Genomic DNA, 50,687 nt, shown 5'->3' with positions numbered 1-50,687 from the left:
GGTTCCGGTCCGTCGGGCCCGCAGCGGACCATCCGCTCGATGCGGCAGATCCGGAACAGGCGGTCGCCCACACGCGCTTCATCGGCACGGCCGGCGGCCTTGAACTCCTCGGCCGCCCTGGCATAGGCGGCCTTCTTGGCCTCGCTGAACTGGTAAAGCAGGGGCCAGCTTCGCCACCTCGTTCCCCCTACGTGGGCCCTCGTCGATCGCCGCCGCAGAGATGGCCCGCAACCTGCTCACCCGCAGCGAGGGCACGATCGGCGAGCTGGCCCACCTGCTCACCGACGCCGCGGTCGCCGCAATCGAATCCGGCGAGGAGGCCATCAACCAGCGCACTCTGCGGCTCTCGCGCTACGCCGGGCCGACCGAACGGCGTCGCCTGTTCGAGCGTGAGCTGACATGAGTCCGGTGCAGCGCTGGCCGCTGCACCCACAGCCCGGCCCTCTGGAGTCGCTGTCATCGTGGCTGAACAGGCTCGCCGATCTGTACGAGATACCGGTGAAAGAGCTGCTCACCCGCAACCTCGGCTTGGTCGACCTGGCCGTGCCAGCCGACCTGGACTACGACCCGCCGATGACGATGCTGCACGCCGCCGGCACCGCCCTGCGCATGGTCGCCGATGGGACCATCATCGCTTTCGGCCGCCTCGCCTCCACGATGGGGCCAGAGCACCGGCACATCTACGACCGCGACCGGCCCGCACCGCACCGCGGTTCCTGGCAGGAGGTCATGGCCGAGATAGAGGCGGCCCTCACCCTGGCGCGCACGGACCGAGACTCCGCCCGGCTGCTCTTGATCCTGCTCACCCTCGGCTGCCGCACCCTCGACTGGTTCGAAGAAGAGCGCGCCTTCTTGTTCGGCGTCGGCGTCCCCGCCGAGTTCCTGCCCAGCGCCCACGATCTCGGTCGTACCGACCTTGCCTGATGCCCCTTCCACATCCTTGGCGGTGGCATCGCTGCCAGGCGCTGGACGAGGGTGACCTGCTCTTATTGGTGTGACGGCCTGCTCGATGCCCTGAACCACTTCTCCGCCGAGCACGGCATCCCTGCTCTGGTCGACACCGGCTATGCGAGCGCGCGACCCGGTCCGCGTACCGCGCAGGTAGGCCAGGGGTGGCCAACTCGCCGACGAACCTGTGCCCAGGTCAGGGTGCCAGCGCGAGCTGGTCTGGACGCATGCTCACCTTTTCGTCACGCTGCTCATCATGGCGTCCATCCGACGTCACAGTGAGAGGTGCAACCGCAACCCAAGGAGTAACGTCCCTCCTCGGCATCCGACAGGGGGACCGTGTCCGAGAAGTTGATCCGCGTTGGCGGCCATGACGTCCCGCTCACCACTGCCGAAGCATGGGTGAGCAGTTACTTTGACGCCGAGGCCAACCAGACCGCGAAGAAGCCGTACGCATACCCGTTCTACGACTGCATGGACACCGGAACGGGGCCGAACGAACTCAGCGACGGCGACCTGCTCGCACCCGTCCTGTTGAACGCGGCCCCGACGATCCGGGGCTTTCGGACATTGAAAGGCATGCGGCCGACGTTGGAAGCAGGACTCGCCGCGATCCCGCTCGACCTGACACTCGAAGCGGCAGTCGCCGACGGCTCCCATTCCGCACTCCTCGCGGGTCTTGCCACCGTTCTTGATGTGCCCGACCCTGACAAGGAGTGGACGGATGTCAAGGGCACCATCCTCATGAAGACATTGCACCGGAAGCGGCCGCTGTTCGTGCCGCTCTATGACACGAAGGTGTTCGCGTGCTACGTCGGCCCAGTTAAGGCCGGCTTCCCGATACCCGAGGTCAGCAAGCGCTCCTGGGCCCGCTTCTTCGAGCAACTGGCCGAGAGCATGGTGCGCGACCTCACTACGCAGCGCGAACTATGGGGCGTCCTTGCTCGGTCGGCACCGGACGATGTTGTCCCGCTGCGATTGCTGGATGTTGTGGCATGGAACGCTGGGAAGCAGCTCGGGTAGTACCGATCTTACCAATGGGTCGCCTGGCCCCGAGAGTGAACACCTCGCGGAAGGGGAGGTCGTGAACTCGGCATGATCATCTCGCCCGGTGGCGCGTCGAGCGTCACGCTGTGTTCCACATCCTTGGAAGTGGAACGGGACATCACACGCTCCGTCAGAAGGACCACTGCGCGTCCGTGAGCTCATGTCGCCGCACCATAGGGCGTGCCTGACCAGCTCAAGCACTGATCCACCCACCCGGTAAGAGCCGCCAGAAACGCCTAGTTCCCTTCGCGTAGGGTGGCGTAAGCCGCCGCCACCGACGCGCAGTTGACCCGCGGGTTCCCGGCGGGCACCGACTGCTCCAGATGCTGCAGGACGCTGAACTCGTCCTCGTCGTTGACGCCGTTCTTCTGCAGGTCTTCCAGCGTTGCGTTGACGACGGCTGTCAGGTGCGGGCGGTTCTCGGTGCAGCGGGGTGCCAATGCGTCGAGAACCTGTTGGTACTCGCTGGCGGGCCGACCGGTCCCATCGAGGTCGGCCAGCTTCTGCGCCGGCCCAGGCGTCGACGCATGCGTGGCCAGGGCCCGCTTCGTCTTCGCTGCCGGACTACTGTGGCTCGCTGCAGGCGTCGCGGCTGCTGCCGAGGTGTCGTGTGTGGCGGCGTCGTTGACTTCGGAGACCATGCCCGCGATGAACGGCGGAGCTGCGATCAGCACCCCGACACCGATAGCGATCTTCTTTCTCCTGCTCAGCGGCTTCTTCGGCGCCGGAACGGGCTGCTGACTCACGATCCCCCCTGTACAGGCCGGGCGCCCCTCATCGGGGGCGCGGCATCGGGACCGTACACCTCACATGCACCAGTCCATCACCCAACCCCCTCAATCTACCGGTAGGAGGGGACGGGTATGTCCGAGGTCGGCGACCTGTACGTCGTCCTCCGCACGGTCACCGAACCGTTCAAGCGCGGCATGAAGGAGGCCAGTTACGGCTCGATCTTCTGCCACTGCGCGTCCGTGAGCTCACGTCGCCGCACCATAAGGAGTGCCTGCCCAGCTCAAGCACTGATCCACCCACCCCGGCAAGAGCCGTCAGAAACGCCCTGGTCAGTCCGCCATCAGACCCCCTCTCTCCCTGCCTCCGTCCACAGGGTGTGGAAGACTCGCGCAGCGGCAGGGCTGGTTCCCAACCCCCGTGGGAACCAGCCCGGTTCGCTATGCCCGGTCGGCTATCCGTTGCCCTCCGGCGTCGCCAGACGGTAGGTGCGCGGCCGGTCGTCCAACTGCTCGGCGATGCCCTGCCGGGCGAGGGTGACCAGCGCGTTGGCGATGGCCCCCGACGACTTCTCGATCACGCGGCTGATGCGCGTGGCCGTGAACGCCTCGCCGGGGTACGCCTGGAGATGGGCGATGACCATCTGCCGCAGCGCTCCGGGCGCGAGCATGGCCATGGTGTCCAGCTCCCCATGGAACTGGACGCCATCTGGCCCTCGCTCTCGCTCGCAGTATGACCGGATGAACCTCATCCACCCAGGTAGGCCACGTGTGTGTACTCGTGGCCTGACCTGGGTGGATGAGGTTCTCGGCAAGGACAGTCCGGGAATTTTCCCCGCGGCCTACCAGTTCGGAGAGACCAAGCGCTTCTTCTGGGCAGCTGGATACCCGGTGGGCGAGCTTCTGGTAGGCCTCCTGGACGATCGTCGAGGCCGGCGTGCTGATGAAGGACGATGACGAGCGGCAGTACAAGTGGGACCGGAGGGAGTCCGGCATTGCCAGGTCCCGGCCGCACGGCTCATGCCTGCGGTGCGCTTCCCTGCCTGGTAGAGCCTGACCAACTGATTCGGTCGGCAAGCAGTGCCGGACGAGCCGGGACTTGTCTCGGGCCTGCAGGCGTGCGTGTTGGTGTTCGGCCCGGTATGTTGGCTTGCCCGCGTAGGCGAAGTCGCCCCGGCCTTTGGTCATGTGAGGCCGCATCAAGGCGCAGGCGGAAGAGGGCTTCCGTTGCCCGACGACCTCGGACTCATCCCGGGATCAGGACGCTGGTGATCTGGTTGGGCAGGAAGTCGAGTCGTCCGGTGTGCGCGCCGGTGGTGCGGTCGGCGCGGAACTGGCTCGGCGTACAGCCGACCATGTTCTTGAAGGTCCGGTCGAAGTGCGGTTGGTCGTGGTAGCCGGCCTGGGCCGCGGCCAGCGCCCAGGGCAGCCCGGTCTCCCGGTGCCGCAGGGCCTCCTGGAGTCGCAGTACCTGGGTGAGTGCCTTCGGGGTGGGGCCGATCTGCTGGCGGAACCTGCGTTCGAGCTGGCGGCGGCTCCAGCCGGTACCGGCTGCCAGGGCGTCCACCCGGATGCGTCCGCCGGTGCGGTGGACCTCGTCCCAGGCCCAGGCCACCTCCGGTGCGCAGCGTGGACCTTTCTGGAGCCGGTGCGTCAGTACGCGGTCGAGTAAGGCGAATCGCGACTCCCAGTCGGGGCGGTCGGCCAGTTGCTCGGTGAGCTGCCGGAGTTTACGTCCGACGAGGTCTTCCGGATCCACGTCGAGCTCCGCCCACTCGGTCATGGGGACGGCGAAGACGCGGTATGCCGCGAGCGGCGTCAGCATGACCGTCACGCCGTGCAGGAGCCCGCAGTGCTCACCGACGACCGCAGTAGTGCGTACCCCGCTGGCAAGGGAGGCCACCGACGCGGCGCGCGTCGGTCTCAGCGCGTCGACGATCCGCAGAGAGGCACCGAACCCCAGCATGATCTTCACGACGCCGTCCGGCACCATGAGCCGGCGTCGCTGACTGCGGGGACCGAACCGGAAGCCGCGGTAACCGAGCACCTGCCCGCGAAGGGCGGGGGCGGCGGGACGGCAGGCCAGCTCGGGTCCGAGGTGCTCGTGGCGGGAGACCTCCGAGTGGCTCATGATTCCTCCATGTTTGAGTGATGCGCACATGTCAACCATTGGGGAACATTACGCCGACATTTGCGGGGCGTTGGCGGAACCCAGAGGTCCGCAACAGGGGAGGGTGGGCGGCGCTGGAAGTGCTCGTGCCGTGTCGCATTCGTGCAATACGCGCATGGTGCGGACCCGCAAGTCTTCTCGCAGGCCCGGCCACGAGGCGCCGGGACGGCAGAGGGGAATCACGCATGGCCATCAAGCGACTTGCTGCCTTGATGACAGCGATCGGGGCGCTCTCCGTGGGCGGATGGGCGGCCGCCGGGCCGGCTGCCGCGGGCGACTACTACCACTGTCCGGCGGGGTACTTCTGCACCTACGCGGGCAACGACGGCCAGGGCTACCCGAACATGGAGCTGAAGGACACCAACCCCAACTGGAACGCCTTCGGTGGCGTCGGCAAGGACGGCTCCGCGCTGAACTGGGGCAAATCGGGCCTGGGCGTCACCGTGTACGACAAGTGGGGGAACTACGACTACTGCGTGCCGTGGCATCTGGCGGTGGCGAACGCCGGGCATGTCGGTGGCTCGAACTTCTGGAACAACAACTGCTGACGGCGTCGGCAGGTTGACCTGATTCGCGGCGGTGGGCCCGGGAGAGCATCGCCCGGGCCACCGTCGGGTTCGCGGAGGGGAGAGCATGCAGATGTCACTGACGATGCGCCCGTTCTTGCTGGCCGGCCTGGCGCTGACGGTGGGTGCGGTTACGGCGGGTTGCGCGGCGGAGGCGAGCGGCACGCCCCGCGCTGTCGCGACGTCGGCGCCAGAGGCTTCACCGGCAATCAAGGGCGCGCTCCCGCAGCGCGACGTGGACACCATCAACCTGGCCGACCAACTGCTGCTGCGGTCCTGCCTGAAGCGGCAGTACTTCAAGTACACCCTGTTCGGAACCGGCGGGACACGGCCCCCGCACATGGCAGAAGCCCCCTACAACCAGAGTGTGGACCAGGCCAGAGTCCACGGTTTCGGCGGGACCGCCTCGGCCGCAACGCTCAACGGGGCCGAACCGCCGGACGCCAACACGCGCTACGTCGCCTCGCTGTCCACGGAGCAGCAGGCCCGCTACGAGACAGCCGTGGTCGGCAACGCCAAGGACCGGATCGATCAGCGCCTGTCCAACGGATCGGTGTGGAGCATTCCGCGCCAAGGCTGCCAGGCGGACGCGTACGAACAGATCTACGGGACGCTGCCGGCCTACCTGCAGTACGTCACGTTCTCGAACGAGGTCCTGCAGTCGGCCTCGGAGGAGGCAGGCACCGATCCTCGCTACAAGGCCGCCCAGCGTGCCTGGGTCTCCTGTGTTCACACCAAGGGTTACAACGCGCAGGCGCCCACCGAGCTGATGAGACAGGCCCTGGTCCCGTACACAAAGCTGGGGGAGGACAAGGCGACTACCAGGCAACGCGAGATCGCCATGGCAGTGGCCGCCGCCGAATGCAACAGCTCGACCGGTCTCGTGGCGATTCACGACCGGGCCAAGCAGGAGAACATCGACCGGCTGGTCCGGCTCAACACGGCCGGGTACGCGGCGTTCCGGCGCACGGGGGCGGCCGCGCTCGCCCGAGCCGAGACGATCGTCGCCCGTGACGAGCTCGCTGCAGGTCCCGGTTCCGGGACGGGCGAACCCAGCGCGCGTCCAGGCCGGTGACCTACATTCTCGGCATCCGGACGCCGCTGAGTACGACCTCGATACCCGCGTCCGCGAGGACAGAGTCGAACGCGGCGGTAAATGTCGAGTCCCGGTCACGGATCGGCCTCGCCGGAGGCGATGATCTGGTCCGCGAGGACGCGCTTGGCGCCGAGCAGGCGGGCGACCTTGTCCTCGACGGTGCCCTGCGTGGTGAGCCGGTGGACCTGGACGGGGCGGTCCTGGCCGATGCGGTAGGCGCGGTCGGTGGCCTGGTCCTCGACGGCGGGGTTCCACCACCGGTCGTAGTGGATCACGTGGGTGGCGCGGGTGAGGTTGAGGCCGGTGCCGGCGGTGCCGACCTGGCCCGTGGCCGCCTGGTCTCCAAACACGACGCGCTTGTGGAGGCACTGACCGGCTAGTTCGACGATCACCACGCGTACCTGTGCCGGCTACTGCTGGACACCATCGACCGGATCACCGTCCAGGCGGATGAATTGTGGCAGCGGATCACCGCCCAACTCGCCGGGATCTGCCTTCTGGAGGCCGACGAGGACACACCACCACCAGCGCCTGGTCAACCCAGCCCTCAAGACCCAAGTCCTCGTCCGCCAGCTCCAGGCCCTCGGTCACCAGGTCACCCTCGCCCCCATAGAAACTGCGCTCTGAGCACCACAACCGTCCCAAGCCCCTCCGTCGGCTGACGCTGCCGCTTGCCCACCTGAACTGGGATTTTCCGTTTCAGAGGGGCCCGGCCAAGGGGAACCGGCCCTGCGCGGCGCGATCCGCTGCTCCTGCGCATCTGAGCGGAACTGCGGCCGGTCCACGTCGGCCTGTCCCCGGCGCAGGGGCGGCCCGTCGGCCGGCTAGCCCACAGTCCACCGGATCATCCAGGCTTCGTTCTGGATGGAGATGACCCCCTCACACTCGGAGACGAAAGCGTCGATGAAGTCCTCGGAGCGGTCGGCAGCCATGGTCCATCGCTCCAGCAGACGCTCCAACTCCTCGGCGGTGCGCGTGAACTCGAGCTGCTGGTACGCGTACCGCTGAGCGACCGCGTGCGCAGTCACGGCGATCGAGACCGAGGCCACGACGGCCACCCACGCCGCCAGCACCTCCACCGCAAAGGCGCCGGAAGCAGCAGCCAGCACGCCGCTGAGGCAGCCCAGCGCCAGTTCGGTAAGTGGCGCACCAGCTGGCGGAGTGGTTCAGGGAACGCTTCCGGGTTCGACGACCCACTGGGAGGGATGGCCGGTGAGGTCGCCGATCATGTCGAAGTCGCCGTGGTAGTGCAGGACGGTGACTCTGTGGCGTTCGGCGCAGGCGGCGATGACGAGGTCGGGGATGGACAGGGCCCGGTGGAAGCCGCGGTCCAGCGCGGCGCGGTGGAGTTCCTTGGCGCGGTCCCAGACCTCGTCGGGGCAGGGGAGGTAGTCGAAGCCGGAGAGCATCTCCTGGAGTTCGTCGGCCTCCTTGCGGTCGCGGGCGCTGTGCAGAAGCTCCATTTCGATGACGGCGGTGACCGCTAGGAGCCCGCGCTGGTCGAGCTCGTCCAGGACGAGAGCGACAGCGGGGCTGCTCCAGCGGGCGAAGGCGGACTTGTCGAGGAGGAAGCGTGTGGCGGTCATACGGTGTCGGCGGCGGACGAGCTGTCGGAGGTGTGGTTCTTGGGGCCGCTGCCCTCGATGATCTCCGAGAAGTCGAACCGTCCGGCCTTGATGGCATTGATGCCCCGGCGGCGCCGGCCGCGCTTGGCGACATCGAGGAGGGCCTCACGGATGGTAGCGGCCTTGGTGGTGGTGCCCAGCAGGTCACGCACTTCTTCGAGGACCGCGTCGTCGATCTCGACCAGGGTCTTGGACATGTCGGGCCTTCCTTCGGGTGATGGACGGAAAGCCAGGTATATCGTTTCGGTCGCGAAAATTATATACCCAGTTCGGGGTGGTGATGGCGTCGAAGTGGCGCTCCCTGCCGTTTCCGGTGGCTGGATCCGCACTGATTCTGTGGAGTTTCCGCGTTTTGGCCGCGTATGGTACCCCTCGGCCTCCGGCCCCGCGGCGGGTTCCCCGGGCCGCGGGTCCGGTCGGTACGGTCGCGTGGTGATGTGTGATGACGAAGCTATGTCGCTGGCCGTCGGCTCCCTTGTCGCCTGGGGTGCGGAGCGGGGTGAGGCTCTCGACCCGGTGGCCGCGGATGCGGTGGTGCATCTGCTGGCGTTGAGTGGGGCCAAGGTGCGTGACGGGCTGCCCGAGGCGACACCCGATCTGGTGCGGGTGGTGCTCCTGGAGGCGTTGCCGCAGTTTCTGCCCGTCTCGGCCTGTGCGGAAGGGGCTGCGCTGGAGGTGCTGCGGGTGCTCGCGGACCGGACCCGTGTGGACGGGCGGCTCAATGCCAAGAGGCATACGCGGCTGCGGGAAGCGGTCGATGCCTGTGCCGGGGAGCACCAGCGGCTGATGACCGACCCGCGTGAGCTGACCTCGGCGCGGTTCTGGGACGGCCTGTTGCGTGCCCGTGGCGTCGACGTACGGAATGCGGACGCGGTGGAGGCGGGGCTCGAGGAGCTGTCGCGGCTCCCGTACGCGGAGCGCGCCGCGCTGCTCTGTCTGCCGGAAGCCGCCGGGAGCGGGACTCCGTTCGCTCAGACGTGGGCACTCGGCCCCTACCGGCGGGGTCTTGCCGTGCAGCGGCAGACGATGGCCGCCGCACTCCTCGGGCAGCAGCTCACGCTGGCCTTGATGCGGTCCGACGAGGCGCCGTGGATCCTCGGACTGCTCGGTGAGGCACGGGTGGAGCGGCTGATGGAGGCGGAAGGGCCGGACACATGGCTGAGAGCGAGTACCGATGCCGGTCTGGAGGCGGCGCGTCGGTGGGCGGCCGTGGACGCCGTGGCTGGCTCGGCGCAGCGTGTGCCCTTGCCCGTCCCCGGACCGCGCCTCCTGGATGCGGCGCTGGTGACGGCCGTAGGGGATATCGCGGACTGGTACGCCGAGCGCTACGGGGACGAACTCTTCGCCGTGCCACACCCGTTGCCAAAGGACCGGGCCCGGTGTGTGGCCCTGCTGCGTGACAGCGGACTGCTCGCGCCCGCCGCGCGGCTCGCCGAGGCCCCGCCTCAGGACGCCGACGCCGATGCCGAGGAGGTCCGTTTCGCGCTGCTGACCGACTTCCTGGACCGGGATGCGCAAGGGGCGCTCTGTGCAGGACCGTCCCTGGAGGTGTGGCGGCAGGGCGACGAGGCAGAGCTCGTGGCGCTGGCGGTGCGCGCTCTGGTCGTGCTCTGCGAACGGATCGGTACGGATGCCGAGTTGGGCGTGGAGTACGAGGGCGAGGTCCTGGGCGACGTGGTCGGGCTCTGCGCCGCGGGAGGGCAGGTCCGATCGGTGGCCCGGGACGCGGCCGTGGCGGCCGACTGGGTGGTGTCACCGACGGCGGAGATCGACGCGCCGGTCGAGGTGGTGGGCGAGGAGGCGGTCCCGTACGAGCTGCCGCCGGTCCCCGAGCTCGAACGGCTGCTGCGAATCGGGGAGTTGGACGAGCGGGACGTCGCGGATCTGGAACCGTCCGCGCGGCTCCTCGTCGGCCGGCTCGATCTCCTTGCCGAGGCCGGGGTGGTGTGGAGGCGCGGTGATGCGTACGGGCTGACCCCGATGGCCGCGGCGCTGGTGCGCGAGGCGCTGATGCTCGCCCACGGCGGTGGCTGGCCGACGCGTGACGGGGAGCGGGCGCCGGTGGCGGCGGCGGAGCGCTTCCCCACCATGGAGGCGGTGCTCGCGCTCGACGCCGACCGGCTCGTCGCCGGCGCACAGAACTGGGAGGAGCACGCGGCCCACCGGGTGCTGCACCAGTGGCTCGCGGCCGGCAACGGGATGCGCTGGCCCGAACTCCTCGCGGCCCTAGCCACCCCCGTACAGGGCAGGAGCCGGGGCGACCGCCGCAGGCTGGTCGCGCGCATGCTGCCCGACGCTCCGGCCGAACAGCTCATCGAGTACACCGGAGATCCGCTGCTCGGTGCCTGGGCCGCGCAAGTACTACGGGCGGCGGGCCAGGACGTCGCGGAGGAGTCCGTACCGCTCTCGTCCCGCCTGCTGTGGTGGCTGGAACGCCTTCAGGATTACGCGGCCCCGGCCTGGCGCGAGACCATCTCCGCCAGCGGGGACGACACCGGGATTCCTGAAGTCACCGCCTTCTACGAGGAGTTCGACCGGTGCGCCGAAGCGTGGCCGGACGGAGGGGCGGAGTTCCTCGCGGAGCTCGCCCGGGCAGAGCCCTTCTCCGCAGAGCACATCCTGGAGCTGTTGGAGGGCCACCCGGACGGCGAGGCGGCCCGGCAGGCGGAGCAGGCACGCGCGGCATGCGAGAAAGCACACCATGAGCGGACACGTGAGCTGCAGTCAGCCCCCGGGCGCGGCCGAGGCGGCAAGAGCGCGAAGAAGCGGGGGAAGCGTCACTGATTCCGGCCTGAGGGCGAAGATGGTGGGCCGACCGGCAGCGCGTGTGTGCGGCGGCCGACCGTGCAGGGCCTCGGCAGCACCGCCCAGGGCCTCGACCAGGGATGCGTCGGGAGTGATGGTCGCCCACTTGCTGGCCATACATCGACCATGGCGCGATACGGCATGGGTGTGGAGGGCTCGGCTGGGACGGAGCCGGCAGTCACGGCCCGTGGGTGGGGTGCGCCGCTCACGGCGGCTGGATCCCGGCTGGATCCGCCCCGGCTCTCCGGCGTTTGCGAAGGTCAAAAATCTGGGCCCGATGTTCCGCTTCAACGTGTGAATTGTTCGAACGAGGACCCCTCTGGCTTGTGTTTGCACAGGTCGGAGGGGTTTTTGGTGTTCGGAAGTGGTGGAATTCTGCTGGAATGTGCGACGGGACTTTCGGGTGCTTGCCGTGGCTGATGCGTGAGTGTTTGCGCAGGTAGGGCTGCTAGCGGTGGTAGTTGAAGCTGGGCGACTTATTTCCGGTGCTGGATCGGTGCTGGATGAGCTGACGGTGTGTCAGGGGATTTGGGTGGGGAAGTGCCGTCGGCTTGTTGTCTCCGCGAACGCGACCATCTGCCCGGCCGGCTGGGCAGACATCACTGCCGCAGTGGACCACTGTCGGGCGCATCGCGGGGTCAATTGAGGTTCGTCTCTGAGTGTGAGTTGCGTGGTGGGGTCTCCGGGTGGATAGGGCAGATGCCTGCACAGGCGGGCCGGGCGATTGAGGGCAAAGTCGCCCAACGGGGGGAAGTCCACTGGTGCCTTCTGGGCCTGGGCCTACTGATGCCTCCCCGCCGCAAGGCCAGTCATGCGCGAGGTCGTCATGGCTGTGTGTCGTGACGGAGTTGATCGGGTCTCGGCGTCATCAGTGATGGCCGTAGAGCTGGCCAAGGTCGATCAGGTGCACGTCGTCCCGGCCGCCGGCGGTCTTGGTGAGGTCGCGGGTGAAGCCGTGCTGGGAGAAGACGGCGAGGTGGGCGTCGTTGGTGTGGTGGCCGTCGGTGGCCGTCGGTGGCCAGGACGGTGCGCAGGCGGTCGAGGCGTTCGAGGTCGGCGACGCCGCGCGGCGAAGTCCTTCTCCCGAAAGCCCTTCCGCTCGCCCTTGCGGCCGTGGTGCACCAGCATCCGGAAGATGAGCCGGGTGCGCTGGTCCGGCCTGTGGCACACCAGGCCGGCCAGGGATATAGGTCCCGAGCCCCCGGCCCGGAGTGTGACGCGAGGCGTGTGGCCGCGCCGGGACCAGGTCCGTGCTTTCGGCGGCCTGAGAACCTGGCCGGACTCGGCGGCGAAGCACAGCCATGCATCCTGGTCCCTCACCGTCTTTCCCACCCGCGGCCAGGTTTCCCTGATCCAGGTCGCCACCGCATCCGCGTCGGGCTCGGCGGCGCGACGCGCCGGGACCTGCACCGTGAAGCCCATCTGGTGCAGGATGCGCCAGGTCTGCGCCGGACTGAAGCGGACGTGGAAACGCCGCGCGATCACTGTGGCCACCCGAGCCAGGGTCCAGCGCTGGTCCTCCACCCAGCCGTGCACGGCCGGCCCCTTCTCCAGCTCGGCGGCCAGCCAGGCCCCCGCCATTGCGGTCTCATCCGCGACGGCTGCCCTGACCGCCCCTTGGACCGCAGGGCCTCAACGCCGCCCTGCCGTCAGCGCGCATGCCAGGCATAGGCGGACTTCCGGGAGACGCGTACTCGCCGCGCGACCTGCGGCGGCGCCACCCCTTGAGCGAACAACTCGGCAGCCTCAAAGCGCACTTGCTCCCGCTGAGCCCGCTGCTTCGCGGTCCGACCGTCCCCATCGGGATACCGCATCACACCGGCATACACCCACCAGCGAGATCACCGTCACCCCAGGGCGAAAACCTCAGGAGCGGGAACGCGCGCAACGTTACGTCGGCGAAGCCCGTCCTTGCTGAGACATGGGGTCAGGGCAGGCGGTGATCGCCTCGTCGCAGGCCGCGCTCGGCCTTCTCCAGTTGGCTCAGGGCCAGTTCCAGGGCGGCGGAGTTGCCTGTCGCGCGGCAGAACTCGGCGGCCCGCCGATTGGCGGGGACAGCCTTCGCGTAGTGCCCGGCGTCCACCAGGGCGCCGGCCCACAGGACCAGGCCCCAGGCCTCCTTCACCGGGTCCTCGCTTTCCGCGTAGGACTCATGGAGGCGCCGGAACAGGGGGAGGGTGTGTTCGGCTCGTCCTGCTTGCGCGATGTCGACGCCGATCTGGAACAGGGCCTGCTGTTCGAGATCGGGTCTGCGCATCCCGCGGTACACGTCGGCGCAGCTCAAGGCGACCGCGGAGGCCTGCTCGTCCCGGCCCGTCGTGGCCAGCGCCTTGCCGAGGTCGAGCAGCGCCGCGCCCTGTCGGCCGTGGTCGCCGGCTTCGGCGAATGCGGGGGCGGCCCGGGTGAGGGGGGCGATGGCCTCCTCCTGCCGGTTCAGGGCCAGTTGAGCGCGGGCGAGGTCGAGGAGCGCGGATGCCTCCGCGGCGGGGAAACCGAGGCGCCGCAGGATGTCGGCGGCTCGCCGCAGGGCGGGGACGGCCGCGTCGTGGCGTGCTGCCGTGAACAGGGCTTGGCCGAAGCCGTACTGGCTGATGGCCTCCTCTCGCTCGTTCCCCGCCGCCCGGCAGCAGACCACTGACTCCTGCCAGGCGGCGAAGGACTCGTCGGCCCGCCCCAGCGACTGCATGCAATCGGCCAGGTGTCGCAGGGCCTCGCCCCGGGCCACGTGGTCCCCGGCCTGGCGGAAGGCATCCGCAGCCTGCGAGAAGCAGGAGACCGCCTCCTCGTGGTGCTGCTCGTGCTCCAGGCCGAGGCCCGCGTTGCTCCAGGCCCGGCCCTCCCTCCGGAGGTCCCCGAGGTGCCGGTGGAGTCCGGCTTCGCGCACATGGACGGCGGCGGACTCCGCGTGTCGGCCCATCGTGCGCAGGTCGGCACCGAGGTGGGTGGACGTTGCGGCTTCGCCGCCGGCATCGCCCGCGTCGCGGTACGCCGCGACGGCCTGTCGGCGGGCGGCGATGGCCTCGCCGGTGCGTTCCAGCTGCGAGAGTTCGGTGCCGAGGCCCGACCATGCGGACGCCTCGCCGCCCCGGTCGCCGGCTTCGCGGTGGACACCGATGGCCCGCTGCCAGACCAGGACGGCCTGCTCGGGCCGCTTGAGGTACGAGAGTGTCACGCCGACGCCGAGGAGCGCCGCACCCTCGGCCTCACGATCGCCGGTCTCCCGGCAGACCTCGCTCTCCCGCTCGTACGCGGTGTTGGCCTGCTCGTAGCGGCGCAGTGCGAGGTGGCTGCCGCCCAGTCTGTGCAGCATGAGGCATTCGCGTGAGCGGTTGCCCACGGCGCGGTAGAGGGCGGCGGTCTGCTCGCAGACCGGGATGGCCTCCTCGTAGCGTTCGGCGCTCATCAGGGCCTCGCTGCGGTTGGACAGCGCGTCGGCTTCGTGAGCCTGATCGCCCTCCTCGCGGAAGAGGGCCGCGGCCCTCCCGCATGCGGCGGCGGCGTCCGCGAACAGGCCCATGTGGGCGCAGACGCCGCCCAGATTGACCAGGGCCCCGGCTTCGCCCCTGCGGAAACCGGCCCCCCGCAGGAGGGCGACGGCCCGTCGGCAGACAGCGATGGCCTCCTCGTCCCGCTGCAGACGCGCGAGAACGCCGCCCAGCTGGCCGAGTACCTCGCCTTCCTCAGGGCGGTCGCCCGTCTCGCGCAGGAGAGCCGCGGCCCGCTCGTAGGCGGTGGCCGACTCCTCGTGCTGCTCGAGGTTGTACAGGGCGAAGCCCAGCCTGCGCAGGGAGTCCGCCTCACGGGCGTGACTTTCCCTCTCCCGGTAGATGTCGGCGGCCCGCCGCAAGGGAGCCAGGGACTCCTCGAACCGCCCGAGTTTCAAGAAGGCATGGCCGAGGTTGTGCCACGGAGGGCCCGGTGAGGCGCCATGAGAGGGGCCGTTCTCCTCCAGGAGGGCGAGGGCTCGTCGGCTGATGGTGACGACTTCCTCGTACCGGTCTGCCGCAGTCAGCGCGTAGCTCTGGTTGACCAGTGCCGCGGCTTCGAGGGTCAGGTCACCCATTTCCCGGTAGGAGGCCGCCGCCCGCCCGGAGGCGTCGGCCGCCTCGTCGGCCCGGTCGAGGCGGGACAGGGTGCGGCTGAGATTGGTCAGTGCCATGGCCTCCAGGTGGTGCTCGCCGGTCTCTTGGAAAAGGGTGGCGGCACGTTCGCCCACCGTGGCCGCCTCCGTGAGCCGTCCCGCCCCCTCCAAGGTGTTGGCAAGGTTGTTGAGCAGGTTCGCGGCGCTGCTCCGGTCGCCTGCCTCGAGCCGGACGGCCGCAGCTCGTCGGAAGGCAGTGACGGCTTCCTCGAACTTCCCGAGTGCGACGAGGGATTCGGCGACCTCGGACAGTTCCGTGACCAGTTCGGGGAGGTCGGTGCCGGGGCCCGCGTCGGCCAGGCGGCGGTGCAGATCGGCGATCCGCTCCGACGCCGCCAGGATCTCCTCGGGCGGTGCCGGCGGGGCGAAGGTCCTGCGGGTCAGGGCCACCGCGCTCTCGGGAAGGTCGAGGGAGGGATGGGCGATCAACAACTGCCGGTACAGCTCGGCGGCTTGCCGGTACGTGGTCCGGGCCTGCTCCTGGCGGTCCAGATCGGCGAGTCGGTCGCCGAGCACGTGCATCGACCGGGCGAGGTCGAGGTGATGGGCGCCGAAGTCCGTCTCGGCCAGCTGCCGTTGCATGGCCACGGCCTCCTCGGCACACCCCAACGCCTCCTGCCTGCGCCCCACCTGTGCGAGGCTCAGGGCGAGGTTGTGCAGGGCGAGCGCCAGGCCGGGCTGGTGGGCTGCGGGATTTGCGGCGGCCAGGTCGCGGTAGAGGTCGACGGCCTCCCGGGTGACCGTCAGGGCCTCCTCAGTGCGGTCCGCCGCGGACAGTGCGCCCCCAAGGTTGCCCAGCGCGATGGCCAGGCCGGGGGTTGTGGCTGCGGGGTTCGTGGCGGCCAGTTCACGGGCGAGGCCGACGGCCTCCCGGTTGGCGGCCAGCGCCTCCTCGCCATGGTCCATCTCCAGCAGCCTCGCGCCGAGGTTGCCCAGTTGAGCCGCGAGTCCGCCGCGTCGGCTGACCGGGATGCTGGCGGCCAGGTCGCGGTAGAGGGAGAGGGCCTCCTGGGTGGCGGCCGCCGCTTCCTCGGTGCGGCCGTGCCCGGAGAGCCGGTGGCTGAGGTCGGTCAGGGACCTCAGCAGGGTGGGAAGGTGGGTGGCCGGGTCGCTGCCGACCAGTCGGCGGCAGATCGTCACGGACTCCTCGGAGAGGAACAGTGCCTCCTCCGTGCGGCCCACGGCGGACAGCGTCCCGGCAAGGTCGTCCAGCGCAACCGCCAACTGGCTCAGGCAGTCGAGGTGTTCGGGGTCCTCCGGACGGTCGGGGGCAGCCTTGACGAGCTGTCGGCGCAGCCGGACGGCCTCCTCGCCCGGCGCGATCGCGTCCTGGCGTCGGCCCGCGTTGCCGCGGCGCCACGACAGCGTCGCGTACAGCCCCGCCCGGTCGCCGGGGTCGGTCGTCAGAGACAGCCGATGGGCGATCAGAACCTCCATGACCGCGAGGACGCCGATGTCCAGGTCGACGTCGCTGCCCTCGGGCAGCCGGGCCTCGACCACCTCCAGCGCGGCCAGCAGGTCCGGGTCGAGACCGCCATCTCCGTCGTCGTCGGCGTCGTCCGGGTCGGCGAGGGCGGCCAGCGCGGTCAGGGCGGAACTGCCGGCGGCGATCGCGAGACCGGGATCGCGGCGCAGCAGCGGGTACAGGACGTCCTTGCCGAGATGCGCCCACCGGCTGCCGGCCGAGGCCAGGAAGGTCACGGTACGGGGAGCGATGACCGCCCGGAGATCCTCTTCGGCGGACGTCCCGGCGGGCTGCGCGGTCAGCAGCGCGGGGGCGTCGTTCGCCCAGGGGTCGGGTTCGTACGAGCTGATGTCGTGCCCGGGAGTGAGCAGACCGAGGAAGTCCTCCGCGAGCCGGTCGGGATACAGGGGCTCCAGGACCGTGGCACGGTCGGCAGGCGGATAGCAGAAGCGGTGATCGTCCAGCAGGTGGTCGTGCGGCTCCGGCAGCTCCAGTCTGCGCAGGGCCTGCCTTCCGGTCCGGTGGCCCACCGCTCCGGTGAGGACGGCGGTGAACACGGTCTTGGCCATGACGGACTGCCCGGTGCGGTAGTCCTGCCCGTGCCGCCCGGCGTCGACGAGCCGCTGCCACGCCAGGCGTTCGCGGTCCAGCAGATATGCCGACAGCTGGTGCGGCTCGTAGCGGGACGGCGTCGTGCCGTGCTTGCGGGCGTCGACCGCGACCAGCGCGGCCATCTGCAGGTTCAAGGGCAGGCCGAAGTCGCTCTCGCCGAGGGAGGCGGGCGGCCGGATGCTCGCGGCATCGGCAACGCCGTACAGGTCGCTCGCGGCGTAGCGGTCGCGGGCGGAGGTGAACATGCGCAGCCGGTCCCCGGCCAGCGGGGGCAGGAGCAGGTCGTCGGCAGCGGCGCGGCGCTCGCCGAGTTCCGCGCGCAGGGCGGCGAACCAGCGGACGGTGCGGCCGATCAGCAGTACCCGCGTGGGCCGCAACTGGTTCAGGACGGTGGTGGACAGCAGGCGGGTCAACTCGCTGTGCGCCCACCGGTCGGCGTAGTCGACGACGAGGAGCACTCCGGCGGTGTCGCTCGGCGCGGCGGCGCCGTTCCCCTGAGGGAAGGGCCCCGGGGAGGCGCCCTGGAATCCCGCGTGCAGGACCTGCCACCGTCGCGCGGCGGGCGCGTCCGAACCGGCCCGGCCACGGGAGCGCTCGGCGAACTCCAGGGCGAGCCGGGTCTTGCCCTGTCCGCCGGGAGCGTGCAGCAGCAGGACCGACAGCGCCGGTCCGTCGGCGTCCCGCCATTGCCGCAGCTGTTCCAGTTCGGCCTCCCGGCCCACGAACGGCACGATCTGGCTGCGGGCGTCCAGCAGTCGGCTGGGCTGCCTCATCAGCCAGGCCGGGTCGGAGGCGGCCGGCACGGGCAGATCCTCGACGGCGGGCAACCGCGAGCCGTACACGTTGATCGTCGCGCTCTGGCTCTGGACGCCCCAGCCATCGGGCCCCACGTTCTGAACGAACGTCTGCGGATCCGGTGTCCGAGGGCTCTCGGGAACCCCGGTCACCGCTGATTACCCACGGTTCCCGGGTGCTGCGTGATGGTCACCGTGGCATTCTCCGACTGAATGCCCGTACCGCCGGTCACGTTCTGCACGAACCGGGCGGCCGGCTGCGGCTGCACCGCGTCGCCCGGCGGGGGCACCTCCGGGGCCGGCCGTCCCGCACCGGGCCCCGCCACCCAGATCCATGCCTCTCCCCGGTACTCCTTCTCCGTGACGGACACCCGCCGGAACTCCGCCTCCCGGAGGGTGGTGTGCGCGGCTTTCACCACGTCGTGGAAGACGATTGCCGACACGCCTACGGCAAGAGCGGCGTCCGGGGACTCGGCGAGGGCCGCACGCAGGGCCGCACTGTCGAGTATCCGGCCGATCTCCACGGGGGCCGGGCCGACGAAACCGTTGGCGCCCGGCGCCGCGGGGCCGAAGTGGACGGCTGCCCGGAGTCTGAGCCGGGCCTGAGGGATGCGGTTCTGGTTGAACGCCCGCAGTCCGGCATCCAGTTCACGCATGAAGGGGTCGATCAAGGCCGGCTCGTATGCTGATTCGGGCAGGACGGCGAACACCGAGTCGCCGCCCTCCTGGGTGAGCCAGCCCGCGCGGTCGAGGCGGGCGGTGGCAGCGGCCCGATCGAGCAACCGTGGCATCTCCTCCTGGAACTGACGCTGCGTCACCACATCGTGGCCGCCGTACCCCTGTGCATCGACCGCCAGCAGCAGCCTGCGCCCGAACGTCCCCGGGCCGCCACGTACTTCCGCATGGTTCGCAGCCATGACACCCCTCGGTCTCCGTACTTCAAGGCGAAGATCACCCTTGTCGTCCTGATCTGCCATGACCGGCAGAGTTGTTCCGCGTCAGACCGGCGCCCGCTCCCCCTCGCGCGGGCGCCGACACTGCTGTCGTACACCCGCGGCTCCGAAGTAAACCCTGTGGAAGTACGGAATGCCGTGAATCCTGACGCATGCGTGGTGCCGAGAACCCTCAGAAGTGACTGGTCCGAGTCGGGAGTTCGGTGCCTACTTGCCCTACCGGACGGAACGCGCCGTCACCGAACGAAGGAGGTCTCCATGGGCTCCGCGCGACACGATGCCCGGCGGGAAACCGAACGGGGAAGCGCTGACCGCCCCGCGCAGTACATGTTCACCGCGCTGCACGCCACGCACCAGCACGCGGACACGAAGGCCGGCATTCTGGCGGCAGCGCAGGCGGCGCTGGCCGGTACGGCGGGGGCGTGGAGTCAGCGGGCCGCGATCGCCTGGGAACGGGGCGGCGCCGCCGGGATGTTCGCCGGTGTACTCCTCGCCTTGTTCGTCTGCGGGCTGGTCGGCGGTGTGGTGAGCCTGGCGGCTGCCTTGAGCCCGCGGTTGCTGCGGGACCCCGACCTCAACCGCTACAGCTTCGTCCAGCTCGCGGCCGGGCTCGACGTGCTGCCTGCCGACGGGGTGCAGCCGGACGAGTCCGCGGACCGGCGGGAGCTGTCGCACACCGTACGGTTTCTCGCGCGCGTGGCCGTACGCAAGCACCGCTGGCTGACGGCGGCGGTGGTGTGCACGGCGGTCATGGGCGCGACCGGGGGACTGGAAGTGGTGCTCTTGCGGGTGATGGTCTGACGACACCGGCACCGGGCGGACGCGGCTTCAACCGCGTGCGGATGCCTGGGTGTTGTCCGTCGGCTCGCTGCCTCACGGCTCGTCGTGCGCCAGGTCCGCCAGCCGTCTGAGCCGGGGCAGATCCCGGATGGTGGTGGCGCGGTAACCGGTCTCCAGCAGGCCTTCGTCGCGCAGTTCACGCAGCACCTTGTGGATGGTCGTCTCGGCGGCGCCCACCAGGGTGGCCAGCTCCGGCTGGGTCAGCCGGCAGCCGACGACCATGCCGTCGGGCCCGTGAGATCCGTAGGAGGCGGCCAGTTCCACCAACAGCCGGGCCAGTCGCACCTTCGCCGGATACCCGCGGAAGTCAAGCCGCCGCTGGTTCGCCCAGCGCAGCCGGTCGGCAACGATGGCGGTCAGCGTCATAGAGACCTCGGGTCGTCGCAGGAGCAGTTCCCGCAGTGCGCCGCTCGGCAGCACCCGGGCGGTCATCGGGCTGCAGGCGGTGACGGTCGCAGAGCGAGGGGCGCCGGTCATCAGGGCCATCTCGCCCACGGTGTCCCCGGCGGCCCTGACCGCGAGGAGTGAGCTCTCGCCGTTCTCCACGGTCGCGGTGACCTTGGCGAACCCGGACAGCAGCAGCAGGACGTGGCGGCCGTCCGCGCCCTCCCGCAGCAACACGGCGCCTGCCTCGAACCATGCCTGGGTGCCCAGGCCCAGCAGTTCGCGCCGGGCGGGGAGCGACAACAGTCCCAGCAGGCTGCGCGCGGGCCACGCATTGGAGATGTTAGGCACGTCCATGTGCACCCCCGTATCCATCTGTGCACGGGACATCATCGTGCAGGTCCGAACGCGGCCCAAGAGGAACGACCCACATGATTGCCTGACGGCCGTGTCGACGGCGCGGTCGGCTTCCAGCTCCCCGCTCAACTCCGGCGGCACCTGCAGCAGGGACATGGCCGATTCTCCTTCCGGTCCGTACCGCCCACCATCACCTTCACGGTGGGCACGCTCTCGATCAGAGCCGGCGAGGATCGGGCCCCGCTTCGGTGCCCATATGTCCATGATTGGCGGCAGTACGCTCGCCGGATTCGGCATCTGTCGACCACGTGCGAAACGACGCCACGGGCACATCGGCGGGGGGCCGCGACGACCTCCTGCGGGTCCTGATCGCTGACAGGGCTCGGGCGGCGCTTGGAGCGGCGCCGGCGTTCCAGCAGCCACTCGGGAAAGTAGGAGCCTTCGCGTAGCCGGGGCACGGCCAGTTCGATGGTGCCGGCGGGGGTGTCCCACTCGCGGGGGCGGTAGCCGTTGCGGCGGTCCCGAGGATCCAGCGTGACATCCCGGTCGCCGACCGGCCGTATCCGGTGGCTGGATCCTGGCTGGATCCGCACCGGTTCCCGGTCGTTTCCGCAGGTCAAAAATCTGGGGCCGATGTTCCGCTTCAACGTCTAGTTGATCGTGCGAAAGGCCGTCTGACCTGCGGCGGAGTGGGTTGGGCGGCCTTTGCTGTCCGCGCAGAGTCCGCAGCGTGCTGGATGAGTCCGGCACGCGGGGGAGCGGTTACGCCGCTTCGTCGACCTGTGGCTGGGCATCGGCGGACTGGTCCGCGTACGCCTTGTCGACGGCGGCCCTGGTCCGCTCCTCGGAGTCGGGCCACAGGTGGGTGTAAATGTTCAGCGTCATGGCCGCGTTGGTGTGGCCGAGGCGCTCGGAGACGGTCTTCACCGACTCGCCGTGCTTGATCAGCAGGCTGGCGTAGTGGTGGCGCAGGGCATGAGGCCCGGTGCCCTTCGTTATGCCGGCCTTCGCGCAGGCGGGCCGCCAGGACCCGTCCATGAAGTGCGTGTAGACCACGGGTCCGCCTTGCGGCGCCGTGAAGATCCAGCCTTTGGGCCCATCGGCGGGGAAGTCCCGCAGGTGGGCCTTCATCGCATCCACCGCCATGCGGGGGAGCGGGACCGTGCGGTGCGAGCGGGCGGTCTTGGGTGGGCAGACGTACACGCCGTGCTTGGCGGTCTGCTGGATCTGCTGCTCGACCGAGACGGTCGCGTGCAGCAGGTCGAGGTGGCGAACCTGGAGGCCGAACAGCTCGCCGGGGCGGAGCCCGGTGGCCGCGCCGAGCAGCACGAGGCCCTTGTATCGGGCGGGTATCTCCTCGGACAGCGTCCGTACCTGCTCGACGGCCAGTGGCACGATCTTCTTCCGTGGTACCGAGGGCAGCTTCGCCTCGGCGCACGGGTTGTGAGGGATCATCCAGTCACGGACGGCCGCCCGGAAGACGGCGTTGACCGTGTTGAAGACCGTCCGTGAGGTGCTGGCGGCCAGCCCGTGCGTGGTGGTCAGGCTGGTGACCCAGCTCTGTACGTCGCCGGGCTTGATGGCGCCGAGTGCCCGCTTCTCCCAGGCCGGGTAGACATAGCAGCGCAGGTGCTGGGCCACCGCCTTGGCCGTGGAAGGCCGGTGCGGCTGGATGGTCCGCCATTCCTCCGCGTACTCCTTGAAGGGCTTCTTTGCCGACCGCGGGTCGACGTACTGCCCGGTGACCATGCTGGCCGTGACCTCGTCGAGCCAGCGCTGGGCGTCGACCTTGCGCTCGAAGTGGCGCGCGTGCTCCTTGCCGTCGAGGTCGCGGTAGCGAGCACGCCATTTGCCGTTAGGGCGCTTCTGGATGTTGGCCAAGTGGCCTCTCCTTCGTGTCGGTTGTCAGTAGTGGCCTCCGTCCTCGATGTCGTTGCTGAGGGCGCGAGCGTCCCGCTCGGCGCCCATGAGGCGGAGGCACTGCTCGTGGATCGCCCGCGAGCTGTCGGGATGGGCCTTGATGTGGCCGGCGATGGCGACTACGGCGTGATGCAGGCGGTCGCGCGCGTCTCGGGCCTCGTAGAACGCTTCGACGGCCTCTTGGACGAGGCGCCGGCTGTCGATGTCGAGCCCTTCCAAGGGCGGGGACATCAGTTCTTCGAGGGGGAGCTCGAAGACGCGGGAGAAGGCGAGGGCCTCGTCGAGGTTGATGCGTCGGCGAGGGGTGCCGTTCTCGATGCGCCAGACCGCTGTCTGGTTCATCTTGATGCCGGCTCTGGTCACCCGCTCCGCCAGCTCGGTCGTGCTCCATCCTCTGACCTCGCGCTCCAGCGCCATGCGCGCGGCCACGTTCCCTTCGCTGTAGAGCAGCGGCACTTCGCCGCCCTCGGGCTTGTCGCCTGCCATCGGACCTCCATCATCACCATCGCTATCCCAATTGAAACATGAGCTTCCCGATTTGGGTAACCGCCGATGCTGGGGTACAACTCTATGCAGATCGAATTGCCGTCTAGCCGAATGGGAATGCATGCGATACCTGGCCACCGCCGAGGTCGCCGAGCGCTACCGCACAGCCGAGAGCACCGTCCGCTACTGGCGCCACATCAAGAAGGGGCCGCGCGGCATCAAGGTCGGCAAGCGGGTGCTGTACCCCGAGGCCGAGCTGCTGCGCTACGAGCGCACCCTGATCGACGGCCGAGACGAGTGGGGCCTGGCCTCATGAGCCGCCAGCAGACCCGGACACAGCAACGGCCCCCGGCGCGCCAACGCCGAGGGCCGGAGATTCCCCTGCACGTCGCCCATCCCTGAACGAACGAACCGGTGAGGGGCGGGACCTTGCCCGTCCCGTCCCTCACCTGAGAGGAACGTCTATGGAGGACTCTACGTCCCCCGCCACCTCGAGCGCATCCGAGGTTGTCTGGCCCGCCGCCGCAGTCCCCGGCCAGGGCATCCCCTGGAGCAACGGGGACCGAAGCGGGGACCGAACGGAGTCACGGTCCCCTGCTGCACCCGCCAGCGGCGATGCTTCGACGGGTGTTCCGGTCGGGGACCGCAACACCCCCAGCGCGGAACATGTGCAGGTCAGCGCCCTGGGGACCGGTCCCGCGGGAGTGGAAGCCGGGGACCGGACGGAGACTTTCGGTCTCCTGGTCCCCGAACCTGGTCCCCGAATCCCGGGCGAGCACGCCGCGCTCCGAGCCGATGGTGAGGGCCACGGTCCCCACGCATCTGCGGGGACCGTGGCCCCCGACGGCGGATCGGGGGCCGGGGACCGTGCCGGTACGAGCGGCGAGACGGCCGACGAAGGAGCCGCGCTGCTCGATGACCTACGTGCGGCGATCGGCCGGTACGTGGTGCTGCCGAGCGACGAGGCTCTTACGGCGGTCACGTTGTGGGTGGCGGCCTCCCATATCCAACCCGCTCTCCAGCACGCGCCACGGCTGGCGGTCGTGGGGCCGACCAAGGGATGCGGCAAGTCCCGCGTCTTGGACGTGCTCCATGAGACCGTCCACCAGCCAATGATGACGGTGAACACCTCGCCTGCGGTCGTCTTCCGCGTCATCGGCAAGAACCCGCCGACGCTGCTGGTGGACGAGGCCGACACCATCTTCGGCCCCAAGGCCGGCGACAAGGAGGACCTGCGCGGCCTGCTGAACGCCGGGCACCAGCGCAACCGGCCCGCCTGGCGAATCTCCGGTCCGGAACACAAGCCGACGGCGTTTCCCACCTTCGCCATGGCCGCGCTCGCCGGGATCGGCGACCTGCCGGACACGATCATGGACCGGGCGGTCGTGCTCCGTATGCAGAAGCGCAAGCCGGGCGAGCGGATCGCCCCGTTCCGCTCGCGATACTCCGTTCCGGAACTGAACACGCTGCGGGACCGGCTGACCGCCTGGCTGGCCCCGCTGCGAAGCACTGCCGAGGGCCTGGTTCCGCAGATGCCGGTCGAGGACCGGGCGGCCGACACGTGGGAGCCGCTGGTGATCGTCGCCGACCTGGCCGGCGGCCGCTGGCCCGTCCAGGCCCGTGCCGCCTGCCTGGCGATGACCGGGAACGAAGTGGTCCAGGACGAGCAGACGACGCTGAAGACCCGGTTGCTCCGGGACATCCGCCGCGTCTTCGAGCAACAGGTCGACCCGGAGTCTCTGCGCAGCCACGACCTGCTCGCCGCCCTCATCCAGGACGCCGAGGCGCCCTGGGCCGAGTACGGAACGAAGGGTCTGAACGCCTACCACCTGGCCAACCTGCTGCGCGACTTCGGCATCAGCCCGGCCAACCACCGCTTCGAGAACGGCAGGCAGGCCAAGGCGTACGCCCGCAACCAGTTCCTCGACGCCTGGGCCCGCTACTGCCCCGACCCCGCCCAACCGGCCCCCGCAGCCGGCGAGGCCGTGCTCGCACATCGAGCCCAGGGCAAGCCACCGGCCCCTCCGTTGGGGACGCTGCCCATCGGCCCGCCCGGCGGGCCTTCCGGCCCTAAGCCCACTCGCTGACACCAGCTCCGTATCAATCCGTCGCATCCGTCCCCGCGCAGGTCAGCGCGGGGACGGAGTTCCTCGCCGATACGGATCACTCCGTACCTGCGACCGCCTCCGTACCTGTCCTGACCAGCTACGGGACGGATGCAACGGACGTGACGAAGCCTCACCCACACGACCACCGGAGCGCCACCATGCCCGAGACGAGCACCGACGACGCCCCCACCCGCCGCCGCAAGGGATTCTTCGGCCTGACCCGCCGATCAGCAGCAAGCTGGAGCGAACGAGCCTCTAACGAGGCTTCGTCCGCGCTTGCCCCCGCCCCAGGGGTGGCGGAGGAGAAGGCCGAGCGCCAGGGGGCGCCCGAGCCGGAGGAGGGCATAGCCGAGACCAGCTGGCAGCACGCACCCGACTCCGTCGCCCCGCGCACTCAACCGGCCGATATCCCGCCGCCCGCCGAGCAGCCCTCCTGGCGGGATCTCGACGCCCCTGTCCTGCCCGCGCTGATGAACCGCAAGCGCACCGTGGAGAAGCGCGACCAGGAGAAGACCATCCGCTTCACACGGACCGCAGTCAGCGTGATCAGCGCCGCCGCTCACCAGCGCGGTCAGAAGTTCGCCGGATTCGTCGGGGACGCCGCCCTCGCCGTTGCCCTCGGCAAGACGGGGCTGGTCGGCAGCCCGGAGGACGATCCTCTCCGCCCCCTGATCGAGGCCGTGGAGGCACACACCGTCGCGCTGAACCGCATCGGCGGCAACCTCAACCAGATCACCGCAGCCATCCACCGAGGAATGGTTCCCGAGCGTGCCGAAGCGGTGCTGGACCGCGTCGAGCAAGCAGCCCAGACCAGCTACCGACTGATCGACCAGCTCCTGACGGAAGGCACCGCGCATGGTTCCTGACGTCTCCACCGGATCCGACACCCGCGGACTGATCGTCTACCTCTTCGGCCCCGGCCGCCGCGACGAACACACCGCCCCGCACATCGTCGCCGCCTGGGACATGGCCGGCGCCCCCGACCCCGGCCGCAACCCCGAAGCCACCTACACCCACCTCGCCAACCGCCTCGACCACCACGTCGACCTGCGCACCCGCGAGCTGGGCGGCAAGAAGCCACCTCAGCACGTCTGGCACTGCCCGATCCGCACCGCGCCCGGCGACCGCTACCTCACCGACACCGAGTGGGCCGAGGTCGCCCGCCGCATCGTGCACGCCACAGGCATCGCCCCCGAAGGCGACGAGAAGGCGTGCCGATGGATCGCCGTGCGCCACGCCGACGACCACATCCACATCATGGCCACCACCGTCCGAGCCGACGGACGCCGCCCCCGCACCCACCACGACGGACAGCGCGCCCAAGCCGAGTGCCGCAAGATCGAAGCCGAGTTCGGCCTGCGCCGCCTGAAGTCCGGCGACCTCACCGCGCCCCGCACCCCCACCGGCGCCGAACGCGCCAAGGCCGAGCGCCAGGGCCAGACGGTCACGGCACGGCACTGGCTGCGCGAGCAGGCGTACGCGGTCGCCGCAGCCGTACGCAACGAAGCCGACTACTTCACCGTCCTGCAGTCCCTCGGCATCAAGGTCAAGACCCGCATCGGCCCCGAGACCGGCGACGTGATCGGCTACAGCCTCGCCGCCCCCGGCGACACCAACGCGGCCAGCGAACCCGTCTGGTACGGCGGCTCGAAACTCGCCCCCGACCTCTCCATCAACCGCCTACGCGAACGCCTCCCCGATCAGGAGATGGCCGACCGCCCCCGGTACGTGGCGGACCCCGCCGATCCATGGCGGCACACCACCACCGCCATAGACACGGCACGCACTGTCCTCGACTCCGGTGACGATGCCGCCGCCCAGGGCCACCTGGCCGCCTTCGGCGATGCCCTGTACAACATCGCCAGCGCCACGACCGGCCCTCACCGGGCGGAACTGCGGGCGGCGGCGATGGCGTTCAACCGCGCCCGCCGCTTCGCCGCCCGCGCCGACCACCAGGCCGCCACCGCCCTGCGCAAGGCTGCCAAGGAACTCGCCTACGCCTCCAGCGAGCCGGGCGGGCTCGCCATCGCCCTGCTCTTCGCCACCGTGCATCTGGCGCGCGCAGCCGCCAAGTGGCACGAGCAGCGCGGCCACGAGCAGCAGGCCGCTGCGGCCGAAGAAGCCTTCCGCCACCTCCAGGCGGGCTACCAACAGGCGGCCGCACCCGTCTTGGCGGACTTGGCCCGCCACGCACCACGAGCCGCAACCGCCAGCCGATTCGAGCAGGACGTTCGCGCGGCCCTCCCCGACCACGCCGACCGAATCCTCGCCGACCCCGCCTGGGCCGCCCTGACCACAACCCTCGCTCACGCCGAGACCGCCGGCCACAACCCCCGACGCCTCCTGGCCGAGGCGGGCGCCCAGCGAGAACTCGACAGCGCCGAGCACCCCGCCGAGGTCCTCAACTGGCGCATCATTGCTCAGCCGAACCGGCGGACGCAGGCGGCTCGCAGGCGAAGCACCGTCAGCGGAACGTCGTCCATGTCCGCCACGCCACACCCTCCGGCCACACCAGTGGCTACGAGGCCCGAAGAGCGCAGTCGACACCGCTGACCCCGACCCGATGCCCCGCCACGCGTCGTGACGGGGCATCGGGTCGGGTTCAACGGCAAAGCTTCATGTCGTGATCTTCACTGCTCGGGTCTACGCGAGAGCTCATCCAGGTGGCGGACCTTCTGACAGTCCTTGGCCAGGGCAACCCCGGGCTTCGTTAGGTCGAGGCCGAGGCCGAGAACGGGTCAGGATTGTCAGACCGATCATCTACTGTCAAACCCTGATCAGCTATCAACTGACCTGCTAGCCCCGAGTCTTGTTTGAGGTGCGCGACATGGATGTTCCGTACGAGGCACGACTGCGCGACATGCTGGCCGAGCGCCTTCCTCTCATCGAGCCGAGCCTTCAGTTGATTGGCACGGAGTACCCACTTCCCAATGCTCATGGAACGCGCGGGCGTATAGACATCCTGGCCCGAGACGGCCACGGGTCGTGGGTGGTGATCGAATTGAAGCGATCCGACTCGACCTCGGCTCGAGCCCTTCATGAGGTCACGAAGTACGCCGAGCTGTTGCAGCAGGAGATGGGGCTCCGCAAGGACCGCATCCGCGCGATGATCGTCTCCACCACTTGGCGCGAACTGCGCGTCCCGGTGAGCAACATGGCGCGAGACTGGTCCCACGATCTCCGCGGGTACCAACTCACATTGGACGCCAATGGCGTTCCTGTGCATGCGGACCGGGTGGAATTTCTCGAAGCGGCGGTACCGCCACGGGTGACCCCGCATCACTTCATCTACTTTTACAACTCTCCGGAGGAGCGAGCACAAGGCTGGCACGAAATTCTGGGCAGAGCCGCCGAGGCGGGAGCGCGTGATCTCCTCGCAGCGGACTTCCGACGCATCTCGCAGAGAGACCTTGTGGTCGCACCGTACGGTCTCTATTTCGCAATCGGGCGTCTGGACCCCGATGAAGCGCCAGCATGGCTCGATGACAATGGGACGGATTCGTACGAGGAAACCGGGGGTTATCCCCTGGAGTACTCGGCCCTCTGCCACATCACCCGGCATGTCTTCGCAGCTGGCTATGATGCGGCCCGCCCTGGCGTGCTCCGGCATTTGGCGGAGAACCCACACTGGGAGATTGAGGGCTATCGGGCGGCTGGCAAATTCGCGAAGCGTACTTCACTGGACGAGCGAGATCTCCTCCGCGAGCTGAACGGTGACGAAGAGGGGATCGGTGAAGTCCTCTACACAGGCTCAGCGCGTACCACGGATCGTGGAAGATGGCCGGCTTTCCGGGAGGAGAGCAGGATGTGCTTTGCGGGGAACCCCGATTGGGAGAGTCTCGTGGCGCGGTGGCTGGACGACGTCTCGGCTGATGACGTGGAGCGCGACGTCATGCTCCACGTGTACAATCCCTGCGACTTGATCCGATCTCTGGTGCACGGGTGGCCAGACAAGCTCTCAGACCTTGTTCCGATGACCTTTGGAACGGCACTTACCCAGGACGGCGTCGATCGCACGATCCATGGCTCGCTCTACTGGGACGGCATTCCTCACGCCGATGTGGCTGACCGGGTGAGGTTGGTGTATCGCGACGCTATGCACTGGCAGACTCACCGCCTCATGGATGCGGCCTGGGTCACCGATCTTGATCTTCTTGGCCTGCTCGGGCTTCGTTACGTACTCATCGAGCAGATCGGAGGAAATCCATTGAACATCTCCGAGGCGAACGAACTCCGACTTCACTTCGTGCAAGGCGCGGACCTCTGCACACTACCGATCCCCTGTGAGGGGTCGCAGTTGCGCGACGCTGGTTGGAATGGAGCCTACTCGCTCGATACATTCCTGGAGAAGCACGGTGATCAGATCGATGCAATGATTTCGGCATATCGGTCTGGATTTCATTTCGGGCCCTGATGTTCCTCGGCGATCAGTCAGCGGAGCATCTCACGTGATCACCAGACTTCGCAGGCATTGGGCCAAGTCCCCTGGACAGTTGATAGATGCCGGCCAAATGCAAGTCGACGACACCGGCAGCGTCGATAAGAATCCCCATCACACTGCTATCCCGTTTTCAGAAACTGCACGGTGCCCAGGCACAGGCAGGGACCACAGCGCACCCTGATGCCCTCGCTGCTTGTGGCAGCGAGGGCATCAGTCGTCACGCGACCCGGGCTCTGAGTAGCTGCGAGACCCACGTTGTGACCTCGGCCAGGTGCTCGGGCTGCAGTCCGTGGCGTGGGTCGGGCTGAACGAGGAGGGTCGGCGTTCCCTTGGCGGTGCGCTCCGTGGCCCAGGCGTGGTCGAGGCTGGTGAAGTCGTCGTCGATCCAGACGGCGGGAGCGTCTGCCAGCCAGGCGTCGACGTGGTCGCGCTTCCAGAGGTAGCCGTTGGGGTGGCTGGTCGTGATCTGCGGGCGCGGCAGGTCGACGTGCGGCAGGTCCGGGAGGCCGAGGAGGGGTCCGATGAGGGTGGTGGCGTCCTGCCGCCAGCTGGTGCACCAGACGGGAGTGACCAGGTCGGTACGGATCACATCCATGAGCAGACGGCCGTGGTCGGGGTGGAGCCAGACGGTGACCGGGTTGTCGGCGCTCCGGCCGGTGGGGACGACGTTGTGGCAGGCGTGGGTGGCCGGGGTCGAGCCGTCCGCGTTGGGGAAGGGTATGAAGACGCCGTCGATGTCGAGGAGCAGGTAGGGCGGGCGCATCAGTTCCTCCGGGGAAGCCGGGGCGAATGGCTGGTCAGAGCTTGCGAGCGCGGATCAGCAAGGTGGTGGGCCAGTGGCCCATGCGGGGGTCGTGGAACTCCTGGGCCGAGGTGAGCCAGAAGCCGGCCTGGCTGAGATGCCTCTCCCAGCGGTCGGGGTCGAACTCCCAGCGGGCAATGGGTAGCCGGGTGCGGTCGGGGAGGGTGACGAAGTCGCGGCGAGGTCGGTCGTCGCCCGAGGGGCTTCGGCCGCCACGCTGCGGGTGGGGGACGGAGAAGGCGAGCACCCGGCCGGGCGTGAGGCGTTGGGCGATGGCCGGCAGCAGGAGCTCAGGGGCGACGAGCCCTACTGCGCCGAAGACGGAGTAGATCGCGTCGAACTGCTCGTCGGAGGCGTGCAGGTAGTGCAGGGCGTGGCCTGCGACGAAGGTGAGGTTGTTCAGCCGTCCGTAGTGGGAGCGGGCGCGGCGGACCTGGAGGCCGACCAGGTCGACGCCGGTGACGTGGGAGCCGTGGCGGGCGGCGAGGTGGGCGGCGTTGTGGCCGGGGCCGCAGCCGAGTTCAAGCAGTCGCTTGCCGCGCAGGTCGGGGCCGAGGATCTCGGCGCCGGGACCTTGGCCGGGTCTCGTGGTCCATTTCATCCGGGCCGGTACGGAGAGAGGTTCGGCGAGTCCGGCGGCGGTGCGCTGGAGGGCGTGGGCGTGCCATGGGGATGCCTGAGCGAGCACGTCAGATCTCCAGGAGGTGGAGGACGTCGGTGAGGTGGCGGCGGACGGCCTTGATGTAGGCGGGGTCGGTGGCCGGGTCGTTGATCCACCGGATGGACTGCTCCATGAACCACTCGACGGCCCACATGCGGTGCCAGCCCAGGGCCCAGTTCTCGGCGGTGAGCCCGCCGCGCGGGGCGAGGGCGTCGGGGGTGCCGCCGGCGGTGACGTACTGCTCCAGGAAGACGCGCAGGCGCACGGGGTGCGGGGGCTCGATGGTGCCGTGCCAGCTGGCGAGGTCGAGCAGTCCGGGGCCGGTGAAGGCGCGGGCGAAGTCGAGCAGCCGCCACCCGTGCTTGCCGATGTGGAGGCTGGTGGGGTGGAACTCGGAGTGCACCCAACTGAACGGCGCCAGCGTCGCTCCGGCCGAGCGGGCCTCGGCGGCCTGGGCGATACGGTCGAGCGCGTCCTCGACGTCCTCGGCGTCCTGCCACCGGTCGACCTTGCGTAGCTGTCCGAGATGCTCCAGCGCCCGGGCCGGCAGCGTGCGCAGCCGCTCCTGGTCGAGGACGGGCAAGGGCGGAGCCGTACGGGTGCCGTGCAGGACCACGGCCGCGGCGACGCCGTCCAGGTCATCGGCCGCGTGGATAGACGGTCCGAGGTCCTCCATGAGCATGCCGAGCCAGCCGTCCAGGACGGCGGAGGTGTGGACCTGGGGGACGGGAACGCCGAGGGTATGGGCCAGGCGGAGGGCCTGGTCCTCGCTGTCGAACGGCTTCTTGGCGTACTTGAAGATAGCCGTGGAGCCGTCGGGGAAGGTCACGCGCTCGACGCCGGACATGGACCACACGCGTACCTCCTCCCGTACGGCGGTGGTCTGGCCGGTCGCGGTGAGCAGGTTGTCGAGGAGTTCGGCGCTGGGGTTTGTGGTCACGGGAGGGCTCCGGGGGATGGTGGCTTCCGGGGCGAGCGAGGGATGCCGGCCCGCCCCGGAGCCTGATCGGATGGTGGGTTACGCGGCGGGGTTCACGTGGTGGGCGTAGACCTGATCGATCCAGCCCGCCTTGAACGCGGCGAGGTCGTCACGGAAGTTCGCCATCGAGGCACCGTAGGGCGCGACCACGCCGCCGGACTGGTCCGGCACGGACTGGCAGCCGTGCACGAGCCGGCCACCGAGCGCCGCGTGGGCCTTGATGGACTCGATCCGGCGGTGCTCGTTGAACCAGCCGCCGTGGTAGACCTCGTCGAGCATCCCGCCCATCTCGTCGTCCAGGTCGAAGACGACGGAGGTGGCGGCGGGGAAGAACCAGCACGGGCCGACGTTGGAGATGTGCCCGTCCACCTCGACCTTGTTGAGCGCCATGAGCGTGGCCGCCTCGCGGAGCATCCGCAGGTGATCGGCGGTGATCTGCGGGAGTCCGAGACCGGCGAGGTGCTCGTCACGGAAGAGGTAGGCGTACACCTCGTACGCGGTGGCCAGGACGCGGGCGGCGTCGGAGGTGGACTCGCCGTGGTTCTTGATGAAGTCGAGCGCGAGCTGCTCGACCGCGCTCTCGGTCGTCTCGTCCACGTCCAGGGGCTGGGCCTTGACCAGCTCCCAGTCGGCGACGAGCCACGTGCTCGACTCGAAGCGGAAGAAGTACTCGGCCGGGTCGATCGTGATGCGTCGGCCGTCGACCTGGATGCCGGGCAGCCGGCTCCAGCGCGGGTCGAACGCCTCGGGCAGCTCGACCGTGATGGCCGTGGTGTCGATGGTGGTCACCGTGTCTCCGTCTCTGATCGGCCAGGTTCGGGCACAGGAATGCCCGAGCCCGGTGTGGGCGTACGGAACTTCGGGGTGCCGCCCGGACCAAAGGGGAGCCTGGATCACGGTCGCGCCGTTCCGGGCGGCTGCTGATAAGTGAACCGGTGGTCACGCTCAGTGGGTACGGTGGAAGGCAGTTGAAGCGGTATACGCGGTTTACAGCTCCAGGGCGGAGGCGATCGTGGCGGCGCAGCGAGAACCCAACTCCCGTCTGCGGGACGTCATCGACGCGGCCGGCTGCACTTACGAGGCCCTCGCCCGAGACGTGCGGCGCATCGCTGCCGAGAACGGCGAGATCCTCCAGACCAACAAGTCGGCCATCTCGCACTGGGTGAACGGCACCCGTGCCCCGTCGGGCCGGGTAGGTCAGTACCTGGCCGAGGCGCTGTCCCGCCGAGCGGGGCGCACGATCACCCAGACCGAGATTGGCCTCCAGACAGGTGATGACGAAGAGCCGGCGGAATCTGACCCCGTCCTCGCGGTCACCGACCTAGGCCGGGCCGACGTCGAGCGCCGCCGCTTCCTCGCCATCGCGGCCTTCACCACTGCCGGCGTCGCCATGCCGCTCGGTTACGACCACGAAGCCACCGCCCGAATGCTCCGCGCCCGCACCGGCACGTCCCTGGTCGGCGCGGAGGACGTGGACGTCGTACGCCAAATCACCGCGGCCTTCAGCGCCGCCGACGAGCGCCTCGGCGGCGGGCACGGCCTGACCACCGTCACCGCGTACCTCGCCGACACAGCCGCCCCCATGCTGCGCGGGCGCTTCCCCAGCGAAGCTTTACGACGGGCCGCCTTCGGCGCCGTCGCCGAACTCGCCTACCTCGCAGGGTGGAAGCACCACGACCTCGGTCAGGAAGGCGCCGCCCAGCGCTATTACCAGGTCGGCTACAAGCTCGCCTGCGAAGCCGACCCCCACGGCCACGCCGCCTGGATGATGCGCGCCCTCGCCCACCAGGCCCTGAGCCTCAAGCAGCCCCACCACTGCGTCGACCTCGTCGAAGGTGCCCTACGCACAGGTCTCGGCCACGTCGACGGCCAGACCGAGGCCCTCCTCCACATCACCCATGCCCGCGCCTACGCCGCCCTGAACGAGAACCCCCAGGCCGCGCGCGCCCTGCTCGCTGCCGAAGACGCCCTCCTGCGCGACGACGGCCCCCAGCCCAGCTACTCCCGCGTAAGCGGCCCGGCCGCCGGCACCGTGGCCAGCCACACCGCCCGCACCCTGACCGACCTCGCCGACCACATCGGCACCGAGCAGCAGCACCGGGACGCCCTCATCCGCTGGGACCCGGAGAAGTACAAGCGCGTCCACGCCCTCACCCACGCCGACCTCGGCGACAGCCTCGCTGCCCAGGCCCGCGCCGACGAGGCTGTCGCCGCCTGGACCCGGGCCCTCGTCCTCATGGAAGGCATGACCTCCGACCGCACCCGCAAGGCGATCACCTCAATCCGCTCCACGCTCGCGGTCTACCAGCGCCGCTGCGTTCCCGGTGCCGCCGATCTCGCCCGCCGCGCCCGCGAGGCCCTCGCCTAACATGCCCAACAACCCGCCCGACGAAGGGAACACCGTGGCCCAGCAGACCGACGACCGCTCCCAAGCCCTCAAGCCGGCGCTCGAATCGATGACCCTGCTGGTCGCGGCCGTCATCGTGCACGACAAGGCCACCAACCGCGTCGTCCTCCTCCAGCGCAGCGAGAACGCCAAGTTCGCCCAAGGCATGTGGGACCTCCCCGTCGGCAAGAGCGAACCGGGCGAGCCCATCACGGAGACGGCGGTCCGCGAGCTGTACGAGGAGACCGGCCTCACCGTGAAGCCCGAGTCCCTCAAGGTCGCCCACATCATCCACGGCGCCTGGGGCGTTGAGGCCCCCAACGGCTTCCTCACGGTTGTCTTCGCCATCCACGAATGGACCGGCGAACCCGAAAACCGCGAACCCCGCAAGCACTCCCAAGTCCGCTGGGTCGATGCCAACGTCATCCCCGACGCCTTTGTCGATACAACTGCCAGTGCTCTCCATCAGTACCTGCGCGGCGGTTCTCAGGTGTCACTTGACGGGTGGCGTTAGTTGCGCACCCTGAGTGTGGGCGCAGGGCCTTCCGCGACTCCGGCTTGACGGCGACGGGCTGTTTTGGCTACTCACCCGGGAACATCGTGGCTGGAAAGTAGCAGCTTCCGGTCTCATTTGCATGACGCTTCTTGCGTCGCAAAAGTTCGTCGAGCGTGAGGCGCCCGTCGAGAACATAGAAGAAATCGAGGCCCTCCATCGTTAGGAACGGCGTACTCTCCTTATACGCTTCTCGGGCTCCGCTAGTGAATCCATTTACGCCGATAAAGATTCCAAGCGAATTTTTCCCCTTCCGCCTCACCTTCTCATTGAAGCTGTAGAGGTGGTGGGGCTGGATTGCCTCCTGCCACCACTTGGCCTCAACGATGTAGTCGTCCGTGTCGAAAGTGAGCGAGCCGTCGATTTGCTCGTAATCCAGGCTGTATGACAGGCGAGGTTCCATGTCGAACAGCCTGAAGACGTCATTCAGGAACGGCTCGAAAAGCCTGCCGGCCTTCTGACGATTATCCATACGCTCCAGTTCGAGGAAGCGTTCTTTAAGGGCGGCGAGCTTAGCTTCAAAGCCATGCTGGGCCTCTACCACGGCACGATACGTGAGAAGATCGTCATCGAACTTCGACTGTTGCTCGTGGGCAACGCGCTGGCGTTCCATCAGCCCCCTGAGATAGTCGACTGCTTCCTTTGCCTCGGCGATCAGGGATTCGGCGTTCTCATGCCGTTTCAGTGCAGGGAAGCTCGTCAGATGAGAGACCTCCGCCATCATCCGAATCGAAAGGTCGCGGTATTGGTGCTCATTTGCCATCAACCGGTCCACGAACTCATCTGCGGTCGCCCACTTGTAGCCGCTGAAGTCCATGTGGGCCAGCAGTGAAGGATGGTCTGTGGCCCACAAGCGGATGAATCGTTCGAGGTCGCGCTTGTACCAGAAGATCGACTTAAGAGCGCCGGCCAGAGCTCCGTAGGCGGCTGGGCTGATCGGCTGCGGAGGGGGTGTCACGGCGGAGTTCCTTGTCGGGTCGACTACTTGGCGCGTTGAAATCGCGTTGGGATTTCTAAGTTCTAGCGCAAGAGTGCAGGGTTACGTATCCAAGTCCACATATGTCATTGAAGATGGACGGATTCTTGCGTAGCGCGCTCAATATTCAATGGCAACCGGTCATTTTCGTTCATTTCATGGCATCGGCTTCGTATTTCCAATGTGACGCGTAAGCATGGATTCGACGGACTCGCCTGATGGGATGGGTTGGTTTGAAAAAGGGAAGGCCTCAAGGGTGCACTCGATCTCTCCGGCAGCGGTCTCGATAAGTCCGGCGATTTGATGGGGAAAAACAGTGGTTGAGAACGCTCAGGCGGGGCCATTTCCGCGCCCTGCCTCTTTGGAAATGCAGCGCAAGTGGGTGGAAGCGGGCCTGAACACCCCAGGGGTGAACGTTCCGCGTGAGGCACTGTTCAATTTCGCCCCCTTCTTGGTCGATCCGGAGTCCATGCTGACCGAGCAAGGTCAGGTCGGGATGCGGATGTGGCGGCCAGATGCCCTGCGGCGGCTCCACACCGATGCAGGGGACATGCTGATCGCGGTGGTGCGGATGCACGGCGCTGGGGGAAGTGTCTGGGAACACAACGAGCGGATTAGCTCGTTGTGGCACTCGCCCGCCAATCCGGCTCCGGCGCGGGAGGACGAGAGCTCGCTGTCCGCAGTGCATCCCTACGTCCAGCAGGTGGCTGGCGGCTCGACTCAGGAGTTTGCGGCCGTGGAGAGCGTGGCCGAGAACCGCGAGTCACTGGTCGCGAATCTGGAGAAGGCTGCGTCGGGGCTGCGTGAACGGGAAGGCCACCGTGCCTACGATCTCAGGCAGGACCTGATCCTTAACGGGCAATTGGAGCCGGGCCTCTACGTTGCGCAGCACATCCTCATCAAGGAAGCACCGTTACAGGCTCGGGACGGACGTCCGCTGCATCCGGCCGAGCACTGGCAGTGGATGGCGGTCCGGGGCAACAACCGGACGCAGCGGCGCCACGATATTTTCCGGCTCTCGTCCGCCGATGTGGTCGCGGGTGTCCCGGTCAAGAAGATCGGAGGGAGCGGGGAAGACGTCGTCTTTGATCCGAACGAATGGCTCACGCGGCTCTCCGACCTACTGAACGAGGAGTACGCATCGCATTCCATGGCCACGAGCCCTGCCGATCCTGACGACGACTCCCGTGCCATGCAGGCTGCCAGGCTTGCGGTAGTGGAGTCCCACCTGGTCGTGGGCACCTCGGCACCGCGCAGGCTCTATCGCATCGCACAGATGAGCAATCGGCGTGACCACGTTCATATGCCGCTGGAGTTCACCAAGAACGACCGAGGACGGGCGCTCGGTCGCAGCGTGCTCGGTATGTACGTGGCGGAGGGAGTACTCGACGAAAGGATCGCGGAGGTTCTGTCAGGAGGCGTGCCTATTGCGGGGTTGCCAGGGCTGCCGGCGGATGCGACGGTGTCGGAGCTGCGGGACATCCGTTCGATGATGCTTCTCCGGGAGCTGTTTCCGGTGGAGCGGCGCAAACGGTTGCTGATCCGACGAGCACTCAGCGAGGCGCCGCCGTCCCAACTGAGTGCTCCGGAGGCCAACCAGAGGGCGCGGGTCTGGTCGGCCATGACCTCGGAGAGCTTTCCAAGCCCGTGGAACCCGCGGATCGCGGAGGTTTTCCAGCTGGGCGATGTCCGAGACGGTCTCAATCCCTCGGACCGGCGGTTGCCGGAGCTGCTTGCCCAGGCGGACACTGATGACGAGGCATTCGAGGAACTCATCTCCTTCCGGGCGGCACATTGGCTCGCGGCCTTCGACATTATCGACGCGGACCGGGGATCGCTGACCGGGCAGAAGACTGACGACGACGGAACCAAGGCGGACCGCGTCCGGCGGACGGTCAAGAACAACCTGATGGCCATGCGGAACAACCGCCACAAGGCGGTGGGTGCCCTGCGGGAGCTGGCAGCCGCGATGGACGAGGGGGACCGTCGCCCGCGGAAGGTCTCGGCGACTGGCGAACCCCTGCTGGAACCGATGAACCGGGCGTGGTTCAACCGGGAGTTCCCCAAAGAGGCGGGAGCTCGTGGGCGGGGGGTGCCGAAACCACGGGTCAACTCCGCTGCGCCGCGGCCAACCGCGCAGTCCGCTCGGCTGGTGGTCGGCAACGGTGCCATGGCGGTGTCCGGCGAGGAGCGGCCGGCACCTGAAACAAAGAGCGGTCCTGTTCGGTCGCCCGAAATCGCGCTGACCCATCCGGCGCCGGATGAGGTTCAGCCTCCGAGTCTCGAAAGTGTCCCTGCCACCGACCCGGCGCCCGATTTGGCAGTGAACCTGGAACAGCAGGTGGGGGTGCTTGTCCACGACGTCGGGAGATGTCAGGAGCTTGCCGCGTCTCTGGCCGTGCAGGCGAAGCCGGGAGGTCGCTCACTGACTCGGGACCAGGCAGACAGCATCGCACTGGGCTTGATGGCGGCTGAGGTGGAGATCCGCCGGTTGCGGGCGAAGCTGGATGGACTTGCCGAGCCGCTCGCAGGTCCGTGAGACGCTACTGGGTTCGTTCGGGCCGTGCCTGCAGCTACGGCCGAGAGGCAGCTTCTTCCTCGGAGGGGGCGAGTCCGAGGGCGTGAAGGAGGTGGTCGCGCTCGTTGTTGAAGGGCCATCGCCGCCCATTCCCCGGCGGCGTACGAGGCGTCGTCACCTCTGTCGAGTTGTTGGACGAGGGCCTCCGGGGGACCTCATGATGCCGCCGAGTGATCGCGACGCCAGAAGGTGGGGAGCCACCAGCAGAGCACCGAGCGGTCGTTGGGCCACGGGGCTCGGTCCTCGGCTTCCCAGTTCTCGAAGGAGTCGCGTGTCAGGTCGATGGGTCGCCAGGCGGGGTCGAGCGGCTCGTCCGCGGCCGGCGGGCGGACGTACTGCCGGCCATGTTGGTCGCAGGCGCCGAAGTCCTGGTAGTTCCGCTGGGCCTCGATCAGGGAGACCTTGTTCGTTCCGCCGTCCATGGTCGGCCAGCGGAACTGGACCCCGTCGTCCTCCCAGAAGCAGACGGGGCAGATCTCGTAGGAGCCGGGCATGTCGTCGAGCACGCGGTACCCGCAGCAGGGACAGGGGTAGGAGTCGCTCACCTGCGCAGTCTCGTTGCAGGTCCCGCCGGTGTGCCATGGATTTCTCTGCCTCGGCGTACCCAGCCAGTCCGCAGTCAGTCCGCGGGACACCCGTAAACGGCCGTCGGGTGCCAACGCCTGCCAACGAGGAAATCCCAGGTCAGGGCCCTGCGCGGGGCTCCGCCGCAGGTCAGGATCGGGCGTCAAGCATTCCGCTTCAACGTGTAGGCGCAACACGACGTCGCCTTGGTTGAATGCGCAGGTCAGGAGGGGTCCGACTCATCAGAGTCGGGCCCCTGGCTCGTTCCCGTGCTGGGATGGTGCTGGGATTTCTGACGGGTTGCCACTCATTCGACATCGCTTCACACGGCCGCCAGTGGTACGTTATTCGGTACCACTTAGTAGAGGGGGTCAATCCATGTCGATAACTGCGAGCGAAGCCCGCAAGGCTCTCTTTCCGCTGATCAAGAAGGTCAACGACGATCACGAGGCCATCGAGATCGTCTCCAAGCATGGCAACGCCGTACTTGTCTCGGCAGAGGACTACGCGGCGCTACGTGAGGGCTCGTACCTGCTGCGCTCGCCTGCGAACGCCCGGCGCCTGCTCAAGGCATACGAGAATGCTCTGGGCAATATCAATGTCTCGGAGCGTGAGCTGATTGATCCCGATGCGGCGGATCCTGCTGAGGGTGCTGCGTGAGGCTTGCCTTCGAGGATCAGGGCTGGGAGGACTACACGTCCTGGCTCAAGAACGACCGCAAGATGCTCGCTCGGATCAACAAGCTCATCGAGGACGTCAAGCGTGACCCCTTCACGGGGATCGGCAAGCCCGAGCCGCTCAAATACCACCTGCCCGGGGCATGGTCGAGGCGGATCGACGACGAGCACCGTCTCGTCTACCTGGTCACGGACAAGGAGATCGTGATCCTCGCCGCTCGCTACCACTACTGACCGAGGCGGGGTGCCGGGGGTTCGTCGCCCGTGGTCATCGCTGGTCGGCTCTCCCGCCTGCCAATTCCTGCTGGGGCGACGGGGCCAGCCGCCATCAGGCTTTGGGTTGAAGCATCGCGAACCGGACGGGTTCTTCGAGAGTCAGGCGAGCACCAGCCTCGTCCACGGTGCGTGCGGCAAGCGTCGCCTCGGCGAGTCTGGGGGGCAGCGCGTCGGCGAACTTCAGGCCGCGTACAGCGTGCCCGTCGATCTCGGGCAAGCTCAGGCCTTCGTCTGCCTGGGCCATGGCATTTGCCCAGTCCTCGCGAGTGAGGTCGTCCCGTAGCCGGATCCAGTGGGCGTGAGCGCGCCTGTGGGGTGACACGACGGGCAGTAGGGTGGCGGCGAGCGTGGCGTTGGCGCGATGGCCGGCCCAGGTCCACCAGCGGACGTCCCCGTCAGGGCGACGGGTGATGACCGTGCCTCCGGGATGCACGGTGTCCACGTGCGCGTCCCGGGCCTCCGCGAGCCGGGTTTGGGCCCGCTGGGTCAGGCGGACGGGCGGGTCCTCGCCGAGCAGGACGTCGCGTGCGGCCCTGGTGAGGTCGAAGGACAGGACTCGTTCGGCGCCGAAGCCGTTCCACCGGGCGCGTCCGCCCTCGTCGATCGGGGTGACGAAGCAACGCCTGCGGCTCCAGTCGATGTGGGTGACCAGCCAGCTGCGGCCCGCCAGCAGCAGCCTGCGCGGGCCCTGGACCTCTTCCGTGAGCAGGTCGGGATCGGTACGGCCGATCTCCGTACGGCCGTTCATGACAGTGAACTCCGGCGGCGCGGTGAAGACGGCCGTCAGGTTCATGAAATGGCGATGCCCGTAGCGATGCTCGGCCTCCGGTCCGATGAACAGCAGGCCGCCGTCCTGATCCAGATAGCCCTGTTCGACGAGGTGGCGGACAACGGGGGCCGCGCCAGGACCGAAGGGACCGACGTCCCCCCACCATTCCTGCCACAGGTTCTCGCCGACCCGGTGTTCCTGCAGACACAGGGCCAGAAGTTGCTGGGCGACCAGATGCCGGGGCTCGGGAGGGGCGCTGACGGGTTCTACCCAGCCTCGGGACCATTGCAGCAGGAGCGCGGCCGCAGCCAGCAGCCCGTCGTCGTCGAGGGCGAGGAAGAGGCAGTTACGGGTACTGCCGGTCCGGCGGCCGGTCCGGCCCAGCCGCTGGAGGAAGGAGGCGACCGTTCGTGGCGAGTCCAGCTGGATGACCCGGTCCAGGTCGCCGACGTCGATGCCGAGTTCCAGGGTGCTGGTCGAGATGATCACACAGTCGCGGGCCTCGGCGAACGCCGTCTCGGCCCGCCGCCGCTCGTCCACGGAGAGCGAGGCGTGGGACAGGAAGGTCGTGACGCCGCGCAGGCGCAGTTGCTCGCCCAACTCCTCCACGGTGCGGCGGCTTTCACAGAAGACCAGGCGCTTCTCGCCGCGGTGCAAGGCGGAGATGACGAGCGCGGCGTTGGCCACGGATCCGACGTAGTCGAGCTCGATATCGGCAGTCGTCGAGGGGAGATCCGCCTTGTCCGGCGCGCCGGGCAGCGCGGACTGGGGCTTTACGCCGGGGGCGACGACTCGGCCGGGGCGCCGTCCCTGTCCGGAGCCCTGGAGCCAGCCGAGCAGTTCGACGGGGTTGCCGATGGTTGCCGACAGCCCGATCCGCTGCAGGGGGCGGTCGGCGACACGACTCAGGCGTTCAAGGACCGCCAGCAGGTGCCAGCCCCGGTCGTCGCCCGCGAAGGCGTGGACCTCGTCGACCACGACCGAGTGCAGCCCGCTGTAGAAGGAGCGGTGGTCGACATGGGTGCTGACCAGCATGGACTCCAGGGACTCAGGAGTGGTGAGAAGGATGTCGGGGCGCTGCACGAGCAGCTTGCGCCGGCGGGACGTGGCGATGTCCCCGTGCCAGAGGCCGACGGTGCGGCCCAGCCAGCCGGCGTAGGCCTCAAGGCGGGGTTGGAGGTTGTTGAGGAGGGCCTTGAGCGGGCACACGTACAGCACACTGGTGCCCTTCCAGCCACGCCGGTTCATGCGGCTCAGCAGGGGGAAGACGGCCGCCTCCGTCTTGCCGCCCGCGGTCGGGGCCACCAGCACGGCGTCCTCACCGCCGAGGAGCGGGGCGACCGCTTCCTCCTGGAGAGGGCGAAGGGAGTGCCAGCCGAGGGTGTTGACGATGTGGTGTCCGACGACGGGGTCGAGGAGGTCGAAGGCGTCGGGCGGCGCGGGCCACTCGCCCGCGGCTTCGGACGTCCGGTGCGTCACGACAGGTCCAGGGGGATGTCCGCGGCGCTCTTCGCGGAACCGGCGCTCCCCGCGGACGCGTCGCGGGCCGCGGCGTTGCGTTCGGTGGCGCTCAGTTCGGCCGTGTGCAGGGTGAGGGCGTAGTGCCTGCGCGGATCGAAGTCCTCGAACTCGTCGACGCGGTCCAAGACATCGGCGACCAGCTTGCGCAGATACAGGCGCGGCGCGATGCCGACCTTGCCGCCGAGCGCCCCGGTGACGGCACGGGCCAGCTCGTCGAGGTAGGCGTCGTCCGCGCGCATGGCGAGCCGCTCGGGGTGGCGGGCGTCGGCCGCGTAGATGTCGCGCACCTTGCGCCCCAGTACGCCGAGAGAGGCGAGGTCGAAGCCCGGCAGGCGCAGCTGCACGGCCCGCGGGGAGTCGAAGCGCGGGTCGGTGGTGAAGTCCGTGGCGAGGCGCTGGGCGAGGGGCGCCAGACGCTGTACGCCCTGCTGGCCGTCGTAGAAGGCGGGGGTGCCGGTGATGACGAGGAACAGTCCGGGGAAGCGTCCCGTGTCGATCTCGTCGAGGAGCTGGCGAAGGGCGTTCAGGGACTTCTCCCGGACGTCGCCGCGTACGCGCTGCAGGGTCTCCACCTCGTCGAGGACGAGCAGGAGTCCGGGGTGCCCGCAGTCCCGGAGCACGGTGAGCAGCCCCTGGAGGAAGCCGAGGGCGCCGAAATGGTCGAGGTCGCCCCGGATACCGGCGGCTCGCTTTGCCGCGGCGGCCACCGACTTCTGCCCGCCCAGCCAGGCGATCAGGGCTTCGGCGAGAGTGTCGTCGCCCGCTGCCACGGCCCGACGGTAGCCGCGCAGGGCCGCGGAGAAGGCGGGGGTGGTGCGGGCGACGGCGGCCAGCCGCTGTTCGAGAAGTACGTCGACGGCGGCCGCCAGTGCCTCCTCGTCGTCGTCCGCCAGCTCGCCTCCGGCCAGCGCCTCCTCCTCCAGGGCGTAGAACCAGGAGTCGACGACGGCACGCAGTGCGGACGGCTGGTGGGTGGCGGTGCTCAGCTGTTCGGTCAGCCTGCGGTAGACGGTCTCCAGCCGGTGCAGCGGGGTCTCGGTCTCGGAGATCTGCACCTCGCTGACGGCGAGCCCGCGCCGTTTCGCCCGTTCGGCGAGCCAGCGGGCGAAGAACGTCTTGCCGGAGCCGTACTCGCCGCGCAGGGCATGGAAGGCCGCCCCACCGCGGGCGACGGTGGCCAGGTCGTCGTCCAGGGCACCCTCGAAACGCTGCAGACCTACGGCGAACAGGCCGAGCCCCGCCTGCGGGACGGTGCCGCGGCGCAGCGCGTCGACGACGTCGCGGCGGCGCGCGGCGCTGATGTCGAGGGCCGGGCGGGTCATGCGGGGCCTTCCGTGGACGGGAACTGCTGCTTGAGGAGGGCGCGGTCGAGCTGCACGGTGCGGCCCGACTCGACCAGCTGGAGCACGGGGTAGCCGTCGATGTTGAGCAGCCGCTCCAGCATCGTGGCGAAGCGCGCGGGGTTGCGCTGCGACGTGCCGGTGGCGGCCTGGGCGGCAGCGGCGACCGCTCCGGGTGACAGTTTCCCGCCCGCCGCGTCCAGGGCGTCGAGCGCCGCGGCGACAGCCTTGGCCTTGGGCGCACCGCGGACGAAGTCGAGCTGCGTCCTGTACGGGGCACTCTGCACGGTTCGCCACCCGAGCGAGAGCGGGGCTGCGCCTGCCGTCTCCTGCTTCTGCGGTTCGGCGGGAACGCGAGCGACCTGTACCGCGGTCTCTTCGGGCACGGGACGGACTTCGGCCGGTTCGGACGCCTTCCACCACGTGGGCTCGGTCGACTCGGGCGGCAGCAGCGCCCAACCCGACGGCACCGCCCCCTCGGACGGCACCAGAGTGATCACGGGAACGGTGACCTCGGCGAGCGAGGCGCCGCCGTGATAGCCGGCCTGGCGCGCGGTGTACCGCAGGTCGTCACGCCAGGCGGCGATGATCCGCTTGCCGTCGGTCAGCACACGTGGACCGGCAAGGGCGACCTCGCCGTCGCCCGGGTCGCCGGTGCGCCAGCGGGCGCCGCGCACCCCGGTGACCTCGGCGGGCAGGTGGCCGCGTTCGGTGCGGTCGATGACGTGTCCGTGGTCGGAGACGAGCACGACCGGACGTCCGTAGTCGCGGGCGGCGTTGAGGAGGTCGGGCAGTTTCCCGATGTCGGCCAGGCCCCAGCGGCCGCTGGTTCCCTCCCGGCCGTCGGCCAGGGCGTCGTCGATGGTGTTGACGACGACCGCGACGACATCGTCGGAGGCGAGGGTCTGCACGAGTTCGGGGGCGAGCCGGTGACCGGGCGGGCCTTCGTATCCACCCTTGTGGAAGAGGTGCGCCCCGCGGTGGCGCTTGCGCCAGAAGGCGGTGAAGCCGGTGCGCTCGGCGGCCTGGCCGCCCTCGGAGGGCCGTCCGCACAGCAGCGACGCGCGGCTGACGCGGGTGACCGACGGCAGCATGGACACCGCTGCCTGGCGGCGTGGCTGGGCGCCCTTCGCGGCGACGGGCACGATCTCGGTCCACGCCCTGCCGTCCAGTTCCCCGGCGATCCGGACGGCGACATCCGCGCTCATCCCGTCGAGGACGAGGATCAGGGGACGGCCGCCGCCCTGGGCGAGCGGTGCCGCCGCCTTGGCGAGGACGTCCTCGATGAGCAGCGCACCGCCGTTGGCCTGCTGGCGGGCGGTGTCGGACCAGGAGGCGAGCAGGTCCGCGAAGCGGGCGTCGAGTGCGGCGCGCCGCTCCCGTGCCGCTCCTATCAGCTGCCGGTAGGCCTCGCCGACGGACGCGTCGCGCCAGACGTCTCCTTCCGCGAGGACGCCGATGGCGAGGTCGGCCCAGCCCGACGAGGACAGGTGTTCCTGGACGGCCTGGCCGACGGTCGCGAAAGGTGCGGGCTCGGCGGCGAGCCAGCGCATCAGGCGTACGGCGGTGCGGGCGGTCTCGGTGGACTCGGCGTGCAGCGCGGCGAGTTGGTGTGCGCCCAGGTCGCGCAGCGCGGACTCGGCGACCGCGGGTGCGCCGTCGCCGCGGCTGCCGAGGCAGGCGGCCAGGGTCCGCAGCCGCCCCAGATAGCCGGACGGGAGCAGCCGGTCGCCGCGGACCAGGTCGGTGAGGCGGGCGTCGGCGGCGAGCCGGTCGGCGCGTTCGAGGACGGCCAGCACCCGGGAGCGGACCGGCCCGGATGCGGCGGTGCCTTCCGCCTGTGCGATCCAGCGGGTGAGGACGCCGGTGGCGGCGTCGGCGAAGGGGCGCAGCGTGTCGAAGGAGGCGAGGGCCGGGCCGAACAGGGTGCCCAGGGCGAAGCCCGCGGCCTCCGCGGTCTGCGAGCCGAGGGCGGCCGAGGCGAGCACACCGAGCGGCAGCGCGTCACTGCCCCGGCCCTCGGCGGCGAGCGTGAGCAGCGTGGGGGCGGCGGGCCCCACAGCGCGGGTCAGCCACTTCGCCAGGCCGTCCCGTTCGTCCTTCGGGAGGGCCTCGTAGAGGGAGGGCCCGGCCGGGGTGCGGGTCCAGGCGAACAGGGTGTCGGCGTCCAGGTCCAGAGTGTCGGACGCGGGGTCGCCGAGCCCGAGGCGGGCACCGAGCAGGGCCCGTACGGCCCGGTCACGGGTGAGGACGGCACCGACCCGGGGCCAGCCGTCGAGCGGCTCGGCCTGTAGCAGCGCGTCGAGCAGCCAGTGCTCGCCCAGCATCCGCGGGTCCAGGTCGGTCGCGCCGAAGAGCTGCACGACGATCTCGGCGCGGTCGACGGGCAGCGGATGCTTGGACACGGCGTGCGCCCGCAGGTCCAGGCCGAGCTGGTCGGGGGCGACGGTGCCGGTGACGACGAGCACGCGGTCGTCCTGCGGTGTGCCGCCCGCGAGGTGGCGGTGCCAGGCGTCGGCCACGCCGAGCGGGGAGTGCTGGTCGCTGACGACGACGCGACGGCGCTCACCGCCGACCGTGACGGTGAACTCGCTGTCCTTCTCCGCGGGGTCCCAGACCGCGTCGACCAGGACGAGCCGGCGGCCGGGCGCCTTCTTCAGCTCGGTCTGCAGGAGTACCTCGATGGCGCGCCGGCCGGCGACGGGCCGGGTGACCGTCACCGGCGCTCACCGTCCGGCTCGGCACGCCAGGAGATCTCCACCGGGGTGTCCGGGTGCAGCGCGCGGAACGCCTCGATCTCCTCGCGTACGGCGATGAGGTCGGCGTCGAGCGCGGCGGGACCGCCGGCGATGACCCGGCGGGCCGCCCGCCGCGGGCCGGAACCGCCGGTGCCGGGCTCGGGGTCGAAGGACAGCGGGTCCTGCTCGCCCTTGGGTACCCGCGAGGGATCCGAGGGGACCGGCGGGGCGCCGTGCTCGGACAACGTGATCTGCCCCGCATCCGTCACCGGGCCCGGTGCGGCGGGTTCGTCGGCGACGGCGGGCCGCTCCAGCCGCAGGGCGGCGTCCATCAGCGCGAGTCCGGTGTCCCGGACCTCGCCGAGCACGGGGACCAGGGACCGCTCCCGCTCGGGGGCGCGCGCCGCCTCGCCGATCCGGTCGATCAGCCGCTGGGCGCGGTCGCCGACGCTGTCGTCGCGGCCGGTGAGCCCGCGCACGCTGCCCAGCAGCCGCCAGTTGGTGCCGTCCAGGGCCGTGAATACGTCGGAGGCGCTGGACATGGCGTGGGAGAGGTCCCGGGCGGGGGTCTCGTACGAGACGGAGGCCAGCTCGCACACCAGGCCGGTGGCGTCTTCGGTGTGGCGCACGAGGCGGGCCAGCAGGGCGGCGGCCTCACGCAGGACCGCGGCGCGTGGAGCGCTGCCGTCCCCGTCGAGCCCGAGAAGCGCGGCGTGCCGCTTGAGCACAGTGCGTACCTTGCCGACGTTCTCCTCGTAGTCGGCCGCCTTGGCCAGGACGTCGGCGGCGAGCCGGTTGACGTTGCGCGCGTACAGGCCGGGCTTGGCGGTGACGCCGAACAGCCGTCCGGCGCGGTCCCGGGCGGTGGCGTACTCCTCCTCGGTGGGCAGCTGCTGGGAGCGCAGCTTCCAGCCGAGCCCGATCTCGGAGAGCGGGGGAGGCGTGGTCTCGGTGCCGGAGTACAGCACCCAGGAGCGGTCGTCGAGCAGGGCGTAAGAGGCGATGAGCAGGCTGGAGACGTGCTTGTCGAGGCCTCCCAGGCCGAGCCCGCCCTGGGTGACGTCGTCGCTGATCCAATTGCGGATGTCCTCCACCAGCAGTTCGCCGTGTTCGCCGTGGAGGGAGGCGGCCCGGTTGATCTGGGTGCGCAGCTGGTCGCCGCCTACGACGAGCGGGCCGTCATGGACCGTCCCCAGCTCCAAGGGCTCCACGATGCGCTTGACGGTGCGCAACTCCTTCGGGTCGACCTCGGTCCGGCCGCCCTCGTCCATGGCCGCGGTGAGCCACTTCAGCGCCGTGGTCAGGTCGCCCATGGTCACGGCCCTGGGCGTGGTACCCGACCCCGGACCGAAGTCGGGGTGCTTGTCGTAGAGGGCGGAGAACATTCCGTCGGCGAGCTGCGTCACCGCCTGGTCGAACGGCTTGCTGCCCTCGGGCTGCGGGCGCGGGAACTCGGGTTGCAGGGACAGCACATGCCGTCCGTCGGGCACTTCGGCGCCCAGCGTGCCCTCCTTGGCCTCGGCGAGCCCGTACACCTCGCGCAGCGACTCGACCAGGGTGCGGGTGAGGTTCTCGCGGCCGTGCTCCAGCTGGCGGCGGGCCTTGGCACGGTCGTCCGGCGGGAAGTTGCGGGTGAAGTCGGACAGCCGGTCGCGCTCCAGCAGGAAGTTGATCCGCATCAGGCGGCCCAGCTGTGCCTTGCGCTGCTCGGAGAAGTGGTCGCACAGCCAGACCAGGACGGGGGCCCCGTGGTTCGACTTCTTCAGGTCGGCGACGCGGCGGTAGGCGTTGTCGGGGGAGCGGCTCTGCTCCTCGTCGAAGGGGCAGTCGAGGATGATCCGCATGTTGCCCTTGGTGGCCGGTTCGAAGGCCTCGTCCGCGACGCTGCGCGGGTCACAGACCGTGCCGAACACGAACTCCACGGTGCGCTCGGAGCCGCGCCACACAAGCTTCTTCTCGTCGACCAGCTGGCCCTGCCGGCCGGTGAGGCCCAGCAGTTCCCACAGCTGCTCGCGCAGCCAGGTGCGGCGCACACCGCCCTTGTCCTCGCCGACGACGGCGTCGAGGATCGGCTCGACGTCCAGGTCGGACAGGTGCAGCGAGAAGACGGGGTCGTCGGTGCCCTCGGAGCGCAGCTCGGTGGGGAACTCGCCCTGCAGGGCCCGCATCCGCCCGACGACCTTGTCCCGCACGGGCACGGCCCGCGAGCGCACCGAGCCGTGGTTGAGGGCGGCGAGCCGGCCGGCGGTGAGGCGGCGCAGCGCGGGCACGTCGGGGGCGATCGCGCCGAGCAGCAGCGTCTTGACGAAGCGCTCGTCGGCGACGAACTCGGGGTGGTCGGCCCGCCCGTACTTGTTCAGCAGGAAGTGCCGGGCCTTCGCGTGGAAGCGGCGGGCGGTCTCCGACTCCTGCTGGAGCTTGGCGGTGAAGGCGGTGGTGTTGTTGTCGACCAGGACGTCCCACAGGTCACCGAGCGGGATCAGCCGGCCGATCTCGGCGTCGGCGTTCTTCTCCAGGAGCTGCTGGACCAGCTTGAGACCGGTGCGCTCGCGCTGGAGCGCCCCGGACAGGGCCACGAGCACGTTCAGCAGGGCGGGGGAGAGCGGGTAGACCGACCGGAAGTCCTCCCAGTCGGCGCCGGTGGCACCCTCGTCGTCGAGGAGTACGTCCTTGACGAGCTGGCCCGCCTTGTCGACCCCGGCGAACGCGGCGTCAAGCGCCCGCTCCTGCCCGCGGAGCGGCTTGAGCACCCGCTCCTTGATGATCTCCGGGAGGTTGCGGTCCTCCAGGTCGATGACGGTGACGCGCTCCTTCAGGTACTCCAAAGCCGACTGGAGGTTCTCCACGTCCGAGCCGAGGATGTCGGAGCCGACGAGCTGGGACAGGTCGCGCTGACGGGAGATGAACGACACGATCGGCACCGGCCGGTCCGGGTTGCTGGACTCGATCAGCTTGACGAGCTTCTGGATCTCGTCGTTGATGAAGGTCCGGTCGGACATCCTGGCCTGCAGCCACAGCACCAGCTCGTCCAGGAACAGCACCACGCCGTCGTAGTCGAGCGACCGGGCGTGCTTGCTGATCTCGCTGAGCCCGTCGTCCAGGGACACATAGGCGGCGGCGTCACCGCTGACCGTGTCCGCGTACGACTTCATGGGCCCACTGAACAGGGCGGTCAGCAGCTGGTCGCGCTGCGGATCCCCGGCCGGTGCGTTGAAGGCGGCGTCGAGGCCCGCGCCGGTCCAGCCGAGGGCGGGGGCGGCGCCGATGGGCTTCAGCTCGCCGTCCTCGTCGTCCGCGTCGTCGTCTTCTCCGGTTTCTTCGTTCTGCGGGGCCACGGGCGCGGGCAGCAGCCGGATGAACGCCTCGTCGCCGATGTTCGCGCGCAGCGCGCGTGCGTCGGCGAGCAGCGAGTCGGCCCGGTACACGAGAGGTGTGTGGGCCTCGGGCCGCTCCTTGCGTACGGCCTTCACATAGCCGCCGAGCAGGGCGGACTCCAGGCTCGCGGCGCCCACCAGGTGGTACGGCACCATCAGGAACCTCTTGCCGGGCAGCCAGTCCTCGTGCTCGGCGATCACCTCACGCAGCCGGGCCTTGTCCTCGACAGCCGGGTCGCCGTTGAGCACGGCGTGCAGCACGGTCAGGAAGTGGCTCTTACCGGCACCGAACGAACCATGCAGGTACGCGGCGTGCGAGGCGTTCTTCCGCAGGGCGCTGCCGACCAGCTTCAGGGCCTTGCGGAACTCCTCCTGAAGCTGCGCCGTGACGACGTAGTCGTCGATCGACCCGGCTGCCTCGCCGGTGAACCCCTCGGACAGGGCGACCTTGAAGTCACCGGAGTGGAGATCCTCCTTGATGTCGAGGACATCCCTCAGCACGGTCCCGCTGCCCTTGGCCATCAGCCGCTTCCGCTCCCCACCGCATCGTCGCGCCCGGCTGCCGCGGCCGGGCTCTGTACCACGTCTGTCTATCCTGCCAGGGGTGGGGAGGCTGGTGGGACGGCCGGGAAGATCGGCGTCAGGTCGAGGTGCCGTCCGGGCTGTCTACGGGCAGTCGAGGGGAAGCACCGCCCACACCGTCTTGCCCGGAGCGCCTGTGCGGGGCGTCACACCCCAGGTCTCGGCGAGCGTGTCGACGATCAGTAGACCGCGGCCCGTCTCGGCGTCGTCGACGGCGGCCGTGGGTGCGGGGTGGCGTTCGCCTCGGGTGTCGGTGACCTCGATCCGCAGTCGGCCGTCGGCCCGGACCAGGCGCAGGAGAGCGTCGCGGCCGGGTACGGCGCCGTGGGTGAGTACCGGTAGGCCACTGGCGAGGTTTCCGCTGCGCGGACCCTTCTCCAGTGGCCCCCGGCCCGAACCCGCCGTGCACCCTTTCGGTGCAGCGG

General features: G+C 69.4%; 40 protein-coding genes and 5 pseudogenes. 17 read left to right on the top strand and 28 right to left on the bottom strand.

Annotated elements, in window-relative coordinates:
* Positions 1-167: pseudogene (locus tag ABZ656_RS24905) on the bottom strand (DUF5954 family protein); the annotation flags it as partial.
* Here ABZ656_RS24905 and ABZ656_RS24900 point away from each other — a divergent pair.
* From ABZ656_RS24900 to ABZ656_RS24890, 3 genes and pseudogenes are all read left to right on the top strand, one after another.
* Positions 164-403: pseudogene (locus ABZ656_RS24900) on the top strand (transposase); the annotation flags it as partial. The pseudogenes ABZ656_RS24905 and ABZ656_RS24900 sit on opposite strands and share 4 nt — an antisense overlap.
* Entirely contained in the window at positions 400-924 is a 525-nt protein-coding gene (locus tag ABZ656_RS24895; RefSeq protein WP_101400434.1) for a TniQ family protein, read from the top strand. The pseudogene ABZ656_RS24900 and the gene ABZ656_RS24895, both read left to right, overlap by 4 nt.
* A 363-nt stretch (positions 925-1,287) precedes the next feature.
* Positions 1,288-1,971, top strand: a complete 684-nt coding sequence (locus ABZ656_RS24890; protein WP_101400435.1) for a DUF6308 family protein — start codon at positions 1,288-1,290, stop codon at positions 1,969-1,971.
* Between the two features lie 260 nt (positions 1,972-2,231).
* On the opposite strand, the gene ABZ656_RS24885 is transcribed toward ABZ656_RS24890, so the two are convergent.
* The 3 genes from ABZ656_RS24885 to ABZ656_RS24875 form a co-directional block, all read right to left on the bottom strand.
* Positions 2,232-2,741, bottom strand: a complete 510-nt coding sequence (locus ABZ656_RS24885) for a hypothetical protein (protein WP_360270547.1) — start codon at positions 2,739-2,741, stop codon at positions 2,232-2,234.
* 437 nt (positions 2,742-3,178) lie between these two features.
* Positions 3,179-3,400, bottom strand: a complete 222-nt coding sequence (locus tag ABZ656_RS24880) for a hypothetical protein (protein WP_101400437.1) — start codon at positions 3,398-3,400, stop codon at positions 3,179-3,181.
* Between the two features lie 569 nt (positions 3,401-3,969).
* The gene (locus ABZ656_RS24875) at positions 3,970-4,854 is read right to left on the bottom strand and encodes a helix-turn-helix transcriptional regulator (RefSeq protein WP_360270545.1); all 885 of its coding nucleotides are present in this window, start codon (positions 4,852-4,854) and stop codon (positions 3,970-3,972) included.
* A gap of 224 nt (positions 4,855-5,078) precedes the next feature.
* On the opposite strand from ABZ656_RS24875, the gene ABZ656_RS24870 reads away from it, so the two are divergent.
* Both ABZ656_RS24870 and ABZ656_RS24865 read left to right on the top strand, forming a co-directional pair.
* Positions 5,079-5,441 carry a hypothetical protein gene (locus ABZ656_RS24870; RefSeq protein ID WP_101400439.1) on the top strand — a complete coding sequence of 121 codons (363 nt, stop codon included), beginning with the start codon at positions 5,079-5,081 and terminating at the stop codon, positions 5,439-5,441.
* An 85-nt stretch (positions 5,442-5,526) separates the two neighbouring features.
* Positions 5,527-6,534 carry a hypothetical protein gene (locus tag ABZ656_RS24865; protein ID WP_101400440.1) on the top strand — a complete coding sequence of 336 codons (1,008 nt, stop codon included), beginning with the start codon at positions 5,527-5,529 and terminating at the stop codon, positions 6,532-6,534.
* A gap of 4 nt (positions 6,535-6,538) precedes the next feature.
* On the opposite strand, the pseudogene ABZ656_RS24860 reads toward ABZ656_RS24865, so the two are convergent.
* The 5 genes and pseudogenes from ABZ656_RS24860 to ABZ656_RS24840 form a co-directional block, all read right to left on the bottom strand.
* Positions 6,539-6,637 (bottom strand): annotated as a pseudogene (locus ABZ656_RS24860) (IS481 family transposase); the annotation flags it as partial.
* Positions 6,630-6,866: pseudogene (locus ABZ656_RS24855) on the bottom strand (C-terminal helicase domain-containing protein); the annotation flags it as partial. The pseudogenes ABZ656_RS24855 and ABZ656_RS24860, both read right to left, overlap by 8 nt.
* 513 nt (positions 6,867-7,379) lie before the next feature.
* A complete protein-coding gene (locus ABZ656_RS24850) occupies positions 7,380-7,682 on the bottom strand; it encodes an SLATT domain-containing protein (RefSeq protein ID WP_360270554.1) in 303 nt (100 codons plus the stop codon).
* A gap of 39 nt (positions 7,683-7,721) precedes the next feature.
* A complete protein-coding gene (locus ABZ656_RS24845; protein ID WP_360270542.1) occupies positions 7,722-8,141 on the bottom strand; it encodes a PIN domain nuclease in 420 nt (139 codons plus the stop codon).
* The gene (locus ABZ656_RS24840) at positions 8,138-8,377 is read right to left on the bottom strand and encodes a type II toxin-antitoxin system VapB family antitoxin (protein WP_101400442.1); all 240 of its coding nucleotides are present in this window, start codon (positions 8,375-8,377) and stop codon (positions 8,138-8,140) included. The genes ABZ656_RS24845 and ABZ656_RS24840 overlap by 4 nt, the downstream gene beginning before the upstream one ends.
* Before the next feature lie 256 nt (positions 8,378-8,633).
* Between ABZ656_RS24840 and ABZ656_RS24835 the strand changes: the two genes are divergently transcribed.
* Positions 8,634-10,964, top strand: a complete 2,331-nt coding sequence (locus tag ABZ656_RS24835) for a hypothetical protein (protein ID WP_360270540.1) — start codon at positions 8,634-8,636, stop codon at positions 10,962-10,964.
* A gap of 921 nt (positions 10,965-11,885) precedes the next feature.
* On the opposite strand, the gene ABZ656_RS24830 is transcribed toward ABZ656_RS24835, so the two are convergent.
* From ABZ656_RS24830 to ABZ656_RS24815, 4 genes are all read right to left on the bottom strand, one after another.
* Positions 11,886-12,566: a winged helix-turn-helix domain-containing protein gene (locus ABZ656_RS24830; RefSeq protein WP_360270538.1), complete on the bottom strand. Its 681-nt coding sequence runs from the start codon at positions 12,564-12,566 to the stop codon at positions 11,886-11,888.
* A 68-nt stretch (positions 12,567-12,634) separates the two neighbouring features.
* Entirely contained in the window at positions 12,635-12,799 is a 165-nt protein-coding gene (locus ABZ656_RS24825; protein WP_360270536.1) for a helix-turn-helix domain-containing protein, read from the bottom strand.
* Positions 12,800-12,912: 113 nt separating this feature from the next.
* Positions 12,913-18,093: a tetratricopeptide repeat protein gene (locus ABZ656_RS24820; RefSeq protein WP_360270534.1), complete on the bottom strand. Its 5,181-nt coding sequence runs from the start codon at positions 18,091-18,093 to the stop codon at positions 12,913-12,915.
* Positions 18,094-18,146: 53 nt separating this feature from the next.
* Positions 18,147-18,914 carry a hypothetical protein gene (locus ABZ656_RS24815; RefSeq protein WP_360270532.1) on the bottom strand — a complete coding sequence of 256 codons (768 nt, stop codon included), beginning with the start codon at positions 18,912-18,914 and terminating at the stop codon, positions 18,147-18,149.
* Positions 18,915-19,208: 294 nt separating this feature from the next.
* Between ABZ656_RS24815 and ABZ656_RS24810 the strand changes: the two genes are divergently transcribed.
* A complete protein-coding gene (locus tag ABZ656_RS24810) occupies positions 19,209-19,751 on the top strand; it encodes a Pycsar system effector family protein (protein ID WP_360270530.1) in 543 nt (180 codons plus the stop codon).
* 72 nt (positions 19,752-19,823) lie between these two features.
* Here the strand turns inward: ABZ656_RS24810 and ABZ656_RS24805 are convergent, their stop codons facing one another.
* The 4 genes and pseudogenes from ABZ656_RS24805 to ABZ656_RS24790 all read right to left on the bottom strand — a co-directional run bounded on the left by ABZ656_RS24805 (position 19,824) and on the right by ABZ656_RS24790 (position 22,937).
* Positions 19,824-20,531 carry a Crp/Fnr family transcriptional regulator gene (locus tag ABZ656_RS24805; RefSeq protein ID WP_358387285.1) on the bottom strand — a complete coding sequence of 236 codons (708 nt, stop codon included), beginning with the start codon at positions 20,529-20,531 and terminating at the stop codon, positions 19,824-19,826.
* A 392-nt stretch (positions 20,532-20,923) separates the two neighbouring features.
* Positions 20,924-21,049: pseudogene (locus tag ABZ656_RS24800) on the bottom strand (transposase); the annotation flags it as partial.
* A gap of 244 nt (positions 21,050-21,293) precedes the next feature.
* Positions 21,294-22,412: a site-specific integrase gene (locus tag ABZ656_RS24795; protein WP_360270527.1), complete on the bottom strand. Its 1,119-nt coding sequence runs from the start codon at positions 22,410-22,412 to the stop codon at positions 21,294-21,296.
* Positions 22,413-22,436: 24 nt separating this feature from the next.
* The gene (locus tag ABZ656_RS24790; RefSeq protein WP_360270525.1) at positions 22,437-22,937 is read right to left on the bottom strand and encodes a helix-turn-helix transcriptional regulator; all 501 of its coding nucleotides are present in this window, start codon (positions 22,935-22,937) and stop codon (positions 22,437-22,439) included.
* A gap of 121 nt (positions 22,938-23,058) precedes the next feature.
* Between ABZ656_RS24790 and ABZ656_RS24785 the strand changes: the two genes are divergently transcribed.
* The 5 genes from ABZ656_RS24785 to ABZ656_RS24765 all read left to right on the top strand — a co-directional run bounded on the left by ABZ656_RS24785 (position 23,059) and on the right by ABZ656_RS24765 (position 29,459).
* Positions 23,059-23,253, top strand: coding sequence for a helix-turn-helix domain-containing protein (locus ABZ656_RS24785; protein WP_360270523.1), 195 nt, complete (start codon positions 23,059-23,061; stop codon positions 23,251-23,253).
* Positions 23,254-23,770: 517 nt separating this feature from the next.
* Positions 23,771-25,024, top strand: coding sequence for a DUF3631 domain-containing protein (locus tag ABZ656_RS24780; RefSeq protein ID WP_360270521.1), 1,254 nt, complete (start codon positions 23,771-23,773; stop codon positions 25,022-25,024).
* Positions 25,025-25,338: 314 nt separating this feature from the next.
* The gene (locus ABZ656_RS24775) at positions 25,339-25,911 is read left to right on the top strand and encodes a hypothetical protein (RefSeq protein ID WP_360270552.1); all 573 of its coding nucleotides are present in this window, start codon (positions 25,339-25,341) and stop codon (positions 25,909-25,911) included.
* The gene (locus ABZ656_RS24770; RefSeq protein ID WP_360270519.1) at positions 25,901-27,598 is read left to right on the top strand and encodes a mobilization protein; all 1,698 of its coding nucleotides are present in this window, start codon (positions 25,901-25,903) and stop codon (positions 27,596-27,598) included. The genes ABZ656_RS24775 and ABZ656_RS24770 overlap by 11 nt, the downstream gene beginning before the upstream one ends.
* A 265-nt stretch (positions 27,599-27,863) precedes the next feature.
* Positions 27,864-29,459, top strand: a complete 1,596-nt coding sequence (locus ABZ656_RS24765; protein ID WP_360270550.1) for an endonuclease NucS domain-containing protein — start codon at positions 27,864-27,866, stop codon at positions 29,457-29,459.
* Between the two features lie 244 nt (positions 29,460-29,703).
* Here the strand turns inward: ABZ656_RS24765 and ABZ656_RS24760 are convergent, their stop codons facing one another.
* The 4 genes from ABZ656_RS24760 to ABZ656_RS24745 all read right to left on the bottom strand — a co-directional run bounded on the left by ABZ656_RS24760 (position 29,704) and on the right by ABZ656_RS24745 (position 32,717).
* Positions 29,704-30,249 carry an HAD domain-containing protein gene (locus ABZ656_RS24760; RefSeq protein WP_360270517.1) on the bottom strand — a complete coding sequence of 182 codons (546 nt, stop codon included), beginning with the start codon at positions 30,247-30,249 and terminating at the stop codon, positions 29,704-29,706.
* Positions 30,250-30,283: 34 nt separating this feature from the next.
* On the bottom strand, positions 30,284-30,976 hold the full coding sequence (locus ABZ656_RS24755; protein WP_360270515.1) for a class I SAM-dependent methyltransferase: 693 nt from the start codon (positions 30,974-30,976) through the stop codon (positions 30,284-30,286).
* Between the two features lies 1 nt (position 30,977).
* Complete coding sequence (locus ABZ656_RS24750; RefSeq protein WP_360270513.1) at positions 30,978-31,889, bottom strand: aminoglycoside phosphotransferase family protein; 912 nt, start codon at positions 31,887-31,889, stop codon at positions 30,978-30,980.
* A gap of 78 nt (positions 31,890-31,967) precedes the next feature.
* Positions 31,968-32,717, bottom strand: coding sequence for a hypothetical protein (locus ABZ656_RS24745; RefSeq protein WP_360270511.1), 750 nt, complete (start codon positions 32,715-32,717; stop codon positions 31,968-31,970).
* Between the two features lie 223 nt (positions 32,718-32,940).
* Between ABZ656_RS24745 and ABZ656_RS24740 the strand changes: the two genes are divergently transcribed.
* Both ABZ656_RS24740 and ABZ656_RS24735 read left to right on the top strand, forming a co-directional pair.
* Positions 32,941-34,296, top strand: coding sequence for a tetratricopeptide repeat protein (locus ABZ656_RS24740; protein WP_360270509.1), 1,356 nt, complete (start codon positions 32,941-32,943; stop codon positions 34,294-34,296).
* Between the two features lies 1 nt (position 34,297).
* Entirely contained in the window at positions 34,298-34,828 is a 531-nt protein-coding gene (locus ABZ656_RS24735; protein ID WP_360270507.1) for an NUDIX domain-containing protein, read from the top strand.
* A 67-nt stretch (positions 34,829-34,895) separates the two neighbouring features.
* On the opposite strand, the gene ABZ656_RS24730 is transcribed toward ABZ656_RS24735, so the two are convergent.
* Positions 34,896-35,825: a restriction endonuclease gene (locus ABZ656_RS24730; protein ID WP_360270505.1), complete on the bottom strand. Its 930-nt coding sequence runs from the start codon at positions 35,823-35,825 to the stop codon at positions 34,896-34,898.
* Positions 35,826-36,159: 334 nt separating this feature from the next.
* Between ABZ656_RS24730 and ABZ656_RS24725 the strand changes: the two genes are divergently transcribed.
* Positions 36,160-38,382, top strand: a complete 2,223-nt coding sequence (locus ABZ656_RS24725) for a hypothetical protein (protein ID WP_360270503.1) — start codon at positions 36,160-36,162, stop codon at positions 38,380-38,382.
* Positions 38,383-38,576: 194 nt separating this feature from the next.
* Here the strand turns inward: ABZ656_RS24725 and ABZ656_RS24720 are convergent, their stop codons facing one another.
* A complete protein-coding gene (locus ABZ656_RS24720) occupies positions 38,577-38,966 on the bottom strand; it encodes a CPCC family cysteine-rich protein (protein WP_360270502.1) in 390 nt (129 codons plus the stop codon).
* Between the two features lie 397 nt (positions 38,967-39,363).
* Here ABZ656_RS24720 and ABZ656_RS24715 point away from each other — a divergent pair, with 397 nt between their 5' ends.
* Together ABZ656_RS24715 and ABZ656_RS24710 are read left to right on the top strand one after the other, a co-directional pair.
* The gene (locus tag ABZ656_RS24715; protein ID WP_066983759.1) at positions 39,364-39,645 is read left to right on the top strand and encodes a type II toxin-antitoxin system prevent-host-death family antitoxin; all 282 of its coding nucleotides are present in this window, start codon (positions 39,364-39,366) and stop codon (positions 39,643-39,645) included.
* A complete protein-coding gene (locus tag ABZ656_RS24710; RefSeq protein WP_199940473.1) occupies positions 39,642-39,896 on the top strand; it encodes a Txe/YoeB family addiction module toxin in 255 nt (84 codons plus the stop codon). The genes ABZ656_RS24715 and ABZ656_RS24710 overlap by 4 nt, the downstream gene beginning before the upstream one ends.
* 94 nt (positions 39,897-39,990) lie before the next feature.
* On the opposite strand, the gene ABZ656_RS24705 is transcribed toward ABZ656_RS24710, so the two are convergent.
* The 5 genes from ABZ656_RS24705 to ABZ656_RS24685 all read right to left on the bottom strand — a co-directional run.
* Positions 39,991-42,186 (bottom strand): DEAD/DEAH box helicase, encoded by a 2,196-nt coding sequence (locus ABZ656_RS24705; protein WP_360270500.1) that lies wholly within the window; start codon positions 42,184-42,186, stop codon positions 39,991-39,993.
* A complete protein-coding gene (gene brxD, locus ABZ656_RS24700) occupies positions 42,183-43,550 on the bottom strand; it encodes a BREX system ATP-binding protein BrxD (protein ID WP_358574865.1) in 1,368 nt (455 codons plus the stop codon). Before brxD ends, ABZ656_RS24705 begins: the two co-directional genes overlap by 4 nt.
* On the bottom strand, positions 43,547-46,288 hold the full coding sequence (gene pglZ, locus ABZ656_RS24695) for a BREX-2 system phosphatase PglZ (protein WP_358574867.1): 2,742 nt from the start codon (positions 46,286-46,288) through the stop codon (positions 43,547-43,549). Before pglZ ends, brxD begins: the two co-directional genes overlap by 4 nt.
* The gene (locus ABZ656_RS24690; RefSeq protein ID WP_360270497.1) at positions 46,285-50,202 is read right to left on the bottom strand and encodes a hypothetical protein; all 3,918 of its coding nucleotides are present in this window, start codon (positions 50,200-50,202) and stop codon (positions 46,285-46,287) included. The genes pglZ and ABZ656_RS24690 overlap by 4 nt, the downstream gene beginning before the upstream one ends.
* 144 nt (positions 50,203-50,346) lie before the next feature.
* Positions 50,347-50,687: ATP-binding protein (locus ABZ656_RS24685; protein ID WP_360270495.1), on the bottom strand; the 341-nt coding region annotated here is incomplete at its 5' end.

The organism is Streptomyces sp. NPDC007095 (assembly GCF_040634475.1).
In the GTDB taxonomy this organism is placed as follows: Bacteria; Actinomycetota; Actinomycetes; order Streptomycetales; family Streptomycetaceae; genus Streptomyces.
The sequence above is the reverse complement of the archived record's forward strand: the minus strand, read 5'-3'. Positions and strand labels throughout refer to the sequence as shown.

Excerpts from the sequence above, each read along its gene's own strand:
- ABZ656_RS24895 (WP_101400434.1), top strand. The coding sequence starts at position 400 with ATGAGTCCGGTGCAGCGCTGGCCGCTGCACCCACAGCCCGGCCCTCTG.
- ABZ656_RS24880 (WP_101400437.1), bottom strand. The coding sequence starts at position 3,400 with ATGGCCATGCTCGCGCCCGGAGCGCTGCGGCAGATGGTCATCGCCCAT.
- ABZ656_RS24875 (WP_360270545.1), bottom strand. The coding sequence starts at position 4,854 with ATGAGCCACTCGGAGGTCTCCCGCCACGAGCACCTCGGACCCGAGCTG.
- ABZ656_RS24870 (WP_101400439.1), top strand. The coding sequence starts at position 5,079 with ATGGCCATCAAGCGACTTGCTGCCTTGATGACAGCGATCGGGGCGCTC.
- ABZ656_RS24865 (WP_101400440.1), top strand. The coding sequence starts at position 5,527 with ATGCAGATGTCACTGACGATGCGCCCGTTCTTGCTGGCCGGCCTGGCG.
- ABZ656_RS24845 (WP_360270542.1), bottom strand. The coding sequence starts at position 8,141 with ATGACCGCCACACGCTTCCTCCTCGACAAGTCCGCCTTCGCCCGCTGG.
- ABZ656_RS24840 (WP_101400442.1), bottom strand. The coding sequence starts at position 8,377 with ATGTCCAAGACCCTGGTCGAGATCGACGACGCGGTCCTCGAAGAAGTG.
- ABZ656_RS24835 (WP_360270540.1), top strand. The coding sequence starts at position 8,634 with ATGTCGCTGGCCGTCGGCTCCCTTGTCGCCTGGGGTGCGGAGCGGGGT.
- ABZ656_RS24830 (WP_360270538.1), bottom strand. The coding sequence starts at position 12,566 with ATGGCGGGGGCCTGGCTGGCCGCCGAGCTGGAGAAGGGGCCGGCCGTG.
- ABZ656_RS24825 (WP_360270536.1), bottom strand. The coding sequence starts at position 12,799 with ATGCGGTATCCCGATGGGGACGGTCGGACCGCGAAGCAGCGGGCTCAG.
- ABZ656_RS24815 (WP_360270532.1), bottom strand. The coding sequence starts at position 18,914 with ATGGCTGCGAACCATGCGGAAGTACGTGGCGGCCCGGGGACGTTCGGG.
- ABZ656_RS24810 (WP_360270530.1), top strand. The coding sequence starts at position 19,209 with ATGGGCTCCGCGCGACACGATGCCCGGCGGGAAACCGAACGGGGAAGC.
- ABZ656_RS24805 (WP_358387285.1), bottom strand. The coding sequence starts at position 20,531 with ATGGACGTGCCTAACATCTCCAATGCGTGGCCCGCGCGCAGCCTGCTG.
- ABZ656_RS24790 (WP_360270525.1), bottom strand. The coding sequence starts at position 22,937 with ATGGCAGGCGACAAGCCCGAGGGCGGCGAAGTGCCGCTGCTCTACAGC.
- ABZ656_RS24785 (WP_360270523.1), top strand. The coding sequence starts at position 23,059 with ATGCGATACCTGGCCACCGCCGAGGTCGCCGAGCGCTACCGCACAGCC.
- ABZ656_RS24770 (WP_360270519.1), top strand. The coding sequence starts at position 25,901 with ATGGTTCCTGACGTCTCCACCGGATCCGACACCCGCGGACTGATCGTC.
- ABZ656_RS24760 (WP_360270517.1), bottom strand. The coding sequence starts at position 30,249 with ATGCGCCCGCCCTACCTGCTCCTCGACATCGACGGCGTCTTCATACCC.
- ABZ656_RS24735 (WP_360270507.1), top strand. The coding sequence starts at position 34,298 with ATGCCCAACAACCCGCCCGACGAAGGGAACACCGTGGCCCAGCAGACC.
- ABZ656_RS24715 (WP_066983759.1), top strand. The coding sequence starts at position 39,364 with ATGTCGATAACTGCGAGCGAAGCCCGCAAGGCTCTCTTTCCGCTGATC.
- brxD (WP_358574865.1), bottom strand. The coding sequence starts at position 43,550 with ATGACCCGCCCGGCCCTCGACATCAGCGCCGCGCGCCGCCGCGACGTC.
- ABZ656_RS24690 (WP_360270497.1), bottom strand. The coding sequence starts at position 50,202 with ATGGCCAAGGGCAGCGGGACCGTGCTGAGGGATGTCCTCGACATCAAG.